General features: G+C 44.6%; 51 protein-coding genes, 1 tRNA gene and 1 pseudogene (1 of these 53 only partly in view). 35 read left to right on the forward strand and 18 right to left on the reverse strand.

Features of this window, described 5'->3' with window-relative positions; genetic code table 11:
• The 3 genes from G5B00_RS02370 to G5B00_RS02380 form a co-directional block, all read right to left on the reverse strand.
• A protein-coding gene (locus tag G5B00_RS02370) for a phospho-sugar mutase (RefSeq protein WP_163871656.1) crosses the window boundary here: on the reverse strand, nt 1-1,050 show its 5' portion. The gene continues 690 nt to the left of window position 1, outside the view; the window shows 1,050 of its 1,740 coding nt (coding positions 1-1,050); the start codon lies at nt 1,048-1,050; the stop codon falls past the left edge of the window.
• Nucleotides 1,051-1,159: 109 nt separating this feature from the next.
• Nucleotides 1,160-1,798: a hypothetical protein gene (locus G5B00_RS02375; RefSeq protein WP_163871657.1), complete on the reverse strand. Its 639-nt coding sequence runs from the start codon at nt 1,796-1,798 to the stop codon at nt 1,160-1,162.
• An 18-nt stretch (nt 1,799-1,816) separates the two neighbouring features.
• On the reverse strand, nt 1,817-2,584 hold the full coding sequence (locus G5B00_RS02380) for an enoyl-CoA hydratase/isomerase family protein (RefSeq protein WP_163871658.1): 768 nt from the start codon (nt 2,582-2,584) through the stop codon (nt 1,817-1,819).
• A gap of 115 nt (nt 2,585-2,699) precedes the next feature.
• Between G5B00_RS02380 and G5B00_RS02385 the strand changes: the two genes are divergently transcribed.
• On the forward strand, nt 2,700-3,233 hold the full coding sequence (locus G5B00_RS02385; RefSeq protein WP_163871659.1) for an ExbD/TolR family protein: 534 nt from the start codon (nt 2,700-2,702) through the stop codon (nt 3,231-3,233).
• A gap of 68 nt (nt 3,234-3,301) precedes the next feature.
• Here the strand turns inward: G5B00_RS02385 and G5B00_RS02390 are convergent, their stop codons facing one another.
• Nucleotides 3,302-5,950 carry a hypothetical protein gene (locus G5B00_RS02390; RefSeq protein ID WP_205966268.1) on the reverse strand — a complete coding sequence of 883 codons (2,649 nt, stop codon included), beginning with the start codon at nt 5,948-5,950 and terminating at the stop codon, nt 3,302-3,304.
• 389 nt (nt 5,951-6,339) lie between these two features.
• On the opposite strand from G5B00_RS02390, the gene purD reads away from it, so the two are divergent.
• Nucleotides 6,340-7,614, forward strand: a complete 1,275-nt coding sequence (gene purD, locus G5B00_RS02395) for a phosphoribosylamine--glycine ligase (RefSeq protein ID WP_163871660.1) — start codon at nt 6,340-6,342, stop codon at nt 7,612-7,614.
• 97 nt (nt 7,615-7,711) lie between these two features.
• Nucleotides 7,712-7,783 (forward strand) — tRNA-Glu (locus G5B00_RS02400).
• Here the strand turns inward: G5B00_RS02400 and G5B00_RS02405 are convergent.
• Nucleotides 7,746-9,311, reverse strand: coding sequence for a recombinase family protein (locus G5B00_RS02405; RefSeq protein ID WP_163871976.1), 1,566 nt, complete (start codon nt 9,309-9,311; stop codon nt 7,746-7,748). The two genes, G5B00_RS02400 and G5B00_RS02405, sit on opposite strands and share 38 nt — an antisense overlap.
• Before the next feature lie 945 nt (nt 9,312-10,256).
• On the opposite strand from G5B00_RS02405, the gene mobA reads away from it, so the two are divergent.
• From mobA to G5B00_RS02455, 10 genes are all read left to right on the forward strand, one after another.
• The gene (gene mobA / locus G5B00_RS02410; protein WP_163871661.1) at nt 10,257-10,733 is read left to right on the forward strand and encodes a conjugal transfer protein MobA; all 477 of its coding nucleotides are present in this window, start codon (nt 10,257-10,259) and stop codon (nt 10,731-10,733) included.
• 59 nt (nt 10,734-10,792) lie between these two features.
• The gene (locus G5B00_RS02415; protein ID WP_205966269.1) at nt 10,793-11,410 is read left to right on the forward strand and encodes a DUF6088 family protein; all 618 of its coding nucleotides are present in this window, start codon (nt 10,793-10,795) and stop codon (nt 11,408-11,410) included.
• A gap of 13 nt (nt 11,411-11,423) precedes the next feature.
• Complete coding sequence (locus tag G5B00_RS02420) at nt 11,424-12,962, forward strand: type I restriction-modification system subunit M (protein ID WP_163871662.1); 1,539 nt, start codon at nt 11,424-11,426, stop codon at nt 12,960-12,962.
• A 13-nt stretch (nt 12,963-12,975) separates the two neighbouring features.
• Nucleotides 12,976-14,508 (forward strand): PIN domain-containing protein, encoded by a 1,533-nt coding sequence (locus G5B00_RS02425; RefSeq protein ID WP_163871663.1) that lies wholly within the window; start codon nt 12,976-12,978, stop codon nt 14,506-14,508.
• Entirely contained in the window at nt 14,486-14,878 is a 393-nt protein-coding gene (locus tag G5B00_RS02430) for an ASCH domain-containing protein (RefSeq protein ID WP_163871978.1), read from the forward strand. The genes G5B00_RS02425 and G5B00_RS02430 overlap by 23 nt, the downstream gene beginning before the upstream one ends.
• Nucleotides 14,875-16,065, forward strand: a complete 1,191-nt coding sequence (locus G5B00_RS02435) for a restriction endonuclease subunit S (protein WP_163871664.1) — start codon at nt 14,875-14,877, stop codon at nt 16,063-16,065. Before G5B00_RS02430 ends, G5B00_RS02435 begins: the two co-directional genes overlap by 4 nt.
• 122 nt (nt 16,066-16,187) lie before the next feature.
• Nucleotides 16,188-18,020: an ATP-binding protein gene (locus G5B00_RS02440; RefSeq protein WP_163871665.1), complete on the forward strand. Its 1,833-nt coding sequence runs from the start codon at nt 16,188-16,190 to the stop codon at nt 18,018-18,020.
• Nucleotides 18,020-21,241 (forward strand): type I restriction endonuclease subunit R, encoded by a 3,222-nt coding sequence (locus tag G5B00_RS02445; RefSeq protein ID WP_163871666.1) that lies wholly within the window; start codon nt 18,020-18,022, stop codon nt 21,239-21,241. Before G5B00_RS02440 ends, G5B00_RS02445 begins: the two co-directional genes overlap by 1 nt.
• A gap of 12 nt (nt 21,242-21,253) precedes the next feature.
• The gene (locus G5B00_RS02450) at nt 21,254-22,573 is read left to right on the forward strand and encodes an ATP-binding protein (protein WP_163871667.1); all 1,320 of its coding nucleotides are present in this window, start codon (nt 21,254-21,256) and stop codon (nt 22,571-22,573) included.
• A 255-nt stretch (nt 22,574-22,828) separates the two neighbouring features.
• Nucleotides 22,829-25,789: a DEAD/DEAH box helicase gene (locus G5B00_RS02455; RefSeq protein WP_240894360.1), complete on the forward strand. Its 2,961-nt coding sequence runs from the start codon at nt 22,829-22,831 to the stop codon at nt 25,787-25,789.
• A 341-nt stretch (nt 25,790-26,130) separates the two neighbouring features.
• Here the strand turns inward: G5B00_RS02455 and arsB are convergent, their stop codons facing one another.
• The 4 genes from arsB to G5B00_RS02475 form a co-directional block, all read right to left on the reverse strand.
• Nucleotides 26,131-27,165, reverse strand: coding sequence for an ACR3 family arsenite efflux transporter (arsB, locus tag G5B00_RS02460; protein WP_163871668.1), 1,035 nt, complete (start codon nt 27,163-27,165; stop codon nt 26,131-26,133).
• Nucleotides 27,166-27,168: 3 nt separating this feature from the next.
• Complete coding sequence (locus G5B00_RS02465) at nt 27,169-27,783, reverse strand: low molecular weight phosphatase family protein (protein WP_163871669.1); 615 nt, start codon at nt 27,781-27,783, stop codon at nt 27,169-27,171.
• 19 nt (nt 27,784-27,802) lie between these two features.
• The gene (locus tag G5B00_RS02470; RefSeq protein ID WP_163871670.1) at nt 27,803-28,267 is read right to left on the reverse strand and encodes a DUF6428 family protein; all 465 of its coding nucleotides are present in this window, start codon (nt 28,265-28,267) and stop codon (nt 27,803-27,805) included.
• 122 nt (nt 28,268-28,389) lie between these two features.
• On the reverse strand, nt 28,390-28,722 hold the full coding sequence (locus G5B00_RS02475; protein WP_163871671.1) for an ArsR/SmtB family transcription factor: 333 nt from the start codon (nt 28,720-28,722) through the stop codon (nt 28,390-28,392).
• 193 nt (nt 28,723-28,915) lie between these two features.
• Between G5B00_RS02475 and G5B00_RS02480 the strand changes: the two genes are divergently transcribed.
• From G5B00_RS02480 to G5B00_RS02520, 9 genes are all read left to right on the forward strand, one after another.
• A complete protein-coding gene (locus tag G5B00_RS02480; RefSeq protein ID WP_163871672.1) occupies nt 28,916-29,848 on the forward strand; it encodes a ring-cleaving dioxygenase in 933 nt (310 codons plus the stop codon).
• 26 nt (nt 29,849-29,874) lie between these two features.
• Nucleotides 29,875-30,171 carry a GNAT family N-acetyltransferase gene (locus G5B00_RS02485; RefSeq protein WP_163871673.1) on the forward strand — a complete coding sequence of 99 codons (297 nt, stop codon included), beginning with the start codon at nt 29,875-29,877 and terminating at the stop codon, nt 30,169-30,171.
• A 54-nt stretch (nt 30,172-30,225) separates the two neighbouring features.
• The gene (locus G5B00_RS02490; RefSeq protein WP_163871674.1) at nt 30,226-30,849 is read left to right on the forward strand and encodes an alpha/beta hydrolase; all 624 of its coding nucleotides are present in this window, start codon (nt 30,226-30,228) and stop codon (nt 30,847-30,849) included.
• Nucleotides 30,850-30,895: 46 nt separating this feature from the next.
• The gene (locus G5B00_RS02495) at nt 30,896-31,465 is read left to right on the forward strand and encodes an NADPH-dependent FMN reductase (protein ID WP_163871675.1); all 570 of its coding nucleotides are present in this window, start codon (nt 30,896-30,898) and stop codon (nt 31,463-31,465) included.
• Nucleotides 31,440-31,787 (forward strand): hypothetical protein, encoded by a 348-nt coding sequence (locus G5B00_RS02500; protein WP_163871676.1) that lies wholly within the window; start codon nt 31,440-31,442, stop codon nt 31,785-31,787. Before G5B00_RS02495 ends, G5B00_RS02500 begins: the two co-directional genes overlap by 26 nt.
• Nucleotides 31,788-31,846: 59 nt before the next feature.
• The gene (locus G5B00_RS02505) at nt 31,847-32,191 is read left to right on the forward strand and encodes a hypothetical protein (protein ID WP_163871677.1); all 345 of its coding nucleotides are present in this window, start codon (nt 31,847-31,849) and stop codon (nt 32,189-32,191) included.
• A 208-nt stretch (nt 32,192-32,399) separates the two neighbouring features.
• Entirely contained in the window at nt 32,400-32,978 is a 579-nt protein-coding gene (locus G5B00_RS02510) for a Crp/Fnr family transcriptional regulator (RefSeq protein WP_163871678.1), read from the forward strand.
• 135 nt (nt 32,979-33,113) lie between these two features.
• Nucleotides 33,114-33,992 (forward strand): pirin family protein, encoded by an 879-nt coding sequence (locus tag G5B00_RS02515; RefSeq protein WP_163871679.1) that lies wholly within the window; start codon nt 33,114-33,116, stop codon nt 33,990-33,992.
• Between the two features lie 49 nt (nt 33,993-34,041).
• Nucleotides 34,042-34,572: a YceI family protein gene (locus G5B00_RS02520; protein ID WP_163871680.1), complete on the forward strand. Its 531-nt coding sequence runs from the start codon at nt 34,042-34,044 to the stop codon at nt 34,570-34,572.
• Between the two features lie 206 nt (nt 34,573-34,778).
• On the opposite strand, the gene G5B00_RS02525 is transcribed toward G5B00_RS02520, so the two are convergent.
• Together G5B00_RS02525 and G5B00_RS02530 are read right to left on the reverse strand one after the other, a co-directional pair.
• Nucleotides 34,779-35,312, reverse strand: a complete 534-nt coding sequence (locus G5B00_RS02525; RefSeq protein WP_163871681.1) for a CinA family protein — start codon at nt 35,310-35,312, stop codon at nt 34,779-34,781.
• A 3-nt stretch (nt 35,313-35,315) separates the two neighbouring features.
• Nucleotides 35,316-35,540: a hypothetical protein gene (locus G5B00_RS02530; RefSeq protein WP_163871682.1), complete on the reverse strand. Its 225-nt coding sequence runs from the start codon at nt 35,538-35,540 to the stop codon at nt 35,316-35,318.
• Nucleotides 35,541-35,786: 246 nt separating this feature from the next.
• Here G5B00_RS02530 and G5B00_RS02535 point away from each other — a divergent pair, with 246 nt between their 5' ends.
• The 3 genes from G5B00_RS02535 to dnaA all read left to right on the forward strand — a co-directional run bounded on the left by G5B00_RS02535 (nt 35,787) and on the right by dnaA (nt 40,822).
• Nucleotides 35,787-36,896 carry a lipase family protein gene (locus G5B00_RS02535; protein ID WP_163871683.1) on the forward strand — a complete coding sequence of 370 codons (1,110 nt, stop codon included), beginning with the start codon at nt 35,787-35,789 and terminating at the stop codon, nt 36,894-36,896.
• 200 nt (nt 36,897-37,096) lie between these two features.
• Nucleotides 37,097-39,025, forward strand: a complete 1,929-nt coding sequence (gene dxs, locus G5B00_RS02540) for a 1-deoxy-D-xylulose-5-phosphate synthase (RefSeq protein ID WP_163871684.1) — start codon at nt 37,097-37,099, stop codon at nt 39,023-39,025.
• Between the two features lie 369 nt (nt 39,026-39,394).
• Entirely contained in the window at nt 39,395-40,822 is a 1,428-nt protein-coding gene (gene dnaA / locus G5B00_RS02545) for a chromosomal replication initiator protein DnaA (RefSeq protein ID WP_163871685.1), read from the forward strand.
• A 106-nt stretch (nt 40,823-40,928) separates the two neighbouring features.
• On the opposite strand, the gene G5B00_RS02550 is transcribed toward dnaA, so the two are convergent.
• On the reverse strand, nt 40,929-42,023 hold the full coding sequence (locus G5B00_RS02550; RefSeq protein WP_205966795.1) for an L-dopachrome tautomerase-related protein: 1,095 nt from the start codon (nt 42,021-42,023) through the stop codon (nt 40,929-40,931).
• 155 nt (nt 42,024-42,178) lie between these two features.
• Complete coding sequence (locus G5B00_RS02555) at nt 42,179-42,409, reverse strand: hypothetical protein (protein WP_163871686.1); 231 nt, start codon at nt 42,407-42,409, stop codon at nt 42,179-42,181.
• Nucleotides 42,410-42,698: 289 nt separating this feature from the next.
• Between G5B00_RS02555 and G5B00_RS02560 the strand changes: the two genes are divergently transcribed.
• The 4 genes and pseudogenes from G5B00_RS02560 to G5B00_RS18110 all read left to right on the forward strand — a co-directional run.
• A complete protein-coding gene (locus G5B00_RS02560; protein WP_163871687.1) occupies nt 42,699-44,099 on the forward strand; it encodes an RtcB family protein in 1,401 nt (466 codons plus the stop codon).
• A 2-nt stretch (nt 44,100-44,101) separates the two neighbouring features.
• A complete protein-coding gene (gene prfH, locus G5B00_RS02565; RefSeq protein ID WP_163871688.1) occupies nt 44,102-44,719 on the forward strand; it encodes a peptide chain release factor H in 618 nt (205 codons plus the stop codon).
• Nucleotides 44,720-45,104: 385 nt separating this feature from the next.
• Nucleotides 45,105-45,845 (forward strand): ImuA family protein, encoded by a 741-nt coding sequence (locus G5B00_RS02570; RefSeq protein WP_163871689.1) that lies wholly within the window; start codon nt 45,105-45,107, stop codon nt 45,843-45,845.
• A gap of 99 nt (nt 45,846-45,944) precedes the next feature.
• A pseudogene (locus G5B00_RS18110) lies at nt 45,945-46,244 on the forward strand (DNA polymerase Y family protein); the annotation flags it as partial.
• A gap of 389 nt (nt 46,245-46,633) precedes the next feature.
• On the opposite strand, the gene G5B00_RS18115 reads toward G5B00_RS18110, so the two are convergent.
• Nucleotides 46,634-46,777, reverse strand: coding sequence for a hypothetical protein (locus G5B00_RS18115; protein WP_240894379.1), 144 nt, complete (start codon nt 46,775-46,777; stop codon nt 46,634-46,636).
• A gap of 16 nt (nt 46,778-46,793) precedes the next feature.
• Here G5B00_RS18115 and G5B00_RS18120 point away from each other — a divergent pair, with 16 nt between their 5' ends.
• From G5B00_RS18120 to G5B00_RS02595, 6 genes are all read left to right on the forward strand, one after another.
• A complete protein-coding gene (locus tag G5B00_RS18120) occupies nt 46,794-47,354 on the forward strand; it encodes a hypothetical protein (RefSeq protein ID WP_240894380.1) in 561 nt (186 codons plus the stop codon).
• A gap of 14 nt (nt 47,355-47,368) precedes the next feature.
• Nucleotides 47,369-50,515, forward strand: a complete 3,147-nt coding sequence (locus G5B00_RS02580; protein ID WP_163871691.1) for an error-prone DNA polymerase — start codon at nt 47,369-47,371, stop codon at nt 50,513-50,515.
• A gap of 313 nt (nt 50,516-50,828) precedes the next feature.
• Nucleotides 50,829-53,030, forward strand: a complete 2,202-nt coding sequence (locus G5B00_RS02585) for a glycosyltransferase (RefSeq protein WP_163871692.1) — start codon at nt 50,829-50,831, stop codon at nt 53,028-53,030.
• 309 nt (nt 53,031-53,339) lie between these two features.
• Nucleotides 53,340-53,462 (forward strand): hypothetical protein, encoded by a 123-nt coding sequence (locus G5B00_RS18260; protein WP_255453774.1) that lies wholly within the window; start codon nt 53,340-53,342, stop codon nt 53,460-53,462.
• A gap of 51 nt (nt 53,463-53,513) precedes the next feature.
• A complete protein-coding gene (locus G5B00_RS02590) occupies nt 53,514-54,575 on the forward strand; it encodes a fatty acid desaturase family protein (protein WP_163871693.1) in 1,062 nt (353 codons plus the stop codon).
• 365 nt (nt 54,576-54,940) lie between these two features.
• The gene (locus G5B00_RS02595) at nt 54,941-55,132 is read left to right on the forward strand and encodes a cold-shock protein (RefSeq protein ID WP_163871694.1); all 192 of its coding nucleotides are present in this window, start codon (nt 54,941-54,943) and stop codon (nt 55,130-55,132) included.
• A gap of 100 nt (nt 55,133-55,232) precedes the next feature.
• Here the strand turns inward: G5B00_RS02595 and G5B00_RS02600 are convergent, their stop codons facing one another.
• From G5B00_RS02600 to G5B00_RS02615, 4 genes are all read right to left on the reverse strand, one after another.
• Nucleotides 55,233-55,604 carry a hypothetical protein gene (locus G5B00_RS02600; protein ID WP_163871695.1) on the reverse strand — a complete coding sequence of 124 codons (372 nt, stop codon included), beginning with the start codon at nt 55,602-55,604 and terminating at the stop codon, nt 55,233-55,235.
• Between the two features lie 218 nt (nt 55,605-55,822).
• On the reverse strand, nt 55,823-56,188 hold the full coding sequence (locus tag G5B00_RS02605) for an STAS-like domain-containing protein (protein WP_163871696.1): 366 nt from the start codon (nt 56,186-56,188) through the stop codon (nt 55,823-55,825).
• An 89-nt stretch (nt 56,189-56,277) separates the two neighbouring features.
• Nucleotides 56,278-56,574 carry a hypothetical protein gene (locus G5B00_RS02610; protein ID WP_163871697.1) on the reverse strand — a complete coding sequence of 99 codons (297 nt, stop codon included), beginning with the start codon at nt 56,572-56,574 and terminating at the stop codon, nt 56,278-56,280.
• 348 nt (nt 56,575-56,922) lie between these two features.
• On the reverse strand, nt 56,923-57,492 hold the full coding sequence (locus tag G5B00_RS02615; protein WP_163871698.1) for a hypothetical protein: 570 nt from the start codon (nt 57,490-57,492) through the stop codon (nt 56,923-56,925).
• Between the last annotated feature and the right edge of the window lie 179 nt (nt 57,493-57,671).

Here is a 57,671-nt window from a genome sequence, read left to right on the forward strand (position 1 = left end):
GTTCTCTTGGAGTTCACTTTTTGATTTTTTTGACGACAATACATAATAGGTCAGCAGGCTTCCGATCTGGTTTCCATTGAGCAGTTGGTATTCACCTTGTTTGTTCTTTACGGCCAATCCGACTCTATCGGCATCGGGATCGGTTGCCATGATGATATCTGCACCGACCTCTTGTCCTTTTCTTTTTGCCATGGACATGGCCTCCTCTTCCTCTGGATTGGGGTAGACTACTGTGGGAAAGTTGCCATCCGGTTTGTCCTGCTCTTCGACGGTAATGATATTCTCAAAACCCCATGCCTGTAGCATCTTGGGCACTATCGTAATGCCTGTACCGTGTATGGAGGAATAGACAATCTTAAGATCTTGTGCTGCGTGCACCGCTTCGGGGTGTATGCTCAGATGCTTGTTGGCTTGAATATATATATGGTCAAACTCTTCACCTACAAGAACGATATTGTTTTCTACCCTATTGAATTTGATTTCGGATACAGAGCGTATGGCGTTGACTTCTGTGATGACATTTTTGTCGTGAGGACTGACGAGCTGTCCTCCATCGTTCCAATAAGCCTTATAGCCATTGTACTCTTTAGGGTTGTGTGAAGCTGTCAGCATCACCCCCCCCTGACAGGCAAAATGACGTACGGCAAAGGACAGCATCGGTGTAGGGCGTAGCTCTTTGAAGAGATAAACCTGTATATCGTTGGCCGAAAAGACATCTGCTACCAAATGTCCAAAGGCTTGTGAGTTGTTGCGGCTGTCGTAGGAAACGGCTACTTTGATCTGCTGATTGGGAAATTGTTTTTTCAGGTAGTTGGCCAACCCTTGTGTGGCTTTCCCTATGGTGTATTTGTTCATCCGGTTAGAACCCACACCCATAATCCCGCGCAGGCCTCCCGTTCCAAATTCCAGCTCCTTGTAGAAAGAGTCCAACAGCTCGGTTTCCTGCTTGTCGTCTATGAGTTTTTGAACCAGGGCTACCGTATCTTTATCATATTCCGAAGATAGCCATTGATTGATTCGATCTTGTGTTTCTTTATCCAGATTATCCATAATGAATATATAGTTTTATGAGGGTAAATATATAATTTTTGGTAATTGTGTACCCAAATAATAAGAAAAATTGCCACTTTGATCCAAAAAGAGATCGGCTCCTTATTTTCTAAGCATCGCACCCCGCATACGCCCTATCCAATACCGTCACATACCATTTTCCTTGATAGGACTGGACATGGAAGACCAAAGGCTCTTCACTGGTTACAATAACACGGAAACTGGCGTTTCCGTTTTTTTTAATTTCTTCCAAAGTCTCTTTGCTATATGCTGCATCGTTAAATTCATTTTCGAACAAGGCTATCTGTGTAAGCTGTTGTGGATGTGCCGTTGTATCGCAAATAAAACCTTGTTTGTCCCATTTTTCTGTGTCACAGCTGAATACGGGAAGTTTTTCAAAGGTCAGCGCGTATTCATTTTCCAGTTCGGGATAAGCATAATAATCTGGCACTGGGCTATTGAAATCTATGCTATCTGTCTTTACAAAGGTATCCATGGCGCCGGGTCTGTAGATGACCGTCAGTCCCAGATCGGGGTGTATGAGCTGATTGACCTTACTATTGTCCTTACTGGCATATCCACGGACAAAACGGGTAATGACTTCGGAAATGCTTTGTATTTCTTGGGGTGTGCTTGGTACGACATTCGCAGTGGTATCCGATGTACTTTTTTGATTTTGTTTATTGCCTTGATTACAGGCCGTAAAAATAATGGCCGTGACGAAAAGGATTATATATAGTCTTCTCATGTTGTTCAGTATTATTCGTTATATTCTGTTTTGCGTCAGGTTTTCAATTATTGTTTTCATGATAGCTCTTGTACCGGGTCTCCACCATTGTGCCAATACTTGATCAATGGTTTCTTCTTGAAGCTGCATTAGACTGGTGACCAAATCTCTTCTGAAATTCTGTTTACTACTTCTCCAGGCATTCTTTTCAAACTGTGCGACACTTTTTATTTTTTGAAAAGCGGTATTTTGGATGCGGTTGAGAGGGACGACCTCATCGACTAGACCAATCGCTAGTGCTTCCTGTGGGCTGAATAGCTTTCCTTCCATCAAGCTGCGGTATGCTATACCGTCTCCTAACCAGAAGCTGTACAGCTTGAAGATACTTTGGGGCACGACAATACCGACGGGAACCTCATTGAGCCCGATGATGTATTGACCCTCTGTCATGATCCTATAGTCGCAGCACAGAGCTAGGATACATCCGCCTGCCGGGCTATGACCCGTAATGGCCGATACGGCAGGTTTGGAGAAGGAAGCCAGCTTTTGTATGAGTAACAAAAAATGCTTCCAAAATTCCTTCATTTGCTCTGCATCATAATCGTACAAGGTGATCAGATCCAACCCCGAAGAGAAAAAGCCTTCCTTGCCCGATAGAATAAGCCCTTCGACGGCAGGATCGGCTTCAGCTTGTTCTACGGCCGATATCAGTTCCTGCACCGCCTCAAGATCCATGGCATTGGACTTGCCCCTATCCAATAGAATATGATAAATATGGTCTTCTATTTTAGTCCTTATGTATTTCATAGTTGTTCCAAATGGGAAAACAAGATAAGAAATTTATTGATGAGCTTATGGAAAATATTTGAGAAGATCATCATTATTATGGAAAGCCGATATAAAACTTTAACACATCAAAACCATGGCAGAATTAAATCAACAACCTAGCAATACAGGTAATAGAAAACAAAGAGTTCGCAAAGCGGCTCCCAAAGTAGATTTGACCGCTATGGTCGACTTGGCATTTTTGCTGATTACGTTTTTTATGCTGACTACTTCACTCAATAAACCACATAGTCTTGATGTGGCCATGCCAGACAATACCATAGAAAACACACAGGATATGGACGAAAGGCGGGTCGTCTCTCTTTTGATCGGCGAAGGAAAAGTATCCTGGTACCAGGGAGGTTTTGATCGGCCGATCAAAAATCCTGAATTTATCGAGTTTGGATCGACTGATCTTAGGCACACATTGGTAAAAATGAAGAGCCAAATCCCTCAAATGGCCGAGGGAAAAGATATGGTGGTGCTCGTCAAGCCCAGCAAGCAAGCTCGGGCAGGAGATATCATCAATGCGCTGGACGAGATCAAAATATCAGGTGTGAAACGCTATCTGATTAGTAAGATCTCCCATGCCGAAGAGGATATGGTCATCAGAAGTGTGCTTACAGATTGACAGGAGCGATTCCTAATTTTAAATATAAGTGCATATCTCACTACTATTAGGTAGGTAATCCAGATCTCTTATTTTACCTCAAATTCGATTAGTTTCCGTCCTATTCGTCCGGAGAGGTCTATTCCTTCTAGCAGGATCAGGTATTTGCCCCCTTCATCTGAAGTAAAGAAATCGAATTTTGTTTTGCCTTTGTTGTCGGATACCAAGCCGGGTTCCCAATGGATCGTCGTGCGCAGATCACGGGAGAGCTTGACGGCATCGTCTACATCATATTGTGGTTTGTAGAATGTCTTTGTTGCCGATATTCCTTGCGGTTGTATGGTCAATATTCCTCGCGGGACAAAACTACGCATGGCTGATGCCCCTGTTTTGGAGGTCAATATGAGCAAACCATTTCCGCCATTCATACCGTATATAGCTGTATAGTTGACATTGCGCAGCACTTCTATACTTTCTATATCCATTACGTTGATCATGGAGATTTCTTCCGGCTCGATAAACATGCCATCCAGTACGACCTGCATAGGTACATTGCCTCTGGTATTGTAAGGAGCCCCCCCCTGCCAAGTCACCCCCATCAGTCGACCCGCGAGACACATTTCCAATGTGGGACAGGTGGAGAGTTCTTCAGCGGTAATGACTTGGTCCGCGTTGCCGGGGCCGTTCAGGTTGCTGGAGTTGTCTGCTACTTTTTTCTGCGCGGTAGCCGTGACTACTACCTCCTCGATGACAATGCTCTTTTCCATCAGCCCACCTTGTTCCAATTGGGCAAAAAATTGTTTGGATTGTCTGATCTGTTCCAGAAAGCGGCTATTGACATCATTGATTTCCAAAGGAGCATTGCGGTTGGCCAAGACCGGTGCACTGCTCTTGGTATCCATGATGATATCGATATTTCTTTTGTCTTTTTGGGTACGGGCTGAAACCAAAAACTTGATGCTGTCTGGAAACAATAAGTAACCGAAATCAAAATAACCTTCTTCATTGGACGTGGTATCCAAAAAGTCCATAAAATTTTTGGTGGAGATCAATTGGACCTTTGCATTGGGCTCTGCCGCCTTACGCCCTAGTTTTTTGGTGTATCCTGCTAACTTTATTCCTTTTTCGGCTTCAAACTTGGGTTTGGTTTGTAGGCCAATGCTATCCCAATCTATGTTACGCCATCCTTGGGTCAGCATCAATTGATCCAGTTCATGCTCTTTTACTTTATCATCCTTAAAGTAATATCCGGGATTTTCGATAAAGCCTTTCAAATCCGTGCTCAGTAGCAAAGCGCTTAAAATATTGGGAGCGCCTTGGTAATCATCCTTTATCTTGGAAAGATTCAATACACTGGCCGATAGCGCAGATAGGCGGATACTGTCCTGGTTGGTCCCGGCCTCGATATTGACCTGAACACGATCCCTGGTCTTATAGTTGGCTTTGTCCAATGAAATTGCCAAAGGGAGGTTATCACCCTCTTGGTAATTGAATACAACACGCTCTACAACAGGTTCGAATTGGCTGTTGAGGATACTTATCGTAATAACACCAGTCGGCAGCTTTGCCCTATCTACGTTGAACACCAGCTCATTTTTGCTTGCCTTTTGTTTGGAGACAAAATATACCTGTCCCAGATGATGCACGACAAAATAGAGCTCTTTTTGATCCATGTATTGATTGGAAACATTGATCTGGCTGACTATGCGTTGCTTGTTTTTTGTATTCACAATAATAGAATAGCCCTCAGAAACAATCTCCGGGAGGATGACATCTTGTGTTGTTCCGTCGTCAAAGGTAGCTGTGGCAGAGATCGGCATGTTGTCTCCAACAAAGATGTAGGAGGATCCCATACCCAACTCGTTGGTCTCAATGAATGCCAAAGTATCGGTCGGCGATTTTATCAAAACCTTGGATTTGACGCCTAGCCCTTGTGGGTTGATGGATTTGACGGCAATATTGTTCAGGTTTCCGGCTAGGATCTTTCCTCCTTCGGCCAATAATTGTACACTGTTTTTGGCTACGGCTGGGGCAGGCCTTATGATTTTGTTGACAGTCATTTTCTCCAGGTTTTCAAAACGTAGTTTGATTAATGCCCCTTGGTGTTTTTTGTCAACTTCAATCTTCAATATGCCCTCTTCGTTCGTGTTTGTTCGTTTCCGGCTTACACTTTCTCCATCTTTGATCAGTTCGTAGCGAACGGGGATCTTGCTTAGCGGAACTCCGCTCAGACTTTTGAGCGAAATGGTGTAGATATCCTCTTTTTCTGCATAGGATACAGCTGTCTCGGTCTGAATGTTGTCTGCCCGACCGTTGCTAATCTGTATGGTGCGGTCGTAAAAATAGCTGTCATCGTAATTGCGCATCCAATTCGTATAGGCACGCAAGCGATAAGATCCTGCTGTCAATGTATCGATAAGGGATATATCGCCTATACCTATCCCGTTGATGAGCGGTATCTTTTGGCTACTGAAAACTCTACCGGACGGGTCTATCAGTTCTACATAGCCTAGATTGCTCAAGTTGGAAAATAGGTTTTGGATACCTATAGTAGCGTAAGCTTTGAACCAGATAGTCTCTCCGGCCGTGTACGAAAATTTGTCCAGGTGCAGGTATATTTTTTCCTGTGGATTGTGCTCAGCGGTGTGCGAGACTTTCGCTAAAACTTCTTGGATATCTTGACCTTGTGTCTGTTGGAAGCAGAATATTATAAACAGAATATAAAAGGCTCTTTTCATGTATCTTTATGCTGAAACGTTTTATTGCTAAGGAAAGTTAAAAAATATTTATATCAAAATGCTTTTTTAATTTAAAAATTTATTTTTCCAGTGTAAAAATCTTTGGGAGATGAGTGTATATTTTGAAGCATAAGTGATATAATATCAGTATTTTACTGACCCTGGCAGGTTGTGGGTTTATCATTTGCCGGATGATAATTTTTCTCAAACATCCGACTTTATCGAGTCAACTATAATATGACTATTACTCTTAATTGACTATTGAATTTTCCAGATTCTCTAAACACTAAAAATAATCTTTTGAAAAAACTTAAAATATATCGTTGTACAAGATGATTTTTTGCGATTGGGCATGCGTGAATTCGAAGCATTTTATCTAAGTTTGTGACATGAATATTTTAATAGTTGGATCAGGTGGCCGTGAGTCTGCCTTTGCGTACAAAATATCCCAAAGCCCTCGACTTTCTAGCCTGTATATAGCCCCCGGTAATGCCGGAACAGGCCAATATGGTACAAATGTCAATTTAAAAGTAACGGATTTTGAGGGCATTGCAGCCTTTGCTCTGGCAAATGATGTCTCGCTTATTGTCGTAGGTCCCGAAGAACCTCTGGTAAAAGGTATTCATGATTATTTCCTGTCCCGCGAAGATATACGGCATATCGCTATCATCGGCCCGCAACAACAGGGTGCACAACTGGAAGGGTCCAAAGATTTTTCCAAAGAGTTTATGCAGAGGCATGATATTCCTACAGCGGCGTACCGGTCATTTGACAGATCTAATCTGGAGGAAGGCTTGGCGTATCTGGAGACACAAAGCCTACCCATTGTACTCAAAGCCGATGGTTTGGCCGCAGGTAAGGGGGTGCTGATCTGCGAAACATTGAAAGATGCCAAAGCGGAACTGAAAGCCATGATTGCCGATGCAAAATTTGGAGCGGCAAGTAGTGTCGTCGTGATCGAGGAATTTCTCAAGGGGATAGAATTATCTGTCTTCGTACTGACGGACGGGGAATCGTACAAGGTACTGCCTTCTGCAAAAGATTACAAGCGCATCGGCGAAGGCGATACCGGACTGAATACAGGTGGTATGGGATCGGTTTCTCCAGTACCTTTTGCCGATGAAGCTTTCTTGGCAAAGGTAGAAGAGCGGATTATCAAACCGACCGTCGAGGGACTGAAAACGGATAATATCCCTTACAAGGGTTTTATTTTTATCGGCTTGATGAATGTGGGCGGTGATCCGTATGTAATCGAATACAACGTGCGCATGGGCGATCCGGAGACGGAATCAGTACTGCCACGTATCGAATCAGATCTGGTTGATCTGTTGGAGGGTGTGGCAAAAGGTGACCTGGCCAATCGCTCGTATACCGTAAGCCCCAAAACGGCTGCGACAGTAGTGTTGGTGTCGGGCGGGTATCCGGGAGACTATGGAAACGGCAAAGCAATCTCTAACATCGAAAATGTCAAAGAATCTATTGTATTCCATGCGGGGACTAAAGAGCAAAACGGCGAAGTGCTTACGGCAGGAGGACGTGTGCTGGCGGTGACAGCGTTGGAAGATGATCTATTTTCGGCTTTGCAACAGGCTACAGCCGATGCAGGACGGATATTTTTTCAGGGTAAGTATTTTCGTACGGACATAGGTTTCGACCTGATCTAAAAATAATTTTTTCGCTTTCAGTGATTTATCACAGCAAAGCGAAAAATATTTTGTCCTTTTCAAAAGAAGTTCTATATTTGCAGACCTTTGGAAATAAGGCCCGTTCGTCTAGGGGTTAGGACGCAAGATTTTCATTCTTGAAACAGGGGTTCGATTCCCCTACGGGCTACTAAACAGGACAAATGAAATATATTTTCGTTTGTCCTGTTCTTTTTTAGGGCTAATCCGTTGTTTAGCTGAAAGATATGATTTGCGATTACGTTCATTCGGGCGGTTCGATAAGTTTTTCCATCAAACTCTAATTTTTCTGGGAATATCGAACCAATTATCGCTCTCTTTGTTTGAATTCCGCCTTCTCTATACAGTTTCGGGATGTTTTGAATATGCTGTAATGCTTTGTCCAAAGTCTTGTCGATATTGGTTTTCTTGGTATTCAAACCGTCCTTGCTCAACTGTTCTTCCAGCCGTTCGATTTTCTCTTTGCACTCTCTTTTAATGTCGAGGTATTCCTCGTCATCAATGGTTTCCGAAAGCAGTTTGTTCCGGGCAACGGATAACCGTGCGTTCAGGCGATCAATTTCTTCCGAAATCCTCTTTTTCTCGTTCATCGGACTTTGTACAAACTTTTTGTAGTTGTCCAACAGCAGCTTTTTAAGGATGTTCTTTATACCATCGTTTAGCTCGAACTGGAGCAGTCCGTTTTCAAAAATAGCGTTGGCATTTCCGGCTTGCTCTCTGAAGCCACAGGAGGCAATGCAATGGTAATAGTAATAGCGGTTCGTTCTCCCTTTGGATGCACTGCCTGTGAGATTACGACCACATTTCGGACAGGTCAGAAAACCCCGTAACGGCAGGTTCTTATCGGACAGAATTTTCGTGTTCGGGCGTTCTACCCTTTTATTGCCGTCCAGTATCAATTGTACTTTATGGAAAAGTTCTTCGCTGATTAACGGTTCGTGTTGACCCTGTACCAAATGCGCTTCTTCATCCTGAAATTTAGCAATGAATATTTTTCCGTAATACAGCGGATTGCGTATAGCTACGTGAAATGCACTCCGGCTTAATTTGGTTGGGCTCTGTGCATTCATCTTCTGCCGTACTTGATCAGCAGCGAATACGCCTTTGGCGATTTCATTAAATGCCCATCGCATTGCAGATGCTTGGGGTTCTTTCAGGGCAACATATTTCCTTCCGTCTTCTTTACTTCGGTTGATATAACCAAACGGAGCCTTGCCCATCAAACGTCCCTCTTTCCTTGCTCTCCGCATTCCGTAAAACGTATTCAGCGCCCTGCGATCGTTTTCTACTTCCGGTGCAGCCAAGTAGATGGCCAACATCATCTTGTTTTCGGGAATGGCGAGGTCTAAGGGTTGTTCAACGGCTTGTGGTTCTACGCCAAGTTTGTTGAGGGTGCTGATCATTTGATAAGCGTCACCCGCATTGCGGCTGAACCTGTCCCATTTGGTAAAGAGGATGAGCGTGGTCTTTGAACTTTTCTTTTTGAGGTTGTTCAGCAGCTTTATCCATTCCGGACGGTTAAAGGTCTTGGCGGAATGGTCTTCATAGATGATTTGACCGACTGTAATCTTATTGGTGGAACAAAAACGTTTCAGACGTTCTTCTTGGTCACGCTGTGAATATCCTTTGTCCGCCTGTTCATCGGTGGAAACACGTATGTATAAATCCGCTCGTTTCATCGCTAATCGTTTTAATTCCAAAAATGCGTTGGGGATTGGCTAATTTACGAAAATCACTCCACATCGAAGCATTCCCGGATGACGATCATGGTGAGGTTGTAGAGAAAGTCCATAATCCGTTCGGCTTCTTCCCTATCCACATCAATACCCTCCCTGCGAAGAAGCTCCATTGCTTCCTCGATTGGTATTTTCGTTATGCCTTTCTCCTCCTGCATCGCCAAACGGTGTTTCCGACTAATTTAATCGGGTAAACAGGTTGAGCTGTGAATGTTGCAGTTAGGGGTAGCATTTGGCTTTCATGGGCGGAATTGTATCTCAAAAAAGAATAAAAAGGCAGCAAAGCTAAGGCGGACACCCCTCGCACTGTCCAACCAAAAGCTTACGGCATAATGGCTTCGCCACCCTTCGGGACTTATTCCGTTTCCTTTTGGTTTTTCCGCTTGTCCGCCTTGCCCAAATGGCTTTCTTTTTTTTCTGTTTTTTTGTTTTGGAAACAATTTTAAGGGGGGGATAATCCGTCAAAGTAGTGGTCTAATCTGCAAGCAGGTTTCCGAGAGCACTCCCTTTCCGGACTGCAAACCGTCAGGCTGGCGGTCTTGCACGCTTGCCGACCGGCATTCAGGACTGCTGGCATTTTACCGGTTTTATTGCTACTTGATTCCTGCCTGTTGATGTAGATATTATTGGCACTTAGCGGCAGTATTTGGCATGCTGTGGCTTACCGCTCGCCCGCTTTTCTTTCCGAAATTTGATACTGGAAATGGACATTTTCTTTGCTAACACTAATCCATCTCGAAGAGTGGATTTTTGTGTTCACCGGAACACGGCAAGTTGTGTTTTGAGGCACTCGAAATGAAAATAGTGCCTCAAAACTACTTGCCCTTGCGCAGGGGGCTAAACCATTTCTCCGAAGTCGAATGGTTGAAATCTTTAAATCGCATTTTTATGGAAAGAGAACGGAAGAAAAACAGGAAGAAAGACGGTAGAAAGCCGAAAGCGGATAAGACAAAATACAAATACGCTTTCCGGTTGACGGAGGCGGAAAACGCAAAATTTTTAACACTATTTGACCAATCAGGCATGTCAAATAAAGCCGAATTTGCAAGAAAAGCCATTTTTGAGAACGACTTAAAGGTGGTCTATTACGATATGGGTGTGTTGAATTTCTATATGAGATTGACGAACTTTTATTCCCTGTTTAGATCGGTCGGAACCAATCACAACCAGGTGGTCAAGATTTTATACCGCCATTTTCCGGAAAGGAAAGCGGCAGCCTATCTCTATCGATTGGAAAAACGGACGGCAGAATTGGCGGAATTGTTCAGAGAGGTGACGGCGAAGATACAGGAGTTTGAGGGGAAGCATATTACGGAAGGGGTGATTTCAGTGGAGAAAAACAATGAAGGCGTAAGAAAAATATAGTCGGCTCGATACGTCACATATTTTTATTAAATTTGTGACAGTAATTAAGCCGTTTCATTTTGGAAAGCATCGAAATACGAATACTTGAAAAGGTTAAGAAAACCAAAAGAGGTACGCTGTTTTTCACGGAGAGTTTTTCGCTGTATGGTAATGCCGATGCGTTACGGAAGGCTCTGGAGCGTTTGGTGAAGGCGGGTGAATTGGAGCGCCTTGCTGCGGGGATTTACTATCGACCGGTGCTAAGCGATACGTTTGGTAAACTAAAACCCACGCTTGAAGAAGTTGCCCTTGCCATAGCTGAGCGTGACAGGGCAAGGATTGTTCCCACGGGGGATTTCGCGCTTAACAGTCTGGGGCTTTCCACGCAGGTGCCGGTGAACTTGATTTACCTGACGGATGGCTCTGCCCGGAAGATTACTATTGGCAAACGCAGTGTGGTATTCAAAAAAACAACGCCAAAAAATGTCGCTACCATTGGCAAAATAAGCGGGCTGGCGATTCAGGCACTGAAAACAATCGGTAAAGATAAGGTGCTTGACAAGGAAATAACGCACATCCGGGAACTCTTGAAAAAGGAAAAACCTGAACGGCTAAAGCATGATATTCAGCTCGCGCCTGCATGGATCAGGGAAATTATGCTGCCTGTTTTAAAACAGTCGACAGATCAACAACAATAACGAATAGCAATTTATGGCGAAACAGAACACAACAGAAGAACCCTTAGAGAAACAGCTTTGGAAAGCAGCGGATAAACTCCGTAAGAATATTGACGCTGCGGAATACAAGCATATTGTACTGGGGTTAATCTTTTTGAAATATATCTCCGATGCTTTTGAAGAGCTTTATGCCAGACTCCAAGCGGAGGAAGACCAAGGTGCAGATCCGGAGGACAAGGATGAATATAAAGCGGAGAATGTATTCTTTGTGCCGCAGGATGCCCGCTGGCACTATTTGCAATCCAAGGCAAAACAGCCCGAAATCGGGAAATTTGTAGATGATGCCATGGATGCCATTGAAAAAGAAAATGCTTCCCTAAAGGGTGTGCTACCTAAAGTATTTGCCCGGCAAAATCTCGATCCAACCAGCTTGGGCGAACTGATAGACTTGGTTGGCAATATCGCTTTGGGAGATGCCAAAGCAAGAAGTGCCGATGTATTGGGGCATGTCTTTGAATACTTCCTCGGAGAATTTGCCCTTGCGGAAGGTAAAAAGGGGGGACAGTTCTATACACCAAGAAGCGTAGTGGAATTACTGGTGGAAATGCTGGAGCCCTACAAAGGGCGTGTGTTTGACCCCTGCTGTGGTTCGGGCGGTATGTTTGTACAATCGGAGAAATTTGTGGAAGACCATCAAGGGAAAGTAAACGATATTTCCATATACGGACAGGAAAGTAACCAAACCACCTGGCGATTGGCGAAAATGAACTTGGCTATCAGGGGCATTGACAGCTCGCAGGTGAAATGGAACAACGAGGGGTCTTTTCTCAACGACGCCCACAAAGACCTGAAAGCTGATTATATCATCGCCAACCCACCGTTCAATGTTAGCGATTGGAGCGGCGATCTGCTCCGTACCGATGGCCGTTGGAAATACGGCACACCACCCACCGGAAATGCCAATTATGCCTGGATCCAACATTTCCTGTATCACTTGGCGCCCAGCGGACAAGCAGGGTTTGTCTTGGCAAAAGGTGCATTGACTTCCAAAAGTGGCGGTGAGGGCGATATCAGAAAAGCATTGATTGAGGCTGACTTGATCGACTGTATTGTAAACCTTCCGGCCAAACTGTTTTTGAACACCCAGATCCCGGCTTCCCTTTGGTTTATGAGCCGAAACCGTAGCAATGGAAAATTCAGAAACCGTAGCGGAGAAATTCTGTTCATCGATGCCCGCAACTTAGGGCATTTGATTAATCGTAGAACCCGGGAACTCTCCAAGGAAGATATAGCGCAGATAGCGGAAACCTACCACAATTGGAGAAATCCGGACGGCAATTACGAAGATATAAAAGGCTTCTGCGCTTCTGCCACCAAAGAACGGGTAGCCGAATTGGACTATGTACTTACCCCCGGCCGCTATGTTGGGCTGGCCGAGGAAGAGGATGATTTTGACTTTGCCGAACGCTTTACCAGTCTGAAAGCCGAGTTTGAAGCACAGCTGAAGGAAGAAACGGAATTGAACGAACGGATTATGGCTAATCTCGATAAAATTCAGATTACCAATGATTAAAAATTAATTTTCTATGAAAGCCCTCTTAGACACAAATATCATTATTCACAGGGAAGCCGGAAGGATTGCCAACCAGGATATCGGTATTCTGTTTAAATGGCTTGACAAGGTCAAATACCAAAAGTGTATTCATCCGGTTACTGTTCAGGAAATCGAGAAAAATCCCAACACCGGTACTGTCGACACCTTTAAAATCAAGATGGACAGCTACGAGCAGTTGCTTACAACGGCTCAAATGACAGATGAGGTAAGTACCATTTCAGATCGATTTGACCAAAACGAAAATGATCGGAACGATACCGTTCTATTGAATGAGGTGTTTGTTGGGAGAGTGGATTTGCTGATCTCGGAAGACAAGAAAATCCATTCCAAAGCAGATGCATTAGGGATTTCAGATCAGGTATTTACCATTAATTCCTTCCTCGAAAAAGTCTTTGCTGAATTTCCGGAGCTTGTCAAATATCAGGTATTGGGCGTTCAGCAAAAGCTATTTGGTGAGCTGGACATTAACGATCCCTTTTTCAGTACGCTTAAAGAAGACTACCCCGGTTTTGAAAGGTGGTTTCACAAGAAAGCAAACGAACAGGCCTACGTAACCATCAATAATGACAACAATCTCCTACTTTCTTTTTTGTACATCAAAACAGAGGATAGAGATGAAGCATACCCTGATATAGCACCAGTTTTTAAACCCAAAAAGAGACTGAAAGTAGGCACCTTCAAAGTCATCAGCAATGGTGTTCGATTGGGGGAGCGGTTTATGAAAATAATTTTTGACAACGCCCTTGCCCGAAAGGTTGATGAAATTTACGTGACCATATTTGAAAAACGAGACGAGCAGCAACGACTTATTGCGCTATTGGAAGAATGGGGATTTCAAAAATACGGTACGAAGGGAGAAGATGGAGAACAGGTTTATGTCCGCGACTTTTCTCCTAAGGCCGATACAGACCATCCAAAACTGACTTTTCCATATCTCAGTGCCGAGCAGAATGTTTTTCTTATTCCCATTTACCCGGATTACCACACTGAGCTCTTGCCTGATTCCTATCTGAAGACGGAATCACCTCAGAATTTTATTGAACATGAACCCCACCGGAACGCCTTGAGCAAGGTTTATATATGCCGCTCAATTGAAAGGGGCATCAGAAAGGGTGACATCATAGTATTTTACCGGACTGCGGAAAAAGGCAAAAGCGCCTATTACAGCAGTGTAATCACTACCATCGCCATTTGTGAGGAAGTGATTGAAGACATTCGGGATGAAAACGATTTCATCGCCAAGTGCCGAAAAAGGAGCGTTTTCAGTAATGAGGAGCTTAAAAAATACTGGAATTGGAACCCCCGATTCCGACCTTTTATTATCAATTTTCTCTACGTATGGTCATTTGGTTTGGGCAACCGGATAAACAGGAAGAGGCTTCTTGAGCTCGGAATATTAAGTGGAGCAGAAAATGAAATAAGGGGATTGAAACAAATAACACACGAACAATTTAAAACGATATTGAATGAAACGGGAACAAATGAAAGTCTTATTGTCGATTAAGCCGGAATTTGCGGAGCGGATCTTTGAAGGTTCCAAAAAATATGAGTTCCGCAAAGCGGTATTCAAGAATAGCGATATAAAAACCGTAGTGGTATATGCTTCTTCACCTACACAAAGGGTAATTGGAGAGTTTGACATTGAGACAATCATCAGTGATAGTCCGGAAAATCTCTGGAACAAGACCAAACGATTTGCGGGAATAGATGAAGGTTTTTTTTACAAGTACTTTGCTGATCGAGAAATGGGGTTTGCCATTAAAATCAAAAAAACCAGAAGATATAAAGAGGCGCTATGCCTGCGCGAACATTTTAACCTTACCCCACCGCAATCCTTTCTGTATTTGCGGAATGAAAATCTGGTGAGCCAATGAGTGAGTGGAAGGAAATATCGTTAGAAAAGGTTGCGGAAGTAAACCCGACTGAGAGGCTGCCAAAGGGGACTTTAGCAAAAAAGATTGCAATGGAAATATTGCAGCCATTTACAAAGAAAATAGTTTCTTATACTATTGAGGAATATTCAGGAGGAACGAAATTCCGAAATGGTGATACAATTGTTGCCAGAATTACGCCAAGTCTTGAAAATGGGAAAACGGCTTTTGTAGATATTCTCGATGAAGATGAGATAGCTTTTGGTTCAACAGAATTTATTGTTCTTAGAGAAAAAGCGGGAGAAAGTGATAAACAGTTTCTTTATTATCTTTCGATATCTCCGGATTTCCGAGATGTTGCTATTCTATCTATGACGGGTAGTTCAGGAAGGCAACGGGTACAGACAGATGTAGTAAAACAGCATTTGTTCCTTCTTCCCCCTCTCCCCGAACAACGCGCCATCGCCTCCGTCCTTTCCAGCTTAGACGACAAAATAGACCTGCTGCACCGCCAAAATGCCACACTCGAAAAAATGGCGGAGACGCTGTTTAGGCAGTGGTTTGTGGAGGAAGAGTCAGAACTAATTCCACTTGGCGAGTGCATTAAAACAACATCAGGTGGTACACCGTCAAGAAAAAGAATGGATTTCTACGAAGGTGGTAATTATCAATGGGTCAAATCCAAAGAGCTCAATGGGGGCTACATTTTGGATACAGAAGAAAGAATCACAGTAGAAGCATTGAAAAGGTCCAGTGCTAAGTTATTGCCTGAGAACAGTGTATTAATTGCAATGTATGGGGCAACGGTAGGTCAGTTTGCAATTATTGGTCAGGAAGCTACATGCAATCAAGCCATTTGTGCTTGTCTTCCTAATGATGAATTTCCATACACATTTATTTATCATACAATCAAAGCAAATGTTGATGAACTAAAAAGCAGAGCAGTTGGCTCTGCTCAACAAAATATTAGTCAGGTTCTTATCAAAAGTTTGGAAATTTCTGTGAATGAAAACATTGAGAAGTTTCATGCAGAAGTTGACCCGATGATGAAGAAAATCAAATCAAATTATACCCAAATCCGCACCCTTACCGCCCTGCGGGATACGCTGTTGCCGAAGTTGATGAGCGGGGAGGTGAGAGTTGAGGAAGCTAAAAAGTATAAGGCATGGGCAAATTTCAATTCTATATAACGAATAGGTTCATACTGTTCATTCTTGCGTGCTCATTTTTTGTGGGTATTCATTACTTATTTACGAATAATCCGTTACCAGACACCAGCACAAAAAACCTGTGGTTTTACTCGGGCTTATTCATGCTGCTATTTTCTATACTATTTATTGAACCTTACTACTCTTCACCAAAAAATGTCATAACAAATACAATTCCGCTAGTCTTAGTTTATTTATCAGTTAAGGGCTCATTTAACCATGAAGCTGCCTGGTGGGTGTCTATAGGAGTAATTTTATTTCTCTTAGCTATGGCGATACTTTCACTTGCCTTGTCCAATCAACAGTTTAGTCCGGAAGCTCCGGTTAACAAACTCTCGAATTGGTTAAAAAATCTAGTTGTGATGTTCGGTCAGGGAAAGGTTATCTATTCATTTGTATTTATTTCAATTCTGTTCCTATACAAAGCACAAATTATCGATCCGGTTGGAGATAGTTATATGCTTATGATGGTAGGTCTATGGGGAGGGACTTTATTGATAAACTCCAAGAGCATGCATAGCAGATTTCTGTACGGAAAGAAAAAAATTAATACTGACGCTATCGGTGAGATATTCGGTGTCCAATCAAAGAAGATTTTCCTTGTAAAGCTATTTGAAGACAGAAAGAGCATCAAAAAATTTGATGTAGTGAAGTTTAAATACTCCATGCAAGATTCAAATGAGTATGCCATTAGAGGAGTCGTTTTCGATACTTATTTGCTAAATCAGGAAAAATGGGCCAAAGTTTTGCAACTCAGCACCGACAATGGTAATAACCAAACTTTTGATAAGAACATAGTATACAAAGTCTCAGAAAAAGATGAAAGAGAGGCATTAGAAAAGGAATTGAACATTGAAAATTTCGTAGGTGTCATAATAGAGGGCTCAACGATTGGAAGTGTCAAGTTTGAGTATTCTAAAAAGGTAGATGATCTACAAGAGGGTGACTTACTCGAATTGAAAACGGGAGGAAAACGATTGTTCTACCAAGTAGTAGGTGGAACAACCGAGTTTGAGAAACTGGAAAACAAAAACGAATCAGGTTTCATTGAAGGAGAAGCACTCCAACTCGGTGAATGGCAAAATGAGCAGTTATCATTTCAGAAGTTTGGCTGGGTTCCTCACATCAACACACCAGTATTCAAAGCAGATACAAGTAACATTGAAGTTCAAGCATTTAAATATCCAGAATATCAATTAGGCGTAATCCCGAACACACAACTACCCTCAGTAATCAATTTACATGATGCAGTAAGTCATCATTTGGCATTGTTAGGAGTTACTGGCTCTGGTAAATCTTTTTTGGCAAGAGAAATCATTCGTGAATTAGGTAATGATACAAAAGTTATCTGTGTTGACTTTACTGGTGAATGGAGGAAGGAAATTGAAGCTTTAGCACTTACTAAAGATAACATAAACGATTTCTTGACTGGAGATGAGCACACAACAGGTCTTATTGAACTACCTGTTATGAGCAACACAGTTGAAGTAATAGCAGCTACTGAAAGACTTTTTAGCACAATATTCGATTCAGCAAAAGCCGCTTATGATGCCGATGATCCATTAAAAATTTGCTTGGTTCTTGAAGAAGCACATACCATCGTTCCCGAGTCCAATTTTCTCGGTGTAAATAATTGGGATAGCAAAGCTATAGTGAATAAAATGGGGCAAATTGCTTTACAAGGAAGAAAATATGGTGTTGGCCTTATGGTAATAGCTCAACGTACAGCTAATGTTTCAAAAACGGTACTAACACAATGCAATACGATTGTTTGCTTTCAGGCATTTGACGAAACGAGCTTCATTTTCTTATCAAATTACATCGGAGGTTCTCTTGTCCAAGCATTACCAAACCTCAATAAATATCATGCAGTGGTTACAGGTAAAGCAATTCGAGCCAACATTCCAATGATTGTGAATCTTGAAAGAAAAGTCTAATGAGAATAACTGAAAACCATATCGAACAGTTGGCGATTGAGCGCCTGGAGGAACTGGGTTACGAATACATCTATGCCCCGGACATAGCTCCCGACGGTGCTACGCCTGAACGGGATAATTATGCGCAGGTGCTGTTATTGCACAGGCTGCAACAGGCGGTGAAGCACATCAACCCCGGTATTCCTGCTGATGCACAGGCAGAAGCCATCAAAGAAATCCAGCGTATCGCTTCGCCGGAACTTTTAGCGAACAACGAGACCTTTCACCGTTTGTTGACGGAAGGTATTCCGGTTTCCAAACGGGTAGATGGGGACGACCGCGGCGACCGGGTTTGGCTGGTTGATTTTAACGACCCCTATAATAATGAGTTTGTCGTCGCCAACCAATTCACCATCATTGAAAATGGGAATAACAAACGACCGGATGTTTTACTGTTTGTGAATGGCATTCCGCTGGTGGTTATTGAATTGAAGAATGCGGCGGATGAAAACACCACGATCCATTCCGCTTTCAAGCAGGTAGAAACGTATAAAACCATCATTCCGGGTTTGTTTACCTACAACGGCTTTGTGGTAATCTCGGATGGACTGGAGGCGAAAGCGGGTTCTATTTCGGCCGGTTTTAGTCGTTATATGGCATGGAAGTCGGCCGATGGAAAAGCGGAGGCCTCGCATTTGGTCAGCCAGCTGGAAACCTTGATACAAGGGATGCTGAACAAGGAAACCCTGATTGACATCATCAGGCATTTTGTGGTTTTTGAAAAATCGAAGCGGGAGGATACGGAAACCGGTATCACGACCATCTCAACCGTTAAAAAATTAGCCGCTTATCATCAATATTATGCCGTAAACCGGGCGGTGGAATCCACGTTGCGGGCAACGGGTTTTAACGTTGAAAAAGAGGCTCCGTTAAATGTGGCTATGGAAGACCCCGTAAGCTATGGTTTACCTGGCGTAAAAAATCAGCCCATTGGCGACCGGAAAGCTGGTGTGGTGTGGCATACGCAGGGAAGTGGCAAGTCTTTGTCTATGGTTTTCTATACCGGTAAAATCGTGCTGGCACTGGATAACCCTACCATTTTGGTGATTACCGATCGCAACGATTTAGACGATCAGCTCTTTGATACGTTTGCCGCATCCAAGCAACTGCTGCGCCAGGAGCCGGTACAGGCGGACGACCGGAATCAGCTAAAAGACTTACTGAAAGTGGCTTCAGGAGGTGTGGTGTTTACGACCATTCAGAAATTTCAACCCGAAGAAGGCAATGTGTATGAAACACTTTCCCAGCGGAAGAATATTGTGGTGATCGCGGACGAAGCACACCGTACCCAATACGGTTTTAAGGCCAAAACCATCGATGCCAAGGATGGGAGGGGAAATGTGGTTGGTAAGAAGATCGTGTACGGTTTTGCCAAATATATGCGCGATGCTTTGCCCAATGCCACGTATTTGGGCTTTACCGGAACACCTATTGAGAGTACAGACGTTAACACGCCGGCCGTATTTGGCAACTATGTGGACATATATGATATTGCCCAGGCCGTTGAAGATGGTGCCACCGTTCGCATTTATTACGAGAGCCGACTGGCAAAGGTGAACCTTAGTGAAGAAGGCAAGCAACTGGTGGACGAGCTGGATGATGAATTGGAGCAGGAAGAGCTGACCGATACGCAAAAGGCCAAGGCGAAATGGACACAGCTCGAAGCGCTGGTGGGAAGCGAAAAGCGGATGGCTACAATTGCCAAAGATATTGTTGCGCACTTTAGCCAGCGGCAGGCCGTATTTGAAGGTAAAGGGATGATTGTGTCCATGAGTCGGAGAATAGCAGCCGATTTGTACGATGCCATTATCGCCTTGAAACCGGAATGGCATTCGGACGATCTGAATAAGGGCGTCATTAAAGTGATTATGACTTCGGCCTCTGCTGACGGCCCCAAAATCGCCAAACATCATACCACCAAAGAACAACGGCGGATGCTTGCCGAACGGATGAAAAATCCGGATGACGAATTGCAATTGGTGATTGTTCGGGATATGTGGCTCACGGGCTTTGATGCACCCAGTATGCACACGCTCTACATCGACAAGCCCATGAAAGGGCATAATCTGATGCAGGCTATCGCTCGGGTAAACCGGGTGTATAAAGACAAACCCGGCGGTTTGATTGTAGATTATTTGGGAATTGCTTCTGACCTGAAAAAGGCACTGGCCTTTTATTCGGATGCGGGTGGCAAAGGCGACCCGACCATTGCACAGGAGCAAGCAGTCCAATTGATGCTGGAGAAATTGGAAGTAGTCTCAAATATGTACCACGGTTTCACCTACGAAAGTTATTTTGAAGCCGACACGTCCAAAAAATTGTCACTAATCCTTGCGGCCGAAGAGCATATCCTCGGTTTGGAGGACGGCAAGAAACGGTACATCAACGAAGTAACGGCCTTATCTAAAGCCTTCGCCATAGCCGTTCCGCATGAGCAGGCTATGGATGCCAAAGATGAAGTTTCGTTCTTTCAGGCTGTAAAAGCGCGGTTGGCGAAGTTTGACAGCACCGGAACGGGAAAAACGGATGAAGAGATCGAAACAACCATTCGTCAGGTGATCGACAAAGCTTTGGTTTCCGAACAGGTCATTGATGTTTTTGACGCCGCCGGAATAAAGCGGCCGGATATTTCCATCCTGTCAGACGAGTTTTTGATGGAGCTGAAAGGAATGGAACACAAAAACGTGGCCCTGGAAGTGTTGAAAAAACTGTTGAATGACGAAATCAAATCAAGGGCGAAAAAGAACTTGGTAAAAAGCCGGTCGTTCTCCGAAATGCTGGAAAACTCGATTCGGAAATACCATAATAAAATATTGACGGCAGCCGAGGTAATTGAGGAACTCATCAAGCTGAGTAAAGGTATTGTGGAAATGGACAATGAGGCGAAGCAAATGGGCTTGACGGACTTTGAGTATGCTTTTTATACGGCAGTGGCCAATAATGACAGCGCAAAAGAACTGATGCAGCAGGATAAGCTGCGCGAACTGGCGGTGGTACTGACGGAAACGATCCGGCAAAATGCGTCGATCGACTGGACGATTAAGGAAAGTGTGAAAGCGAAGTTGAAGGTTGCGGTAAAACGGATTTTAAGGAAGTATGGCTATCCGCCGGATAAGCAGATGCTGGCAACTGAAACCGTGTTGAAACAAGCGGAGATGATAGCAAACGAAATAACAAGGTAGTAAAATAACAGGATGTCAGAATCTCAAAACATAGAATACAAGCAGAGTTGGCGAGACGAGTACCTGAAGTGGATTTGCGGTTTTGCAAATGCCAATGGAGGTACTATTTTCATCGGTAAGTACGATAACGGAAAAGTGGTCGGCGTGGCTGATGCGAAACAGTTGCTGGAAGAAATCCCCAACAAAGTAAGAGATGTCTTGGGGATTGTGGCAGAAGTGAATTTACACCAAACCAAGGCCGGTGATTATCTGGAAATCGTAGTGGAGCCCTACCCCAATGCGGTAAATTACAAAGGGCAATACCATTACCGAAGTGGAAGCACCAAACAGGAATTAAAGGGCGCTGCTTTGGATAAATTTTTATTACAGAAAAAAGGCAAGCGTTGGGATGGTGTTCCGGTACCCAAGGTATCTGTCGGTGATTTGAAGTCGGAAACTCTGGAATTTTTTAAGAAAAGAGGTATCCGGAGCAAACGTCTTAGTGAAGAAGCCTTATCCGAAGACAATACGCACCTACTGGAAAACCTGAAACTGATTGAGGGTGACTATTTGAAACGGGCGGCCATTTTGCTGTTCCATCCCGATCCGGAAAAGTTTGTAACAGGCGCTTACATCAAAATCGGGTATTTTGAGAATGAAGCCGATTTGATTTTTCAGGACGAGGTTCACGGAAATTTGTTTGAACAGGTGGAAAAAACGGTTGACTTGCTTTTTACCAAGTACATCAAAGCGCTGATCAGTTACGAAGGCATACACCGGGTGGAAACATACGAATATCCGAAAGAAGCGGTACGCGAAGCCTTGCTCAATGCCATAGCTCATAAAGATTATTCAGGTTTGACACCCATTCAAATCCGCGTTTACAAGGATAAAATTATGATTTGGAACGAGGGACATCTGCCGGAGAACTGGACGGTAAGCAACCTGTTGAAAAGCCATTCGTCCAGACCTTATAATCCAGATATTGCCAACGCATTTTTCCGTAGCGGCTATGTAGAATCATGGGGCCGCGGCATCAGTAAAATGACGGAACTGTGTGTTGCCGAAGGACTTCCCGAACCGACTTACCTTGTGGAGGGATCGGACTTTTGGGTAGTGTTTAAGAAAGATATTTATGACGCCGAGTACTTAGAAGCACTTGGATTGAATAACAGACAAGTAAAGGCTGTTTTGTTCGCAAAAGAAAAAGGAAAAATCACCAATAGTGACTATCAATCCTTGAATGATGTCTCAAGAGAAACAGCAACACGAGACATAAAAGAATTGACAGACAAAAAGCTGTTCAAATCAAGCGGACAGAAAGGAGCAGGAGCTTTTTACACCTTAAATTGAATTGCGTCATAATTGCGTCAATTGCGTCAGGGTAGAACAAAAATTGCGTCAATGGAGTCAAAATAAATACAAGTATCCTACAAGACAGTCGGGCAATAGTGGGGCAAAAAGAGCGATAGTGGGGCAAAAGTCGGGCAATATAGCATGAAATGAGCCCTATATTTGTTACCGATAACTTGGCGATCACAAGCATTTAAGTTGTCACGTATTCGTAAAATAGAAAATAATGATTTAAAGGTCGATTTAAGAGATTAGATGCCAGATATTCCCTCAACAAATACAAATCTGTTTCGTTCCCTGTTTCGAGGCCGTGAAGACGTGTTTGCTATTCGCTGGGAGAAATCCGGAAAAACGGGCTATATGCCGGCTTATCAGTTTGACCCTTATCATTACGGGGTACACAAAATGAATGGTGGGACATTTGCCAACTATCCACATAAAACCTACTTACCACTTACGGACAATGAAATCCAAAAGCATTTAAACGGTGCGCAGCAAATTGGGATTTATCCCCTGTTACAGGATAATACGTCGTGGTTTTTGGTTGCGGATTTTGACAAGCAAAACTGGCAAGAGGAAGCGGTGAACTTCTTAAATGCTTGCAAGGAGAAAAATATCCCCGCCTATCTGGAACGTTCCCGGAGTGGGAATGGCGGACATGTTTGGATATTTTTCGACAAACCCTATCCGGCAGTTCGAAGCCGTAAGATTTTCATCTCCATTTTGGAGCAATCGAACGCTTTTTCCATGTTTGACAAGAGCTCCAGTTTCGACCGGTTATTCCCCAATCAGGACTTCCTTTCCGGAAAAGGCTTGGGTAATTTGATAGCACTTCCATTTTTCAAACCTGCGATGGAAAAAGGAAACAGTTGTTTTATCCATCCCGAAACATTCGAGCCTTATCCCGACCAATGGCAATTTTTGAATGAGATCGAAAAGGTACCTACTAACATATTGGAAGGCTTGTATCAGGAAATTTCATCCGCTGTATATAATCCAACGAGAGGGTGTAGTGGGAAACTCATCATTTCACTCAAACAGAACATCCGTCTTCAGCGGGAGATGCTCACCACGCCGTTAATTAACTTTTTGAAGGAAGAGCTGAATTTTGCCAATGCTGAATTCTTTATCAAGAAGAAGTCCGGCAAAAACACGTTTGGAACGGAACGCTATTTTAAGCTCATTGAAGAAAATGAAAAGGACATTATCATCCCAAGGGGCTTTATCAGAAAACTGCTCCGGTTTTGTAATGAACAGAATATCGAATTTGATTTTCGGGATGACCGGAAACTGAAGGGAGAAATTGCATTTTCATTCCAGGCAAGCTTGAGAAATCATCAGGAAAAAGTCGTTGAAGCGGTTTCAAAAAAGGATTTCGGGGTGATCGTTGCCCCGCCCGGTTCGGGTAAAACGATCATGGGCTTAAAAATTATTGCCGATAAAAAGCAGCCCGCTTTGATCGTCGTTCACCGTAAACAACTATTGGAACAATGGCAGGAACGGGTTCAGGCATTTCTTGGAATTCCAAAGCAGGAAATAGGCATCATTGGAAAAGGAAAGGCTAAAATCGGTAAGCAAATTACCGTTGCGACCATTCAAAGCTTGCCGAAGCAGATGGAGCAAATCCAAACGCATTTCGGGGCTATCCTGGTAGATGAATGCCATCATATTCCTGCCGAAACCTTCCGAAATACGATAGGCAAGTTAGAAACATTTTACCTGTACGGATTGACGGCTACTCCCTTCCGAAAGTATAATGACGAGAAATTGATTTTTGCATTTCTTGGAGAAATCATTTCAACCGTTGATTCCGCCGAAATTGAAAACTTCAAGCATGCGCAGGTTTTTGTCAAGAACACGGATTTGGACGTCCCTTTCAATTCCAAGACAGACAATTTCGAAACACTTTCAAAGATTCTGATTCACGATTCTCAGCGGAACAAACTTATTCTGAACGACATCAAAGGAGAACTTTCCAAAGGGAAACGGATTGCCATTATCACGGAAAGGAAAGAACATATTGACACGCTTTACCTTTTCTTAAAGCAATCCTATGAGGTTGTTACGCTAAGCGGGGACGATTCGGAAAGCAATAGGAAATTAAAATGGCAGACTTTACGGCAGGGTAATTTTCAGGTGTTGATCACTACCGGACAATATTTTGGTGAAGGTTCGGATTTATCCAATATCAGTTCGTTGTTTTTAGTGTACCCCTTTTCTTTTAAGGGGAAGTTGATTCAATACATTGGTCGTGTGCAACGTTCAGAAATCAATCCGACTATTTACGATTACCGCGACATTAAAATTGACTACCTCAATAAACTGTTTCTGAAACGAAACACCTATTATCGTCAGATAGCCAAGCAGGCCAGTTTATTTGATGAGCCTACCGAATTGGCTTCGGAAAGACAAAGTGTGGTCATTGAAGCGCAAATAAAAGTAGGAATAACAGATCTGGATTTCAGATACGGCAATGTTGGTTTTGAATACGTCGATAAAGGAAGTGATCAGCGATTTGATTTTGAGATAGAAAATGAAGAATTCCGTCCGGAATTTGACGTGTTAAAACCGTACTTCATCAAGGTGTTGAAATCAAAATCAGTGAGGGTTGACATCTATGCGGAGATCGAGAATGGCGTAATCCTATCGCAATTGGCAACTTCTGCTGACATTGAAAACATCGACAAGGAGATTGTGGAGAGTGTAAAGTTTCAGTTTCTCCATAAAAGTTTTATTGGACAAACTCCGCCATCGAAACAAAATATGCTTACCGCAAATGAGCTTCCGGAGAACAAAAATATTTATACCGATGCGGAGGCCATTTTGAATGATTTACTAAAAGGCAAGCAATATAGACATTCCCGACATATTCAGTTTTTAGCAGAAAAGCACGAACGAAATATCATGAAACTGCGCTTTGTTTTGCAGCCGTTTTCTTTTGTGTTCTTAATTGCAGGCGAACAGAATTATCATATCGTTCTGGAGACGCTGGATACGGAAGAAGCAACATACATCTGGCATACGGATAAAAGTAAGGCTGCCCTGATGGATACGATTAAACAAATCGACAAGGAGCTGAACGTCATCCGAGAGAAAGGAAGACAAGCTTACCTGGAAACCGATCCGCAATATTTTTCAAGAATCGTACACGACTATTCCGATAACAACAAAGGGTTTATTCTCTGGAAGGGATTGCTGGAAGAACGCTTGACATAAGTTTAGTTCTATGCTATTTCCGACTCCAATTCCACCAACCTTTCCAAATCTTCCAAAAAATGTTTCGAGATTTGTTCGGTTTCGGCTACTAGAAACGCATCAATCACACCGATTGGTGCTTTTTTTATGCCATGGGGCGAGAAATAGGGCGAATTTGGTTTGGGCTTTTTTGACTTGTTTTGGATAGTTTACTTCCCCCATAGCTTCCTCCTTTTCTTTGAACAAACCAAATCTTGAAAAAATGAGTTGTTTTTAAACAAAGGTGCTTGGATGGTTTGTGGTGTTGAGACAGGTTGTCCGAATGCTTGGTGACATAATTTGTGCAGTATCGTGATAGCGTGTCATTGTCCATAATATTTATTTTTCAACCACAAGCTTGCTCTCACCAAAAGTATCAATATTGGTACTTCGACAAGTGGGCCGATAACGCCCACAAATGCCTGTGGTGAGTGTATACCAAATACGGCGATAGATACGGCTATTGCCAACTCAAAATTGTTCCCTGTGGCAGTGAATGCGATGGATGCATTTTTGTCGTAAGAGACACCCAACGATTTATTGATAAAGAAACTCACGAAAAACATCAGTACAAAATAGATGATTAACGGTACAGCTACTTTTACGACATCCATGGGCAGTTCCAATATTTTATCGCCCTTCAGACTGAACATTAACACGATAGTAAACAGTAAAGCATACAGTGTAATGGGCGATATCTTGGGTATGAATTTTCTATTATACCATTCTATACCTTTTGACTTTACAAGCGTATAACGGCTTAAAAAACCTGCGAAGAAAGGAATACCCAAATATACCAACACACTTTCGGTTACATCTTTCATGGATACGCTTACGTTGAAATTGGCTAAACCTAATTTGTTGGGCAATACGTTGATGAACAGCCAAACAAAGAAGCTGTACGTTATTATCTGAAAGATACTGTTCAGTGCGACCAATAATGCCGTGTATTCCCTGTTCCCTTTTGCCAGATCACTCCATACGATGACCATTGCGATACATCTTGCCAAACCAATCAGTATCAGGCCTGTCATATAATCGGGTTCGTTCCGTAGGAACAGAACGGCTAAACCGAACATCAGTACGGTACCGACAACCCAATTCAGCAATAAAGATATGCCGATTACTTTGGTATCTTTAAGAGCTTTGGGCAACAATGAATAATCCACCTTGGCCAACGGAGGATACATCATCAATATAAGCCCTATTGCCAAAGGAATATTGGTCGTACCTACGGATAAGGCATCCATAGCATTGGAAATGTTCGGAAAGAAATATCCCAAGCCTACGCCTGTCGCCATGGCAAGAAATATCCATAAGGTAAGGTAACGGTCAAGAAATTTTAGTTTGGGTTGCATCGGCTAACTCTTAATCATTGAAAAAACATAGAACATTTCTGTTGCTATCTGTAAACTTCTTTCTGTATACACCTGTGCCTGTTCGGGTGAACCGTCCGAAATCTTAGGATCTTCATATGTGATGGGTATTCTCTTTTCCGCTCCGGCGATGAAAGGGCATCCGCCGTCTGCCTGCGAACAGGTCATAATGGCGACAAATGCCGATGCAGGATTGAAAGGACTATCGTATTTTTTGGAAAACCCGATGATTGGCAAGGCATTATCCTCGTATTTTATGGCATATACAGGATTATCGGTTTCCGCAATCTTGAAAATGGTAAATCCTTGATTGGTCAATGTTTCCGCTACTTTCGGGAACAGTGCTGTGTCTTCCGTACCGCCCGAATAGCAATGCACATTCGGAATATTGAAGTATGCACTTGCCACTTGCGCCCATACCTGTGCTAAATGGCTTCTACGTGAATTATGGGTACAGATAAAATTGAGGTTTATATCCTCTGCGCTGTCCGCTTTTTGCTGTACAAAGTCTATCAGCGGTTGCAGTATCGTTTTGCGTTCCTCGCTTACGGTCTGGACGTCAATAATCCCCTTTATGGTTTCAGTTAAATTCTTATACATTACGGTTGGTCTTTAGTGTTTAGCAACATCCCGAATCAGGTGCACAGCACGTGCTGTGCAGTTCCGATAATTTTACTTTCTGTTTCTCCGCAGGAATACCGCAAGCATCGCTTGCCAAACAAGCCGTCTGTTTGTTCTTTAGGATGAAATGCTTACCGTCAAAACCCAAGTCAAACTTGCCAATCGTTTCATTTTGGTATTCCACCTCTATCTCGGTATCTTCAATACCCAATTTTTCTTCGGACAGCTTGATAATGTTCAATAGCTTGGTCGGCTTTAATCTGTGTTCATAGTCGTTAGCATCCCACAATTGGAAGTTTACCGCTTTCTCTGTACGGACTACACCACCGCAATCAATAAAATGTTTGATGATCTGTCCTACTTCCGTAACATGGAAATGTTCGGGAACAGATGTTCCGTTCTCTAATTGAAATTCAACATTGTCCAATGTCGGTAGGATTTCTTTGATTTGTTCAAGTGTCATATTTGTTTTTTTTAAGGTTTTCACGAACCGCAAGCGGTTTTTGATAGTTTCATAAAAGTAAAATTTGAAAATTTATATTAAACCATATATTGCAATATTACGATGATAAAGGTCAAAAAAATTTATGAACAGCAACTGGCTACTTTTACCTCTTGATTGAAGAACGTATTAAATTCCTCTTGGATTTGTTTCCATAGTTTTTCATCAATGCAATAGCACACGGATTTACCCTCGATTGTTCCTTGAATGATACCTATATTCTTTAGCTCCTTTAAGTGCTGTGAAATGGTAGCCTGTGCCAATCCCAATTCATCGACCAGATCGTTACAGATACAGGCTTTCTGATTGATGATATATTGAAGAATGGCAACCCTTGCAGGATGTCCCAAAACTTTAAACAAAGAAGCCAATTTGTTCTGTTCATCTGTAAATATTTCTGACTTTGTAAGTCCCATATTGCAACATTTTATAATCGCAATATTACGATAATAATATTGAATATCAAAATGTTATCACCTAAAAAATTAGTAAAACTGTGAAATAGAAAAGCCTGCTTCGGATAAGACCTGCCCGACTCCACTTTCTTAAACTAGTTAAACGTAATCAGAAAATACCGCGCGTAACTTTGTTCCAATAAATAATTAAATCATGGGAAATAGAATATTAGGACTGCATCATATTACTGCCATTGCAGATAATGCAAAAAGGAATCTGGATTTCTACACCAAAGTACTGGGTGTACGCTTGGTGAAGAAAACCGTAAATTTTGACGATCCCGGCACATATCACTTTTATTTCGGCGATGAACGTGGAACTCCCGGTACAATATTGACATTCTTCCCGTGGGAAGGTATGGGGCCCGGAAGACCGGGAGCAGGAATGGCTACCCACATCGGTTATGCTGTGCCACAAGGAACATTGGGCTTTTGGGAACAACGTCTAAAAGATAACGGTGTACAGGTAGAACGAGGAGAAATTTTCGGCGAGAGACTGCTTTCTTTTAAAGACCCAGATGGTCTTCAGTTACAGTTGATCGAACCTTCGCTCGTAGACTCCCGCAAAGGCTGGGCTACGCAAGAAGTTCAAGAAGACAATGCTTTGAAGGGGTTCCATAACGTCACGTTGACTTTACTACAGGCTGACCGTACGGCCAAAATATTGACCGATATATTGGGCTATGAATTGCAGCAACAAGAGGGCAACCGCTACCGTTTCGCGACCAATGCGATCGACACGGCCAATCTGTTGGATATCGTCGAAGACAAAAATGCACCGAGGGGCCATAATGCGGCAGGGACCAATCATCATATTGCTTTTCGCGTAAAAGACGACAATATCCTGATGGAATACCGTGAAAAGGTACTTTCTGCAGGACTTCAGATTACGCCAAAAATAGATAGGGACTATTTCTATTCGTTATATTTCCGCGAACCGGGAGGCGTTCTTTTTGAAATCGCTACAGACAATCCCGGCTTTACTAGGGATGAATCCTTGGAAGAATTGGGCAGCAACTTGAAACTTCCCAAACAATACGAAAGAATGCGTTCGGAAATCGAAAAAGTATTACCGGGATTATCGTAAATTTATCGAAACTAAACAGGATTGATATGGAAACAACAAATGTCATCATCAATGAGAAGAACCGCGGAGAGGTGCAATTGATCTCTGATGGAAAACAAGCAGGTAAAATGGATATATCCGTGCATGGTGAACGATTGACGGTCTACCATACCGAGGTAAGCGAACAGTACGAAGGCCGTGGATTTGCGAAAATCCTGTTGGAGAAGCTGGTGTCCTACGCGCGGGAGAACGCACTGAAAATCGTTCCGCTATGTCCTTATGTTCATGCGCAGTTCCAGCGTCATCCGGAAGAATATAAGGACGTGTGGCTCAAAAAAGATTAGCTCCTATCCCACTAAGGATTTTGATTAATGTTACTCATAACTCATAATTAGAAAATGATCCATACCCTAAACATAAAAACAGCAGGAATCGCTTTAGAGAACACCGAAAAAGTACTTGTTATGATACACGGACGTGGAGGCAGTGCCGAGGATATACTGAGCCTTTCACAGCATCTGAAGGTCAGTGACTATGCCCTTTTGGCTCCGCAGGCCAGCAACCATACCTGGTATCCGCATTCCTTTATTGCCCCTGTCACACATAACGAACCGTGGCTAAGTTCTGCTATCGACATTGTAGGTCAGACAGTACAGACCGCCCTCGGTGCAGGTATCAAACCAGAGAATCTCTATTTCTTCGGTTTTTCGCAGGGGGCCTGTCTTACCTTGGAATTTATCACAAGGCATGCACAGCGATTCGGTGGAGCAGTAGCCATTATCGGAGGGGTAATAGGCGAAACAATCAACCGAAACAACTACAAGGGCGATTTTGGACAAACCCCTGTTTTCATCGGGACAAGCAATCCGGATTTTCATGTGCCTATCGAACGCGTATATGCCACAGAAAACATCTTGAAAGAAATGAATGCGGATGTGACATTGGAGGTGTATGAAGGCTTTGGCCATTCTATCAACACACAGGAAATAGAACTTGCCAATAAATTGGTTTTTAACAAATAACTACATCATAACCTTCTTCACTTTTATAACTTTATAACAAAATCAAATGAAAATAATAGCTTTTGGAGCATCATACAGCAAGAACTCCATCAATAAAAAGTTTGCGGCTTACGCGGCCTCTCAATTCAATAACATCGAAGCCGAGGTACTTGATCTGACCGATTATTGGTTGCCGCTCTTTACGACAGATGTGGAAGCGGAATTCGGCCATCCGGGAGAAGTTACCGATTTTTTATCCAAACTGGAAGAAGCTGATCTACTCATTATATCGCTGTCCGAACACAATGGTAGTTATGCTACAGCGTTTAAAAATCTTTTTGACTGGGCTTCTCGCGTGAAATTGAAAATGTTTGAAGGCAAAAAGATATTGCTGCTTGCTACTGCTCCAGGTGCCAGAGGAGGCATATCCGTTCTTGAAGCGGCAAAACAAAGATTCCCTATCCATGGTGCTGAAATCGTGGGTACTTTTTCGCTCCCGAATTTTCATGATAATTTTTCGGAAGAATCAGGCATCTTGCACACCGAATTAAAAGCAAGCTTCCAACATATATTGTCCTCGGTCAAATTAAAATATAACACGTCGTTGAGCTATGAAAGTAACTCGCATCTACAGTAACGAAAATGGAGATTCTGTTTTTGAAGAGATGGAAATCTCCTTGACAGACAGTGGCGAAATCGGACAGCTCTCTGATCATTTCGCGGTTAAGGCCCTCCAGTTTAGGAAAGTATCGGCCGACTATGATTATGATTTTCACTGTGCACCGCAAAGGCAATTTATCGTGTTACTTGACGGAGGTGTGCAGATCGAAAACTCGCTCGGGGAAACACGTGTCTTTCAAACAGGTGAGATCCTGTTGGTGGAGGACACGACAGGAAAAGGACATAAAACGAAAAATCTGGAACAGCGGGAGCGGATATCGTTATTTATCCATATCTAAAACTGTGTCATTAACATGGTTGTAGTGGTAGTATTGAATACTTATAAATAACTATTTCAATGAAAATACTTCATTTTTTAGTGATCGGGAAGAACCAGGAAATACTGGCTACCCTAAAAAGGATTATTGAAAACAATACAGGATGGTATGCCTATCTGATGGAAGATGAGAACGAGTTGCAATCCTTTCTGGACCGGCATAAAATAGATGTTATCCTGCTGAGTTCGGGTCTATCCGAACTGACGGAGATCGGTATCAAGGCCTATGCGCTTTCTATTGATGACAATATCAAGGTTGTCCAGCATTTCGGTGGAGGAAGTGGGTTGTTAAAAAATGAAGTCTACCAGCTTTTCCCGGAGTTGTGCCCACAGACCGACCTGTCAGAACAAACTATACGAACCTAACTACTGAAAATTAGCACCCTATGACCCATTTCCCGAACTGGTACAAGATAAGGCCTTTCTCAGCCGGACAAAACCATACTCACCAGTGATGTTCTCTGGTGAGTGGGAGACATGCATTGGATCAAATCGTGTTTAAAGAATCATCAGGAAAATTTTTTGGAAGTTTGATCCGTTGTCTTATAATTGTACTATCTAAATTATATGCGCTATGTACGCCAATATCATACACAATGTAACAAAATGCATCAACCTGACCAATGACGAGAAACAGGTGTTTACCAATCTTTTGAAGGTGAAAACTGTCCCGGCAAAGACCAAACTCCTGGAGGAGGGTGAGATCTGTCAGTTTGAGGGATATGTGCAGAAAGGATGTATACGCATTTACTATGTCAATGAAAATGGGCTTGAAGTGACTGTATCGTTTGCCGTTGAAGATTGGTGGGTAAGCGATATAGCGTCTTTTCATGAGCAGAAGCCTTCGCGGTTATATATCGAGACATTGGAGGATACCGAGTTATATGTATTGACACCCACGACAAAAGAGAAGCTCCTGCAGCAGATCCCTAAGTTTGAGCGGGTATTTCGAATACTTATACAACGTAACCTCACCGCTCTTCAAAATAGGCTGATTAATACGATTTCTCAAAAAGCGCCGGAGAGATACCTGGAATTTATCCAACTATATCCCTCCATACCCCAGCGCGTGGCGCAGTATTATATTGCCTCTTATTTGGGGGTGTCTCCGGAATTTGTGAGTACGATCCGAAAGCGGCTTGCGGGCAAGTAAGCAATTCTACATAGAAAGAGAAGCGGACAGAATTCCTCGACTTTTTATTTTTTCTTCTTTTTTTCCTTTCTTAAACTAGTTCAATGAACGGGGCTTTTCTTCTTCCTAATTTTGAGGTGTCAAATGAGAACAACAATGGAAAGAAAAGATTTCTTAAAAAAAGGATTGGTCGGAACGGGGATGTTTGCCACCACCGCGAGTTTGGGAAATATCCTGAAAAATGAAATTGACGAACTTGAACCGTTAGAGCTTATCGGGTTCTGCCATATACCCAATACGGAATCCAAAATCAAGGACAACTCTGTGCTGCATAAAGCAGAAACCAGAGGACATGCAGACCACGGATGGTTGCTGAGCCACCATACCTTCAGCTTTGCAAACTACCACAATCCGGAGCGGATGCATTTCGGTGTACTGCGTGTCCTTAATGATGATAGAGTGGAGGCCGGGAGAGGCTTTGGTACGCATCCTCACGACAATATGGAGATCATCAGCATCCCTTTGGAAGGAGACCTGGAGCACAAGGATAGTATGGGAAATACCACCATTATCCGAAATGGTGATATTCAAGTAATGAGCGCCGGAACAGGTATCATGCACAGCGAATTCAATAAAAATGACGACCGTTGGGTCAAGTTTCTGCAGATCTGGGTGTACCCCAATAAGCGTAATGTGACTCCCCGGTACGATCAGCTGACGCTTGATGTGACGCAACGGCATAATAAGTTTCAGCAGATACTTTCCCCTAATCCAGATGACGAAGGTGTATGGATACATCAAGATGCCTGGTTTCATCTAGGGAGATTCGATGTAGATATTGTATCGACCTATCAGGTCAAAAAAGAGGGCAACGGCGTTTATGCTTTCGTGATCAAAGGGAGCGCTTCTATTGAAGGGCAAGAAATAGGAAGCCGGGATGGTTTGGGAGTATGGGATATCACGGACCTGGAAATCACGGTGACATCACCGGATACGGAGATCCTGTTGATGGACGTACCGATGACGTTGGCATAATTAAAACGATCGTAAATAAATCAAAATAAAAAAATAAATTTTTAAAATCATGGCAAAATCAATCTGGGCAATCGACCCAACCCACTCAGAAATTGGATTTAAAGTAAAACACATGATGTTTACCAACGTATCCGGAAAATTCAACGCTTTTGAAGCTACTATTGAAAACGAAGATGATCAATTCGACACTTCTGTGGTGTCTTTTTCGGCCGAAGTCAATTCTGTTGACACCAACAATGCAGACAGGGACAACCACCTAAGAAGCGCTGATTTCTTCGATGTAGAGCAATTCCCTAAAATTTCGTTCAAATCGACAGAGATCAAAAAAATTAACGAGGGCCAATTTAAGGTATCGGGCGATTTGACGATAAAAGACGTGACGCAGAACGTCACGCTAGACGCGGAATACAGCGGGTTGATGAAAGATCCCTGGGGAAACACAAAAGCAGGTGTATCCCTAAACGGAAAGATCAACCGTAAGGAATTTGGACTGACGTGGAACGCAGCGCTTGAAACAGGCGGTGTACTAGTCGGGGAAGACATCAAATTAGCGGCAGAAGTACAATTGATTAAACAATAATAATTTTGAGATCGAGATGTAAATAATCCCTACCCTGTGTGGGAAGAGGATCTACATCTCGGTTTCATTACTTGGTTTCAGACTGGAAGTTATCTCAGGAACATAGGGATCTGGGAAAGATATTTTGTTTTCTGGGGCAATGGCGCAATTTAAGTTTTGATAATGGAACGGCCGGCTTCGTATACGAACATCGTGATTGCAGTTTCCTACGTTTCGGGAGTCCCTGTCCCTGCGACTGGTGCGCGTGTGACGATATAAAGAATACGTTCCATCATATATTCGACTGCTTGGATGCGTATGGCATTACGACGGTCGGATGTCTCCTTTGGCTCAAGCAAGGTTTCGTAGCGATGTAGCTCGTCCTGATAGAAGAGACTCAGATATATCTGTCCTTCGGGTGCGGCGTTGTCGGAGGTTTTCTCCGCTACACCTGTAATGGCCACAAAAAGATTAGCATATGGATAGAGCTGGCGTAGGCCTTGGCACATGGCATCGGTGGTTTCTTGCGACTCTGCCGTATAGTGCTCGATAAGCTGCTCGGGAACGTGTAGAAGCCGTGTTTTTACTGCGGTATCATAAGCAATAATTCCTCCCTTTAAGACTTCCATTGCCCCTTTTGCGGCACTAATGCTACTGGCAAATAAGCCTCCGGTCATGCTTTCGGCACATACCAGCTCTATCCCTTTTTGTTGGAGTATCGTATTGAACGTTTCGATGACATCCGGTGGAATAGGATACATATGTTAGTTTGTCGGTGTTTTAGGATACATGGGATCTCCTGCTATCGGAGGCACCAATGTATCTATTCGGGCCGAATCCTGATCCACGGAGTCTGTGGGAAGGGGAGTTTGATCCTCAATAAGATCATCTATACGTTGTTCGTCCCGATCCCTTGGCGGATTGTTACAAGAAAATAATGCGAATGAGGACACAAGGAATAAACTTGTTAATGACGATATCCTTTTCATAACCGTTCTGTTTTTTGTTGTATATGATATAACAAGTCAACAGGGTTCGGGTTTGGGAAAATTTTTATTTACCGTATACTATGGTGTTAGGAGACCTGCTATGCTGCATCATGATAGATACGCAGTTGTTTTATCCATATAATTTAGGGGATTTTTATGTTGATTCAGATAGTATTGTTACTTTAGTAAGTGTAGCTTCAACATTGAGTTTAGGAAATGAGATGTAGCAGTTCAAAAACAAAGCGTATGAATCAAGCATGGATAAAAGTCTTTCTTGTGTTGTTATTTATCGGAGCACGAGATATGGTGCTGGCCCAGCAGCTAAAGCCTGGTTTCGAAAAAAGTGAATTCAAAGAGATGGTACTTATTTCGGCGAGAACCACGGCCGACTCTGCCTATGCCAACAAATTTCCCGAACCGCAGCATTTCAAGATGATATACCAATCGCAACCGATAGGTCTGGACAACCTTTGGGATCTCTGGGTATCAGATACTAAGGTTGCTGTGATCAGTATACGAGGTACTACACAGAAGACAGAAAGCTGGTTGGCTAATCTATATGCGGCCATGGTTCCGGCACGAGGCATATTACAGATCAACGGTAGCGATACCTTTTCCTACAATCTGGCTGCCGACCCCGATGCTGCGGTACATGTCGGTTGGTTGTTGAGTACGGCATATCTATCGAAAGAAATCGTGCCCAAGGTGCAGGAGCTTTATGGACAAGGCTACAAAGATATGTTGATCACAGGGCATAGCCAAGGTGGAGGCATCTCCTACCTGTTGACGTCCTATCTATACCAATTGCAAGAAGAGGGTACTATCCCTGCGGATATCCGTTTCAAAACTTATTGTTCTGCTGCCCCCAAACCGGGTAATTTGTATTACGCCTATGACTATGAGGCTAAGACACAGGGAGGATGGGCTTTCAATGTCGTCAATAGGGCCGATTGGGTTCCCGAGGTACCGATGTCTATCCAGACCTTAAAGGACTTTAATGCGGTCAATCCTTTTGTCAATGCGGAGATGATGATCAACAAGCAAAAACTCCTCAAAAGATTGGCATTGAGACATGTTTATAATAAGTTGAGCAAACCGACACTTCGTGCCCAGAAAAATTATGAGAAATACCTGGGCAAGATGACGTCCAAGATGGTACAGGAACATATCAAGGGCTATGTTCCGCCAAAATATTACAACAGCAACCACTATGTGCGTACCGGAAATACCATTGTACTGACGCCAAATGAAGATTATTACAAGCAATATACCGATGATTCGTCGGAGATATTCGTCCATCATCTGCATGCTCCCTACCTGTTGTTGTTGGAGCAGCTTGATGAGACAGTGCATTGAACGCTTCTTGCAGAATCTTGTTTGCGGCAAGCAACCGATGCGATGGCGCAGCCTTTTTATTTAACCAATCTTCCTGTCATTTCTGACGATCTAAAAACATTTGTCTTTGAAAACAACTACGCTATTATTTTGTATATATATTCAATAGTTTATAAAAATTAATTGTTACTTTGTAACTTGTTTTTGAACTTTTTAAAGGAATGCAGATAGAAGCGGGAGCACTTTTAAAAAATATTCAGTATCCTACGGATCTTCGTGAGTTGAAAGAATCTGACTTGGAGCAGGTCTGTAAGGAACTTCGGCAATATATCATTGATGTGGTGTCTGTACATGGTGGCCACTTTGCGGCTAGTTTGGGCGTGATCGAGCTGACCGTGGCTCTCCATTATGTATTGAATACACCTTATGACCAACTGATCTTTGATGTCGGACATCAGGCATACGGACACAAGATTTTGACCGGGCGGAGAGAAGTCTTTCATACCAATCGGATTCTGGGAGGTATTTCGGGCTTTCCGAAGCGGGGTGAAAGCGAGTACGATGCCTTCGGCGTAGGCCACTCCTCTACCTCGATTTCGGCGGCATTGGGTATGGCTGTAGCTTCTGCCTATAAAGGGGAGCATGACCGGCAGCATGTGGCTGTCATTGGCGACGGAGCTTTGACCGGAGGGATGGCTTTTGAGGCGCTGAACCATGCAGGGATCGAAAAATCCAACCTATTGGTTATCCTGAATGACAATTGTATGTCTATCGACCCCAATGTAGGGGCATTGAAAGAATACCTGACGAGCATCACCACCTCCAAGAGCTACAATCGTTTTCGGGATGAGTTGATCGCTGTGCTGGCCAAGATTTCCAAAAATGGGCCGGATGCCTACGGTTGGGCCAAAAAATTGGAGCAGAGCGTCAAAGGCACATTGTTGAAGAATGCCAACCTGTTCGAATCCCTTAATTTTCGCTACTTCGGCCCGGTAGATGGCCATGATGTCAATAAGCTGGTCAAGACCATTGAAGATCTCAAGCATATCAATGGCCCTAAACTGCTACATGTGGTCACGGTCAAAGGTAAGGGCTATACTCTGGCTGAAAAAGACCAGACGACATGGCACGCCCCTGGTCTCTTTGACAAAATCACGGGCGAGATCAAGAAATCAATACCGGAAAAACCCCAGCCGCCAAAATATCAAGACGTTTTTGGCCATACCTTAGTGGAACTTGCCGAGAGCAATCCTAAAATCATGGGCATTACGCCGGCTATGCCGAGCGGGTCGTCCATGAATATCATGATGAAGGCCATGCCCGATAGGGCTTTTGATGTGGGCATCGCGGAGCAACATGCGGTGACGTTCAGTGCCGGCTTGGCCACCCAGGATCTGGTGCCCTTCTGCAATATCTATTCTTCTTTTATGCAGCGTGCCTATGACCAGGTGATACATGATGTCGCCCTGCAAAAACTGAATGTAGTGTTTTGCCTGGACAGAGCCGGTCTGGTCGGTGCAGACGGACCTACGCACCACGGGGCGTATGACATTGCCTACATGCGTTGCATCCCCAATATGACTGTCGCCTCTCCGATGAATGAAGAAGAGTTGCGCAACCTGATGTACACTGCCCAGTTGGAGGATATGGGGCCCTTTGCCATCCGCTACCCCCGAGGCAACGGGGTTATGGTGGACTGGAAAAGACCTTTTAAAAAACTGGAAATAGGAAAAGGCCGAAAACTGGTCGACGGAGAGGACGTAGCCATATTGAGCCTTGGCCATATCGGCAATGAGGCGTCCAAAGCGATCATGACACTGAATGCCGAAGGGATATACCCTGCACACTACGATCTGAGGTATGCCAAGCCGTTGGACGAAGCCTTGCTGCACGAGGTATTCACCAAGTTCCAAAAGGTCATCACCGTAGAAGACGGTTGTCTACCGGGAGGCATAGGTTCCGCTGTCATTGAATTTATGTCCGACCATCATTACAAGGCTCAGGTCGTCCGTTTGGGCATACCCGATGCTGTCATCGAGCATGGCGAACAGGCGGAGCTGTGGCATATCTGTCGTTATGACGAAAAGGCTATTGCCGAGGAATGTCGTAAATTGACCAAGGCCATCCCTACAAAGACATTGGTGGGCTAAAAAGACCAACCTACATACGATTTGAGGAAGCTACAAATTTTTTGTGGCTTTTTTTTTGAAAATCAGATGAATAATAAGTAAATTTACCTACCTAAAGTTTTCCACAATCTAAGCGTGTTTATAACGAAAGGAGGGTCGATCATATCGAGCTATATGGATTTTTGAAGTGTGTGGAAAAGTAAATTTTGTGTTGGTTTTTAAGGTAAAGTCAGGGTTGTTTTTTGTGCAAAAAATTGTCTTTCAATGAATTGTATTTTTTTTGGTTTTTCATTTTTTTACCTCACTAATTTTTGTCATCTTCGTTGAAAGCGAAAGTTATACACAGTTTTTTTGTCAATAGTTGGTTATCAAGTTATTAACATTTTTAGAATGGAAAAAACATCTTCAAGCGTTTGGAATAGTTGCCTCCAGGTCATCAAAGACAACATACCCCCCCAGAGTTTCAAAACATGGTTCGAACCAGTGAAGGCTCTTCGGCTAGAGGGTAATGTCTTGACTATTCAAGTGCCGAGTTTGTTTTTTTATGAGTGGTTGGAAGAGCATTATGTTGGTATTCTTCGTAAGACAGTAAAGAAATTTTTGGGTGAGCAAGGAAGACTGGAATACAACATCGTCGTTGAAAAATCGTCGACCAATACACCCTATACGACCAACCTGCCTTCCAACGGAAACGGCGCTGAGGCGAAGAAACAATCTATTCCTGTCCCTGTAGCTTTAAATAAAAATATAAAGAATCCCTTTGTCATTCCGGGGCTTAAAAAAATGGATGTAGACCCCCAATTGAATCAGCACTATACCTTCGACAATTTTATTGAAGGAGAATGTAACCGGTTGGCACGTTCGGCGGGGTATGCAGTGGCCAATAAGCCCGGAGGGACCTCTTTCAACCCGTTGATGGTCTACGGCGGGGTAGGGTTGGGAAAGACGCATCTGGCACAAGCCATCGGCAACGAGATCAAAAAGAATCTTCCCGATAAATTGATCATTTATGTCTCCTGTGAAAAATTCTGCCAGCAATTTGTCGACTCCCTAAAGAATAACACGATCAATGATTTTGTGAATTTCTACCAGGCTATGGATGTCATCATCATGGATGATGTGCACAATTTTGCCGGGAAAGAGAAAACCCAGGATATTTTCTTCCATATTTTCAACCATTTGCACCAGTCACAAAAGCAGATCATCCTGACATCGGACAAGGCACCCAAAGATCTTTCCGGTTTGGAAGAAAGATTGCTGAGCCGCTTTAAGTGGGGATTGTCTGCAGACATACAGGCTCCCGATCTGGAGACGAGAATGGCCATCCTGAAAAAGAAAATGTATTCGGATGGCATAGAGTTGCCCGACAATGTGGTGGAATATGTAGCTACACAGATCGACAACAGCGTCCGTGAGTTGGAGGGAGCAATGGTTTCTTTGTTGGCGCAGTCCACATTGAACAAAAAGGAAATCGACCTGAACCTGGCCAAATCTATGTTGAAGAACTTTGTGAAAAACACGCACAAAGAGATCTCGATGGAATATATCCAAAAACTGGTCTGCGAATATTTCGAAGTGCCGATAGAAATGGTCAAGTCCAAAGTACGCAAGCGCGAGATTGTACAGGCCCGACAGATATCGATGTACCTCGCCAAGAACCACACCAAAGCTTCGTTGAAATCAATCGGTAGCTTTTTTGGGGGCCGTGACCATTCGACGGTCATCTACGCCTGCCAAACAGTAGAAGACCTGATCGAAACAGACAAAAAGTTCAAGACGTATGTACAGGATATACAGAAGAAATTGAAGAATTCGTAAATACAAAAAAGGGATCGAAAATTTTCGATCCCTTTTTTATAGCCTTTTTACTAAAAGGCTTTATACCTTCTTCTAAGGCCCCTTAAGGTAGGAACGATAAATTTTATTATTCCGGTAGCTTTACCTTAAACGCCTTATAGGGATATTCGGTTTTATCCTGGCCACCGTTCCATTGTGGCAATCGTTGCATCTGTGCACACGTGAAATACAGATATCCGTCCGGGCCTATTCCGAAAGAGTCCGGCCATAGCAAGTTGGGGTCTTCTATTAGCGTCTTTAGCCGTCCATCGGCGTCGATATAGGATATGTTGTAATTTTCTGAGGAAGCGAAAAAGATATTTCCTTTGCCATCGGCGATCATCCCATGCGTGATGCCCACTTCTCCCCTATCTTCTACCTTAGTGGCCAGGTCATCGTCCGTAAGTTCCTGATCAGCCAGGTACCGGGTTTCAATCCTATACAGATTCTGCTTATTGATGGGTTTGAAATAGAAATACTTATAGTCCCGTGTCAAGGCTATGCTATTGATGTTGGACGAAAAAGGCTTTCCATCTTTGTCCTGCATTTTTATGCCATCATATTCCAGTGTGATCTTATCGGCCAGCGTGTAGGACATTTGTGCCAACACGCTTCTGGACGTTTTGCTTTGCAGATCCAGCACGATGATGGCAGCCTGGCCGGGATCCGACAGATAGGCCAATTGCTTGTCGACATCGACACGGACATCATTGAGGGCAGATTTTGATTTGTCGAGATCTTCAAACAGAAAGGTGTCTTCGACCTTATCCGTTTTGGTGTTGATCTTTACCAACTTGAACAAGCCTTGCGCCTCTCCCTGCCCATCGCCAAAGATATTTCCGGCAGATCCCGGTTTGGAGTCCAGCACCCATAGGAAATCCTGTGCATCCACATATATATCCTGCACCCTTAAAAAATGGTGACCGTAGTCTCCCTTTGTGTTCCATTCGGTATCGGGATAGGGGTGTAGGCTGCCGTCGATGATTTCGGCCAGGGCGAGGTTGCCAACCCCATTGTAGTTTGGAAACGAGACAAAAATCCTATTTTCTGTATTGACGCTCAGCCCGATGGCCATACTGTGGCCAAATTCAGCGACCTGAACGAGCTTCCTATTCTCTAAAGACCTTTGGCAGCCCATCATTGTACAAATGGTAATAGCTATTGGTAAAATAAATTTTTTCATTGCTTTTTTTTCAGAACCTCTTCCTGGGGAACGACAGCGTATGGGTACTAAACCCTTTCAGGCATTAAACATTTTGTATGGCCTTTTGTTTTATCTCTTTTTCTTCTTCTCCTGCTATTTGCCGGCAATGACTTCTTTTTGCTTGGGTAGTGTCTTTACCAATCGCAAGTAGTACAATCTAAGGCTCCAGCCGGATTTGCCCTTTTATGGGTCTTTTCTACATATTTGCCAAAAGTCTTGGAGAGCCGGGCTCCTGACAGGAAGATGATCGCTTTGTCCCGGCAATCCGCATGGATCCTATCGAATCGGTGAGACTGCCATAGATGAATTATTTTGCGCGGATTAAAAATATTCTCTACCTTTGCCTCAATTCTTGATTTATTCATCTTTTAAATATCAAGGAATCATGACAGAGCATATCTACATATCACCCCTTTTGCTCATTGCCTAATTAGGCAGCCAATCCCCTGTTTTTTTAATAATTAAGCAGTTGTATAAGTAACTTATGCAATGTTTGTCTGCCTTCACAATTCCATAGGACTTTTCAGAGCACTTGTAGAGGGGTATCCTTGCACAAGGACGAACTGAGATCAGAAATCAAATTCAACAAAAATTAATAACATTCCCAGATGCAGCCTAAAAGAGGCTTGTCTGGAGCTAGATATATAAACCTGTATGGGAAATTTAAGAACAAAAGATTTAAGTAAAATTGGTTATCATAACGATCAATTACGAAGCCTGGTTATTGGCATAGTCTCCAAAAATTTCAAACACCACAGTAAGCAACAGTTACTCGATCTGTTGCTGCGTATTAAGGATGATCCGGAGGCATTTTTGGATAATGAACTGACACGTAAGATAGCCGAGAAAGTAATTGGTAAAGCGGAAGGACCATCGTTTAAAACTTACACGTTACGCGATGAACCGGTATGCTTCAAAACATATGGCGGTAAGGGTATCGAACCATCGGCCAAAAAGCAAATAGAACTTGCCAGCCTGCTGCCAGTAAGCGTACAGGGTGCGCTAATGGCCGATGCACATATGGGGTTTGGCCTGCCTATTGGCGGTGTGCTGGCTACAGATGGCGCTGTGATTCCGTACGCAGTAGGCATGGATATCGGTTGTCGAATGGCACTTTCTATTATTGATGAAAGCGAAGGTTTTATAAAAAGGTTTGCATACCAAATCAAACAGGCGTTAAAAAATCATACTCATTTTGGAATGGAAGGCGGCTTGGATATCCGGCAGGAACATGAGGTTCTAGATAGTTCGGTGTTCCACGAAATACCCTTTTTGAAACCGCTAAGGGGAAAAGCCGTAAGGCAATTAGGGACATCCGGTAAAGGTAATCATTTCGTGGAGTTTGGTGAAATGGAGTTGCTGGCCGATAATGTTTTGGGATTACCGGGCGGGAAGTACATGGCGTTATTGACGCACTCCGGAAGTCGTGGTTTGGGTGCAGCCATAGCTCAGCATTACACAAAACTCGCAATGGACAGCTGTAAGTTACCCCGGCATGCACAATCACTGGCTTGGCTGGATATGAATAGCGAAGCAGGCCAGGAGTACTGGCTTGCGATGACGTTGGCCGGTGATTATGCTAAAGCCTGTCATGAGCGCATTCACGCGAACCTGTTAAAAGCATTAGGGCTAAAGGTGCTCTATGTAGTGGAAAACCATCACAACTTTGCCTGGAAAGACAAATTGGTCGATGGCAGAGAAGTGATCATACACCGTAAAGGCGCAACACCGGCGCACAAAGGTGAACTGGGGATTATTCCCGGCAGCATGACCACGCCTGCTTATCTGGTGGCGGGTAGAGGAAGCGGCGATGCACTGTACTCTGCATCCCATGGCGCAGGCCGTGCGATGAGCAGGCAAAGGGCCAAGGAGAGTATGACCGCATCAGCCATGAAAAAACTGCTCAGTAATGCCGGCGTTACCTTAATCGGGGGAACGGTTGAAGAAAACCCATTGGCTTATAAAGATATTGAAACCGTCATGACTGCACAACATGACCTGGTTGATATCCAAGGTAAATTTTATCCACGTATTGTTAGAATGAATAAGGAGTAGCGATGAAGAAAATGATGATACAGATTACATCAGGCAAAGGCCCGGCAGAGTGCTGTCGGGTCGTAGCCTGTGTGCAGAGTCTAATGATGAAACAAGCCAGACAGCAAGGCTTTCAAATGGAGGTCCTTGAAAATAAGGTCGGCGAATTGAACGGGACACTCCTGTCTTCCACCATGATGCTTGCAGGCAATGATCTGGATGACTTTTTAAAAGAATGGACAGGAACCATACAATGGATAGCACCAAGCCCATACCGTAGATATCACAAACGCAAAAACTGGTTTATAGGTGTTGCCGTTTTCGATGCGAAGATACTTATGCAATGGAACCTTAGGGATGTCAAGCTGGAGACCTGCCGCTCGTCGGGGCCAGGCGGACAAAACGTGAATAAGGTGGAGACAGCGGTGCGGGGGACACACCTGCCATCCGGGATACAAGTACTGGCCACGGATACACGCTCACAGTTGGAAAATAAAAAGCTTTGTCTGGCCAGATTGGAGGCTAGAGTATTGGTTTGGCAAGCAGAACAGCTGATGGAACAACAGCAAAACCAATGGCAGCATCATAATGAGCTGGAACGCGGCAATCCGGTCAAAACGATCAAACGAGATTTGTTTTGATGGGTGGCGTTTGTTGTTACGAAGTTCTATGTATTGGTAATATTGTCAAAAACGTAGTTATAATGGTTTTGCAAACTTGATGCCTTTTTTATCCAGTTCCTGAAGAGATGTCTTTCCCTTGATGTATGAACATACGATTTCTTTATCAGCGATCATCTTTGATACTGACTTGACAATATTGTCCTTTTTGATTTCGAGTTTTTTCACCCTTAATTCGCATTATAAACAATCGGATTCTGAGAGCCAATCAAACATAGCTTGTGGATTCATGAAATCATAGTACTGTGACAACAACTGTTAAGGAAGTTTACTAAGGGTAAGCATGAAAAGATTTTGTTTGCTAAAAATATTAGTATTAAATTTGTTGTCCTAACTTGAAATAGTCATGGCAGTGGACAGTAAACGAGAACTGATAGACAAGCTCAGGCAGGATATCCTGCGGATGCAGGGCTTTGCCCCTCCGGAAAGCCGGGCGGCTGGCGGCATTGGCCTCGGACCTGTCGAGAATGCCTTCCCCAATGGGATCTTCCCCCGGGGTACCGTCCATGAGTTCATCAGCACTAGCAGGGAACAGGGAGCCGCTACCTGTGGCTTTATCGAGGGGCTGCTGTCCCGCCTGATGGACGGAGGAGGTGTCTGCTTATGGATAGGTACATCCACCATACTCTTCCCACCGGCAGCTAAATCTTTCGGGGTAGAACCCGACCGTATCGTGTTCGTGACCATGCGCCGTGAGCGGGAAGTGCTATGGGCCACAGAGGAAGCGCTCAAATGCAAGGGACTGGCCGCAGTGGTGTCAGAACTGCAGGAAATGGACTTTGCGCAGTCACGCAGACTGCAACTGGCCGTGGAGAAAAGCAAGGTCACGGGTCTGGTGATCCGGCACAGCCCCCGCCTGATCGGGTCAACGGCATGTGCTGCACGTTGGCAGATCAGGCCCCTGCCCAGTGCGCTCGAAGAAGGCCTGCCGGGAGTTGGCAGCCCGCAGTGGGAGGTGGAACTGCTGAAAGTGCGCAACGGCCATACGGGAAGCTGGCAGGTGGGGTGGTCGGAAGACGGTTTTGTGCCGATGGCGAAACCGACTCTGGTGGGCACTCAAGATAAAAAATGGATAAAGACAGGCTGATGGATTATGGAGAGACGTTTTGCATCGATCTGGTTCAGGCACCTGAGCACCGACCGGATGGCCATCCGGCAGCCGGAGCTGCGGGAGGTACCGTTCGTCATGGCCACCCCTGTACATGGCCGCATGGTCGTGTCGGCAGCGAACATCCTGGCCGAGTCACAGGGCGTATCGGCAGGTATGGTCGTGGCCGATGCCAAGGCCTTCCTCCCCGGACTGGAAGTGATCGACGACCAGCCCGCATGGACAGGCAAGCTGCTCCGTTCGCTCGGGCTCTGGTGTATACGCTATACGCCTGTCGTTGCCGTGGATCCGCCGGACGGGCTGCTCCTCGACATCAGCGGCTGCGCGCACCTGTGGAAAGGGGAGCGTGCTTACCTGACCGATATCGTCTCCCGGCTACGGAATAGAGGGTACGATGTCCGGATGGCCATTGCCCCGACCGTTGGTACAGCGTGGGCAGTGGCACGCTTCGGAAAGAAAGGGCCCATTGTGGAAGGCGGCGGAGAACGGGAGGCCCTGATGCACCTGCCGCCATTGGCACTGCGCCTGGAATCCACTGTACAGGAGCGCATGCACAAGCTAGGGATGCGCACAGTGGGCAGCTTCATGGGGATGCCCCGCGCTGCGTTGCGCAGGCGCTTTGGTGACCAGCTGCTACTGCGGCTGCGGCAGGCCCTGGGGCAGGAAGATGAATACCTGCTGCCCCTGAAACCCGTACCGCCCTATACCGAGCGCCTGCCCAGTCTGGAACCCATCCGTACCGCTGCCGGGATCGAGATCGCACTCCGTCAGCTGCTGGAAACACTCTGTGAGCGGCTGTCCGGCGAAGGCAAGGGGCTACGGACAGCTATCCTGAAATGCTGTCGGATAGACGGCAGGACGGTACAGATCGGTATCGGTACCAGCCGGGCCACAGCCAGTGTTTCACACATCTTCAATTTGTTTGCCTTGAAAATCTCCCAGATCGAACCCGCATTGGGCATCGAACTGTTTATCCTGGAAGCCCCCCGGATCGAAGATATCGATCCGGTACAGGAGGCCCTGTGGGAGACCGCCCCGGGACTGTCCAGTCCCGAACTGGCCGAGCTGCTCGACAGGCTGACCGGGAAAGGTACGGGTTGTACCGTACACCGTTATCTGCCCGATGCACACCACTGGCCGGAGCGTTCGATCCGCCCTGCCGTGTCGCTTTCGGAAAAGCCACCTATTCCCTGGACAGATGACAGGCCGAGGCCCACACGTCTACTGGCCAGCCCCGAGCCGATAGACGTCACGGCCCCCATACCCGACTATCCGCCCATGCTTTTCAGGTACAGAGGCGAGGTGCATTCCATCAAAAAGGCCGAAGGGCCCGAACGCATCGAACGGGAGTGGTGGGTGGACAGCGGCGAGCACCGGGATTATTATTATGTGGAAGACCACAAGGGCCAGCGGTACTGGATTTTCCGTTCGGGCCATTACGGAGATGACCGTGCACGGCAATGGTTTCTGCACGGTTTTTTTGCTTAGGAGGATATTACATTATGGCATACGTCGAATTGCAGGTGACATCAAATTTCAGTTTTCTCCGTGGGGGATCCCACGCGGAGGAGCTCATGGAGCGGGCCGCCGCACTGGGCTATACCGCCATAGCCGTGACCGACCGCAATACCTTTGCCGGACTGGTGCGGGCGCATGTGGCCGCCAGGAAACACGGTATCCGCCTGATCCCCGCCTGCCGCCTGGACCTGCTGGACGGACCGGGCCTGCTGGCCTATCCCACGGACCGGGAAGCCTACGGACGGCTTTCGACCCTGCTGAGCATCGGCAACCGCCGTGCTGAAAAAGGGCAGTGCCACCTGTATAAAGCCGATGTCTATGCCTATCACAAGGGCATCGAGTTTGTTGTGGTGCCTCCCGATAAGCTCGTTTCCGGTTTTGAGCTAGAACCCGATTATATACGGCATATCAAAGAATACCGTGAGGCATTGGGCAGCTACCTTAGCCTCGGTGCGGTACGCACCTATACGGGCGACGATGCCCGAAAGCTGTTCCGCATCCACCAGCTCTGCGGGCAGCTTGACATGCCCATGGTGGCCCTGAACGATGTACACTACCACGGGCCGGAGCGGCGCGAACTGCAGGATGCGCTGACCTGTGTCCGGGAGAAATGTACCGTCCAGACCGCAGGTTTCCGGCTCCATCCGAATGCGGAGCGGTACCTCAAACCGATGGACGAGATGGAGCGCCTGTTCCGCCAGTACCCCGAGGCCATCCGCCATGCAGAGTCCATCGCCGAGGCCTGTCGCTTTTCGCTGGACGAACTGGAATACGTATATCCCGAGGAGCTGACCAAGGGAGGGCGAACCCCGCAGGAAGAACTGGTACGGCTCGCATGGGAAGGTGCACACGAGCGGTTCGGCGATGACATCCCGGAGTCGGTCAGAGCGTCCATCGAACATGAACTGGATTTTATCGAAAGGAAGAACTATGCCTCTTATTTCCTTACCGTGCATGACTATGTCCGCTTTGCCAGGGAGCGCAACATCCTTTGTCAGGGCCGCGGGTCTGCAGCCAATTCCACGGTCTGCTATTGCCTGGGTATCACTTCGGTCAATCCTGCCAAAGTCCGCCTGCTGTTCGCCCGCTTCATGTCGGATGCCCGTGACGAGCCGCCCGATATCGACGTGGACTTCGAGCACGAACGGCGCGAGGAAGTGATCCAGTATATCTATGAAAAGTACGGCCGTGACCGAGCCGCTATCGTGGCCACGGTGACGCAGGTACGGGCCAAAGGCGCCGTGCGTGATATAGGCAAGGCCATGGGCCTGTCACAGGATACCGTGGACCGTCTTGCCGCTACGGTCAGCAGCCATTGGGACGATTACATAGACCTGCAGCTGCTGATCGAACAGGGCTTCAATCCCGATGACCCACACCTGCGCAAGGTTCTGGAACTGACGGGGCAGTACATGGGGTTCCCCCGGCAGCTGGGACAGCATACGGGCGGCTTTGTCATCACCCAGGGCAAGCTGCATGAACTGTGCCCGATCATCAATGCCCGCATGGAGGACCGTACTAACCTCGAATGGAACAAGGATGATCTCGAGGCACTCGGCTTTTTGAAAGTGGATGTGCTGGGCCTTGGGATGCTGACCTGTATCCGCAAGGCATTCGATCTGGCCAGGGCCCACTACGGGCTCGACCTCACACTGGCCAATATCCCCGAAGACGATACCGAAGTGTACGATATGATCTGCCGCGCCGATACATTGGGGGTATTCCAGATCGAGAGCCGGGCACAGATGTCCATGCTGCCGCGCCTCCGTCCACGGACGTTTTATGACCTGGTGATCGAGGTCGCTATCGTACGGCCCGGCCCTATCCAGGGTGATATGGTGCACCCCTACCTGCGCCGACGCAACAAAGAAGAACCCGTGGAATATCCTTCTGAGGAAATCAAGGGAATATTGGAGAAGACATTGGGCGTACCCCTGTTCCAGGAGCAGGCCATGGAGATTGCCATCGTGGCCGCAGGCTTTACGCCCGCCGAGGCCGATGCGCTCCGGCGCAGCATGGCCACGTTCAAAGCCAAAGGGCACGTATCGGCATTCCATAAGAAGATGGTCGACGGCATGGTCAGCAAGGGCTACACCGAAGAGTTCGCCAACCGGGTGTTCCGACAGCTGGAGGGCTTCGGTAGCTATGGCTTCCCGGAGAGCCATGCCGCTTCTTTTGCGCTGCTCGTGTACGTGTCGTCGTGGATCAAGTGCCACTACCCGGATATCTTTGCAACTTCCCTGCTGAACAGCCAGCCGATGGGTTTCTATCAGCCCGCACAGATCGTCATCGATGCGCAGAAGCACGGCGTGCAGGTATTGCCCGTGGACGTGAACCATTCCCATTGGGACCATACACTGGAAGGGGAGTTCGGTAAAAAACACCATGCACTGCGGCTGGGATTCCGGCAGGTGAAGGGCCTGAACGAAGAAGATATGCAGGTATTGGTCGGGGGACGCCACGGCGGCTATCCGTCCATCCCGGCATTGGTCGATGCCGGGATACCCCTATCCGCCATGGAGCGGTTGGCCGATGCGGACGCCTTCCGTTCGATGGGCCTCGACCGTCGCCGGGCGCTGTGGGAAGTGGCCGCCCTGCAGGACAGGCCGATCGGCCTGTTCGAGGGCCAGCCCTCCGAAAGCACGAAGGAAGGGCAGATCGAACTCCCCCTGATGACACCGAGCGAGCACGTCGTGCAGGACTACGCCAGCACATCCCTTTCCGTCAAAGCGCATCCCGTAAGTTTTTTCCGTGAAAAACTGGATCTGCTGCACGTCACACCGACAGTGGCACTGCCCACCATGAAAGACGGCATGTTCGTCAAGCTCTGCGGCATGATCACGGTACGCCAACGGCCGGGCACCGCCAAGGGCGTGCTGTTCGTGACCATCGAGGACGAGACGGGATTTGCCAACCTGGTGGTCTGGGGCAAGATGTTTGAGAAATACCGTAGGGAGATCCTGCAGTCCCGGTTACTGATGGTGACGGGCAAGCTGCAGATCGAGGGCGAGGTCATCCACGTGATCGTGCAGCACTGCACCAACCTGAATGGGTGGCTGCGTAATCTGGCTGCACCGGAAGATGGCGATACGGTAAAAGGGGTGTTCTATAAGGGAAGGAATTTTCAGTGAGGGGAGTTCATGCTTGACAGTTACATCTGGTTGGTACGTATTACTCCACTCCAATTGGCAGGTTTGACAGCATATCCTATTGCCAGATATGTTATTGAACCCAAAAGAATATCTGCCTGATATTTATGAAGCGAGCAGCTTTGGGCGCTTTTGTTATATCGGGTATGCATGAGGGTACTCGCACCAGCTAGGAAACATATCATATTGTTTTTTCGCGAATTGTCCTTTTTATTCCGTACCTTGATGCCCCTTCCTACGTGCAGACCTTGTAATAATACGAGACGAAAGTATGCAAGGTTCTAACTTCAAGATCATGGCATCTACATCAAAAAAAGGAATAGGCTTCCTTTCGACTTTTCCCCCACGCGCATGCGGTATCGCTACCTATACTACGGACCTCATGAGGGCCATCGCAGGCAAATTCCATTCTTTTAACCTTATACCCATACCGATCGAGAGCGAGGGTGCTGGACATGCCTATCAGTTTGATACGCCTCAGAGACTGGACGTTTCAGATCCCGGTTCGTTTGATCGTCTTACAGAATATATTAACACTGCTACGGATATCGATATGGTATGTGTCCAGCATGAATTCGGGCTGTTCAAAGATCAAGAGGTGGCTTTTCTCTCGTTCATCAGCAATCTGGAGAAGCCCGTGGTACTTACTTTCCATACCGTACTGCCTTCACCGGACCCACTGTTGGCCGAAAAGGTGAAAGCCCTAGCGGAAGCCTGTTCCCGCGTCTCGGTCATGACCCGGAGTTCAGCAAGCATCCTGATCAACGATTATCAAATATCGGCCGACAAAACTATCGTGATACCCCATGGTACCCATTTAGCACCTGCAGTCGATAAGAACGAGATCCGTCGGCGGTATGATCTGACCGACAGGAAAATACTGAGTACATTTGGTCTCTTAGGCCCTGGAAAAAGCATCGAAACAACATTGGAGGCACTTCCGGCGATTATTGCCAGAACGCCAAATGTCATGTTCCTCATTCTTGGCATGACACATCCTGCTCTGATCCAACAGGAAGGGGAATATTACCGGGATATGCTTAAAGAGCTGGTCGATAGATACCAGATCGCCGATCACGTCCGATTTGTCAATGAATTTTTGTCAACGGAGGATCTTCTGTCATATCTCCAGATTACGGATGTATACCTTTTCACTTCAAAAGACCCACTCCAGGCTGTCAGCGGCACATTCTCCTACGCATTGAGTTCGGGCTGTCCGATCGTGTCAACACCCATACCCCATGTGCGTGAAGTGTTGAAAGAGGACATGGGGATCATGATCGGCTTTGAAGCTCCCGATCAGTTGGCGGGTGCCGTCAACCAGATATTGGACGATACGTCAAGACTCGACAGGATCCGCCATATCAACCTGCAAAAAATGGTGGCCACATCCTGGCAGAACACCGCGTTGGCACATGTCAATCTGTTCGAAGATATTTTCGGTGAGCAGCGAAGGATAACATATGCTCTCCCCCCTATTAATCTGGATCACATTCAGCGCATGACAACGGATATCGGGTTTGTTCAGTTTGCCAATATCAGTACGCCCGATGTGGAAAGTGGTTATGCGCTCGACGATAATGCCCGTGCCCTGATCGCTATGCTGCACCACTACAGGATATCCGAATCATATGCTGATCTGGCCTTGATCCAGAAATACCTGCAATTTATTGCATACTGTATACAAGATGACGGGACGTTCCTGAATTATGTGGACAAGCAAGGCCACTTTACGGGTCAGAATAATCAGGAAAACCTGGAAGACGCAAATGGGCGGGCAGTATGGGCACTGGGCGAGGTCATCGGCATGTCCCATATGCTGCCCGAAGAAATAATCGCGCTTGCGAATGAGCTGTTAGAGCGGACATCGGTTCATTTTTTGTCCTATCACTCGACAAGATCTATGTCCTTTACGATCAAAGGATTGAGTTTTCTGAATCACAATCGCTATATGGATGTGTTGACGACATTGGCAGATCGTTTGGTAGCCATGTTCGACCATGAAAGCTCAGCGGGCTGGCAGTGGTACGAGTCCTATCTGACTTATGGCAATAGTGCCATTCCTGAAGCATTGCTCGCTGCATACGAAGTCACAGGTCAGACCATTTATCAAGAAGTTGCATACAGATCGTTTGATTTTCTGCTTGGCAAGATCATGACAGGTGATGAAATCCATGTCATATCCAATAAGGGATGGGTACAGCGCGGAAATCCCGCAACGGATACCCAAGGAGGGGAACAGCCTATCGACGTGGCCTACACGATCATTGCATTGGATCGGTTTTATAAAGTAAGCCGGGACGAATCCTATAAGGAAAATATAGGCCGAGCATTTGACTGGTTTCTGGGCCGTAACCATCTCAAACAGATCGTTTACAATCCCGTTACCGGAGGATGCTTTGATGGACTCGAAGAGGATACGGTCAATATCAACCAAGGTGCGGAATCAACCCTGAGTTATCTAATGGCAAGGCTTATCATGGAACCTTATGCGTAGTCGAGCTACCATTTCACAATTTAACAAACATAATGCACTGAATGTCAATTATTATCACTACCTTTAACAAAGTTGTCTGCTATTATTTAATCCCATTCAGCAGATCAGACATGAAATAGAGCATATTGTTTTATCCTGGATTTTTTAGATTGTCCTGTGACAGTCCCTTTCTTTTTAAAGCAAACAACATTTTTTCAAATCGCAAAGACAGCTGATTGACTTGTCCAGGGAGAGACCCAGCCTGCCAACGGCCGATCGTAGAAAACGATTGACATGCGAAAAACACTAACAGTATAAAGTATACCCATCATGAGTAAAGATCAGAAAAAAGCAAAAAGTACGAAAGAGAAGACACAATCTTCTTACCAACAGGAGAAAGATTCGACTTCAAAAGAAACCACAGCAAATGTGTTTAGCAAGAAAAAGAAATAGGCCCTTAAATGGGTCTGCTCTTATCTTTTTTATTACCGTTAATAATTCCACATGTCACCATCTATAAAATTCAGCAATGTAAATACATTCTTTTCAAAATCGCTCAGAGTAAGGATAAACGAATACTTTAAGGTGAGCGGCAAGTCTAAAACAGGTGATTGGCGGATCGGTTTAAAGGCCGTCATCCTCTTCTCCTCACTTATTTGCCTTTACACGATTCTGGTATTTGTGCAGCCTTATTGGCCGATCAGCATCCTATTGTGTTTGCTCCTGGGGGTCAATTTTGCAGCAATCGGCTTTAATATCATGCACGATGCCGGGCACAATTCTTTTTCGCACAATACGAAGATCAACACCATTCTCTCGTACTCGTTGAACCTTGTGGGAGGCAATATATACCTCTGGAAGCTGAAACATAATATTGCACACCATACGTACACCAATATCGAGGGAGAGGACCATGATATTGAGATCAAGTTTATGCGGGTGCATCACGATCAAACGCTCAGGAGTTATCACAAGTATCAGCGATACTACTTTATCTTCCTATATGGCATATCTTACCTCGCATGGGTTTTCTTTCAGGACTATGAAAAATACTTCCGGCAAAAGCTTGGTAAAAACTCCGAAAGATTTGCTTTTCCGCTGAAAGAGAAAGTTATCTTTTGGGTAAGTAAAGTGTTCCATTTCGGTATATTTATAGTCATACCTATGATCGTTGTCGGATGGTTGCCGACCCTCATTGGGCTGTTAGTGGCCGGAATACTGTGTGGGATCTGCTTGGCTACCGTATTCCAGCTTGCGCATGTGGTCGAAGAAACGGAATTCAAAACTATAAATACCGATAAGGTTGAGCAAGAATGGATGGTACATCAAGTGCAGTCCACAGCTAATTTTGCCACTAAGGATAAGGTGTTGACCTGGTTGCTCGGGGGATTGAATTTCCAGGTGGAGCACCATCTTTTTCCCAAAATCTGCCATGTGCATTATCCTGCAATCAATAGGATCGTAAAGGAGACCTGTAGGGAGCTTGGTATCAAGAGCGTGGAATACGGAACCTTCCGGGAGGCATTCAAATCCCATGTCCGGGTCATCCACAGCATGTCCCGATAGAGGTCTGTTGATGTTTAGTCATAGCACAGTAAAATCGAATGGCCGCTGAAAGAAAAACAACAGAATTATTTCATTTACAATAAATTACACGTATATTTGACCCGTAATCAGGCTCTGCCGACGCTTTTCTGAAACCGTTAAGTTCATCCTTCTCTCTCAGTCTTCGCTTTTTCAGCTGCTAATTTTTGTTGACAATATAACGGGTGCAGTACCTTTTTGAACCGGGCTATTTCAAGCCGTTCAAAAAATACAGACATCATTTCTTGCGAACAAATGGAATTACCATCGTAGCGATGCCACGATCGAAGCAATAACGGCAGTAGCCAAAAAAAAGAAAAATAATTTATCAATAAATACATAACACAATGCAACAAGGAACAGTAAAATTCTTTAACGTTACCAAGGGTTTCGGTTTTATTACACCAGTAAGTGGTGGTCAGGATGTTTTCGTACATTCATCAGGTCTGATTGACGATGTTCGTGAAAATGACTCCGTGACATTTGACGTAGAGAACGGCAAAAAAGGCGTTAATGCAGTTAACGTACGCGTAGCATAAAACTTAAAGAGAAAGACCAACAGTCTTTCCCAGGCTATACTATAGCAGATGACATTCGTGTTATCTGCTATTTTTTTGGATGTTCTGGTATGATACTACCCTATTTTTTCATTCTGATCATTATACCGCTAACTACGGCTGCAATAGAATAGCACAAAGGAATTTCGTCCATAAGCAATCCACCTAGCCAACCCAGCGTTATGGAAATACCTATAATTGTCCATGCGATAAGGATTAATTTAATCCACTTGATTTTGAAGTCATACCTCACTAAAATGTGATAGGCAAAGGTATAGATAAATAATGTCGGGAGAGAGAGGGTCAAACTGATTGCCAAGGTTATCGGCATAACTTCGAGTAAGCCAATAACCTCATGAGGATTGCCAAATCCAAATTCTTTGAATAATTGGGATAGGATGGGAGCTAATATCAATGTACACCCCCAATGTTTAAGTATATATGACCAATCCATAATCAGGGTATTTACTTTTATCTAGGTTCAGACTGCGGACTTGTATATTAGCATACAAAAATGATTAAACCCATAGTTGGTAATAATTATACATAATAAATTAAGATATCGGTCAGAGTTATGCACTTAGATAATATTCAGTACATACTCAAAGGGCTCTTTGATATAGAAAGAGCCCCTAATTTTTTATAACTATTAAAACTTTTGGTTAACAGATACTACCAAGAAAAGGCATAATTGTTTAAGGTGTGCATATCATCGATTTTCACAAAAGATGCTTTCTTTATATTGAGTGACCTTTTATTTTGTGTTTTTTCGACTGTTTTCAGCATGGCGAGGAAATCGGAGTTCATACCTTTAAATGTAACCGTGACATCAAACTTGTCATCCATGATCATTTTGTGAAGCTCATCCGCAAATGACCTCGACATAAATACGATACCATGAAAGTTCAAAACGATATCTTTTTCATTAAAGGCTTGAGTCTCTTCCTTTATGACTTTGACTAAGGTTGAAACAGATTCCCTGGTATCCAAAGAATTGTTAAACAATTCTTTTAATGATATTTCTAACTCTTGTTTCATCGTATAAGAACCTCCTTTCTACAAGGGTTGAATATGGAGCGCAAATATAACACTTTTAGCAAGTTAAATAAAGTATTTTAATAAAACAACTATTCAAGATAGTTTATATAATTAAATGATGGTGCTATTTTGTTAGGAATCCGTAAGCAGATGATGACTCCGTCCCAGTACACATGCGGCAATTCCAATTCGGTAATATCCCTTTCCGTCGCATTCATATACGTGAAAGAGTTGCCCGAAAACATAAAGAATTTTCCGTTCATCCCTTCACATAGCATCTTCGTGGAGGTACTGATCCCATAACCTCTATCTATCCCTCCCTTTGTCGATTTTCCGGATACAAAGCCTCCAATTTGTGAGATACTCAATGATACCCCAAAACGCAAAAAAGGTGGTGTTCAGTGGTATATATTTAAACCACCTTTCCTTTGCCAATCTGCTTGATTTACTTCACCCTATAAAGATTAGTCCTCTTTTTCTTAGGATGGGGCTGCCATTTTACCACCACCGGATGTAAGATTCTTGCGTCTGGCACTCGGATAGCCTTTCTTTATATGCGATACAATCGCATTGCTCATGCGTCCTCGTTGCAAACGAGGACGAGAGAAGGTTATACACGTATTGCCATAGCCAGTCATCTTTGCAACAAACATTTCACAAATGCCAGTCGATGTATGCAATGTTTGGAAAAACGGAGAGCCTGCATATCAAGGGGGTACAAGAGTTCTTAGAAATTACTTCTTTTTATCTCGCCACTTATCGCCTACGGTTTCTTTTGCCTGGTTGACGACTTCTTTGGGTAGTACCTTTATCAATCGGAAGTAATAAGGCCTCCGGCCACGGCCAGACTTGGATTTGCCCTTTTTATTGGTTTTTAGTATATACGCTTTGAATGTTTTGGAAAGCCGATCACCTATCAAGGAAGTATCTGTCGTGTCCCCACATCTTTCATTTATCATGTCAACAAGTTCTTCAATCAAGAATTCGTCTCCTTCTTTAAAAAACGACAATGCTATAGTAATCTTTTCGTTAAGATCCAGCGAGTTGTACGTTTCCTGTTTATGAGGGCCTTCTTTTTTTCTATAGGCGATACGATCTTTTGTTTTTTGGGGAAGAGATTCGAAAGCCTGTATTGGATGATCAGGGTTGCCGAATTCGTAGTAGTGTAGATTAAAGATTTGGGATATAGCCTCTTGGGTTTCTAGCTCCAGGCTACCAGAATGCTCTAAAATGGAGACGATAGTCTTTTTTGTTGACTTGGCCAAATATGCAATATCAATCGGCTCTAATGAAAATGCTTGCATGTATTTTCTTAGTATTTTAGCGTATTCCTTTATTATTGTTGCATTTGCCATTAAAAAATAATAGAAATTTTTTGGATTTTATATTTGTTTTTTTATATTTGTATATTATTAGCGATATAAATAGGGATATCCCTATCTGTAACGATGTTACTCATACAAGAAAACCGTCAATTTTTCCC

It is taken from the genome of Parapedobacter sp. SGR-10 (assembly GCF_011030405.1).
Lineage (GTDB): Bacteria > Bacteroidota > Bacteroidia > Sphingobacteriales > Sphingobacteriaceae > Sphingobacterium.

What these genes read in the sequence shown, in the direction of transcription:
- G5B00_RS02375 (WP_163871657.1), bottom strand. Translation starts at nt 1,798, where the DNA reads ATGAGAAGACTATATATAATCCTTTTCGTCACGGCCATTATTTTTACG.
- G5B00_RS02380 (WP_163871658.1), bottom strand. Translation starts at nt 2,584, where the DNA reads ATGAAATACATAAGGACTAAAATAGAAGACCATATTTATCATATTCTA.
- G5B00_RS02385 (WP_163871659.1), top strand. Translation starts at nt 2,700, where the DNA reads ATGGCAGAATTAAATCAACAACCTAGCAATACAGGTAATAGAAAACAA.
- G5B00_RS02390 (WP_205966268.1), bottom strand. Translation starts at nt 5,950, where the DNA reads ATGAAAAGAGCCTTTTATATTCTGTTTATAATATTCTGCTTCCAACAG.
- purD (WP_163871660.1), top strand. Translation starts at nt 6,340, where the DNA reads ATGAATATTTTAATAGTTGGATCAGGTGGCCGTGAGTCTGCCTTTGCG.
- G5B00_RS02405 (WP_163871976.1), bottom strand. Translation starts at nt 9,311, where the DNA reads ATGAAACGAGCGGATTTATACATACGTGTTTCCACCGATGAACAGGCG.
- mobA (WP_163871661.1), top strand. Translation starts at nt 10,257, where the DNA reads ATGGAAAGAGAACGGAAGAAAAACAGGAAGAAAGACGGTAGAAAGCCG.
- G5B00_RS02420 (WP_163871662.1), top strand. Translation starts at nt 11,424, where the DNA reads ATGGCGAAACAGAACACAACAGAAGAACCCTTAGAGAAACAGCTTTGG.
- G5B00_RS02425 (WP_163871663.1), top strand. Translation starts at nt 12,976, where the DNA reads ATGAAAGCCCTCTTAGACACAAATATCATTATTCACAGGGAAGCCGGA.
- G5B00_RS02430 (WP_163871978.1), top strand. Translation starts at nt 14,486, where the DNA reads ATGAAAGTCTTATTGTCGATTAAGCCGGAATTTGCGGAGCGGATCTTT.
- G5B00_RS02435 (WP_163871664.1), top strand. Translation starts at nt 14,875, where the DNA reads ATGAGTGAGTGGAAGGAAATATCGTTAGAAAAGGTTGCGGAAGTAAAC.
- G5B00_RS02440 (WP_163871665.1), top strand. Translation starts at nt 16,188, where the DNA reads ATGCTGCTATTTTCTATACTATTTATTGAACCTTACTACTCTTCACCA.
- G5B00_RS02445 (WP_163871666.1), top strand. Translation starts at nt 18,020, where the DNA reads ATGAGAATAACTGAAAACCATATCGAACAGTTGGCGATTGAGCGCCTG.
- G5B00_RS02450 (WP_163871667.1), top strand. Translation starts at nt 21,254, where the DNA reads ATGTCAGAATCTCAAAACATAGAATACAAGCAGAGTTGGCGAGACGAG.
- G5B00_RS02455 (WP_240894360.1), top strand. Translation starts at nt 22,829, where the DNA reads ATGCCAGATATTCCCTCAACAAATACAAATCTGTTTCGTTCCCTGTTT.
- arsB (WP_163871668.1), bottom strand. Translation starts at nt 27,165, where the DNA reads ATGCAACCCAAACTAAAATTTCTTGACCGTTACCTTACCTTATGGATA.
- G5B00_RS02465 (WP_163871669.1), bottom strand. Translation starts at nt 27,783, where the DNA reads ATGTATAAGAATTTAACTGAAACCATAAAGGGGATTATTGACGTCCAG.
- G5B00_RS02470 (WP_163871670.1), bottom strand. Translation starts at nt 28,267, where the DNA reads ATGACACTTGAACAAATCAAAGAAATCCTACCGACATTGGACAATGTT.
- G5B00_RS02475 (WP_163871671.1), bottom strand. Translation starts at nt 28,722, where the DNA reads ATGGGACTTACAAAGTCAGAAATATTTACAGATGAACAGAACAAATTG.
- G5B00_RS02480 (WP_163871672.1), top strand. Translation starts at nt 28,916, where the DNA reads ATGGGAAATAGAATATTAGGACTGCATCATATTACTGCCATTGCAGAT.
- G5B00_RS02485 (WP_163871673.1), top strand. Translation starts at nt 29,875, where the DNA reads ATGGAAACAACAAATGTCATCATCAATGAGAAGAACCGCGGAGAGGTG.
- G5B00_RS02490 (WP_163871674.1), top strand. Translation starts at nt 30,226, where the DNA reads ATGATCCATACCCTAAACATAAAAACAGCAGGAATCGCTTTAGAGAAC.
- G5B00_RS02495 (WP_163871675.1), top strand. Translation starts at nt 30,896, where the DNA reads ATGAAAATAATAGCTTTTGGAGCATCATACAGCAAGAACTCCATCAAT.
- G5B00_RS02500 (WP_163871676.1), top strand. Translation starts at nt 31,440, where the DNA reads ATGAAAGTAACTCGCATCTACAGTAACGAAAATGGAGATTCTGTTTTT.
- G5B00_RS02505 (WP_163871677.1), top strand. Translation starts at nt 31,847, where the DNA reads ATGAAAATACTTCATTTTTTAGTGATCGGGAAGAACCAGGAAATACTG.
- G5B00_RS02510 (WP_163871678.1), top strand. Translation starts at nt 32,400, where the DNA reads ATGTACGCCAATATCATACACAATGTAACAAAATGCATCAACCTGACC.
- G5B00_RS02515 (WP_163871679.1), top strand. Translation starts at nt 33,114, where the DNA reads ATGGAAAGAAAAGATTTCTTAAAAAAAGGATTGGTCGGAACGGGGATG.
- G5B00_RS02520 (WP_163871680.1), top strand. Translation starts at nt 34,042, where the DNA reads ATGGCAAAATCAATCTGGGCAATCGACCCAACCCACTCAGAAATTGGA.
- G5B00_RS02525 (WP_163871681.1), bottom strand. Translation starts at nt 35,312, where the DNA reads ATGTATCCTATTCCACCGGATGTCATCGAAACGTTCAATACGATACTC.
- G5B00_RS02530 (WP_163871682.1), bottom strand. Translation starts at nt 35,540, where the DNA reads ATGAAAAGGATATCGTCATTAACAAGTTTATTCCTTGTGTCCTCATTC.
- G5B00_RS02535 (WP_163871683.1), top strand. Translation starts at nt 35,787, where the DNA reads ATGAATCAAGCATGGATAAAAGTCTTTCTTGTGTTGTTATTTATCGGA.
- dxs (WP_163871684.1), top strand. Translation starts at nt 37,097, where the DNA reads ATGCAGATAGAAGCGGGAGCACTTTTAAAAAATATTCAGTATCCTACG.
- dnaA (WP_163871685.1), top strand. Translation starts at nt 39,395, where the DNA reads ATGGAAAAAACATCTTCAAGCGTTTGGAATAGTTGCCTCCAGGTCATC.
- G5B00_RS02550 (WP_205966795.1), bottom strand. Translation starts at nt 42,023, where the DNA reads ATGAAAAAATTTATTTTACCAATAGCTATTACCATTTGTACAATGATG.
- G5B00_RS02555 (WP_163871686.1), bottom strand. Translation starts at nt 42,409, where the DNA reads ATGAATAAATCAAGAATTGAGGCAAAGGTAGAGAATATTTTTAATCCG.
- G5B00_RS02560 (WP_163871687.1), top strand. Translation starts at nt 42,699, where the DNA reads ATGGGAAATTTAAGAACAAAAGATTTAAGTAAAATTGGTTATCATAAC.
- prfH (WP_163871688.1), top strand. Translation starts at nt 44,102, where the DNA reads ATGAAGAAAATGATGATACAGATTACATCAGGCAAAGGCCCGGCAGAG.
- G5B00_RS02570 (WP_163871689.1), top strand. Translation starts at nt 45,105, where the DNA reads ATGGCAGTGGACAGTAAACGAGAACTGATAGACAAGCTCAGGCAGGAT.
- G5B00_RS18115 (WP_240894379.1), bottom strand. Translation starts at nt 46,777, where the DNA reads ATGTGTGAAACACTGGCTGTGGCCCGGCTGGTACCGATACCGATCTGT.
- G5B00_RS02580 (WP_163871691.1), top strand. Translation starts at nt 47,369, where the DNA reads ATGGCATACGTCGAATTGCAGGTGACATCAAATTTCAGTTTTCTCCGT.
- G5B00_RS02585 (WP_163871692.1), top strand. Translation starts at nt 50,829, where the DNA reads ATGGCATCTACATCAAAAAAAGGAATAGGCTTCCTTTCGACTTTTCCC.
- G5B00_RS18260 (WP_255453774.1), top strand. Translation starts at nt 53,340, where the DNA reads ATGAGTAAAGATCAGAAAAAAGCAAAAAGTACGAAAGAGAAGACACAA.
- G5B00_RS02590 (WP_163871693.1), top strand. Translation starts at nt 53,514, where the DNA reads ATGTCACCATCTATAAAATTCAGCAATGTAAATACATTCTTTTCAAAA.
- G5B00_RS02595 (WP_163871694.1), top strand. Translation starts at nt 54,941, where the DNA reads ATGCAACAAGGAACAGTAAAATTCTTTAACGTTACCAAGGGTTTCGGT.
- G5B00_RS02600 (WP_163871695.1), bottom strand. Translation starts at nt 55,604, where the DNA reads ATGGATTGGTCATATATACTTAAACATTGGGGGTGTACATTGATATTA.
- G5B00_RS02605 (WP_163871696.1), bottom strand. Translation starts at nt 56,188, where the DNA reads ATGAAACAAGAGTTAGAAATATCATTAAAAGAATTGTTTAACAATTCT.
- G5B00_RS02615 (WP_163871698.1), bottom strand. Translation starts at nt 57,492, where the DNA reads ATGCAAGCATTTTCATTAGAGCCGATTGATATTGCATATTTGGCCAAG.